Origin of the sequence: Pseudomonas extremorientalis (assembly GCF_001870465.1) — a bacterium.
GTDB classification, from domain to species: Bacteria; Pseudomonadota; Gammaproteobacteria; order Pseudomonadales; family Pseudomonadaceae; genus Aquipseudomonas; species Aquipseudomonas extremorientalis.
Genome location: NZ_MDGK01000034.1, coordinates 1 through 56692, shown reverse-complemented (window position 1 = coordinate 56692; position 56692 = coordinate 1). Strand labels below are relative to the sequence as shown.

The window sequence follows — 56692 nt, the reverse complement described above, 5'->3', positions numbered from 1 at the left end:
GGGTTGACCTGGCTACGGTGGAAGCACCGATGACCATGCTGCGCGACCTGGCTGCCGCGCTGCACCTGGAACCCTGCGCCCACGCCAGCGAGCTGTGCCGTCAATTGGCCTCGCGCCAACTGTTGCTGGTGCTCGACGGCGCAGACCTGCTGCTCGGCGCCTGCCGGCATCTGGTGCGTGTGCTGCGCGAAACCGCGCCTCAGGTCAGCGTGCTGGTGACCAGCCGTGAAAGCCTGCAAGTCCCCGGTGAATGGGTACAGCGTGTGCCGAGGCTGGCGATCCCGGCGCCGGCGGCCATGGGCTGTATCGAACAGGCGATGGCTTACCCGGCGGTGCAGTTATTTGTTGCGCGGGTGCGTGCCGGCCAGCAAGGGTTCGCGCTGCGCCTCCATGACCTGGCGCCGCTGCGAGACATCTGTCGGCGTCTGGACGGTATCCCACTGGCCTTGGAGTTGGCCGCCGCCCAAGTCGATGCCCTCGGTGTGCGCGGTTTGCAGCAGCAGTTGCGCGCGGGCTTGCAGGTGCTGACCCGAGGCCGGCGCACCGCGGTGGAACGCCACCAATCCCTGACGGCGGCCCTGGACTGGACCTACCAGCGCCTGAGCCTGCCGGAGCGCTGGCTATTCCTGCAATTGGGTTTATTCAAGATGGCCGTGACCGTGCCCACCTTGAGTGAACTGGTCGCCGGGACCGAGTTGGAACACGCCGACCTGTCCTACCTGCTGGGGCGCTTGGTGGGTGCGTCGCTGCTGACCCTGGAACCGGGCCCAGGCAGCCCGCGTTACCGCCTGCTCAATTGCGTGCGCAGCTACGCCCTGGCGCAACTGCGCGACCCGTTGCAGGTGGCGCGTTTGCAGCAGGGCTACGGGCATTACCTAGGGCCGTTTTCAGGCCGGCCGTTTGTCCTGCAACTGGTCGAGCAGGCTGCGTACGCGGACTAGGTCCTGGGTGGCAAAGCCTTCGGTGAAGCGGGCGTAGATCGAACCCAGCAAATCGCGCGCCGCCTTTACGCGGCCTTGCGTCTGCCACAGGCTTGCCAACGAGGTTGCACTGCGTAATTCCCAGGCCAGCGCGCCTTGCTGGTGCGCCAGGCCCAGGGCTTCCAGCAGCAGGGCTTCTGCCGCACGGCTGTCGGCCAGGCTTTCGGCGCGCACTCGCAGGATTTCCGGGGTGCACCAGCCGGCTGCGCCACTTCTGGCGCGCTCGAAGGCCGCGTCACTGACCTCGATTGCATTGAAGGTCACCAGGATATCCTCGACCAGGCCCAATCCCTGCACATCCGCGATGGCTAGCGTGCCCTCATAACAACGCGCCCAGGTGTGAAACAACTGCACCGAGTGCTTTTGCGCCTGCTGCAGCAGTTGATCCTGGTGTTCGTGGGCCATGGCGCTGTCGCCGTTGTAGCGAGCGATGACCACCCCGGCCAATGCCAGGGTGTAGCAGATCGACGTACCGTGATTGATTTGCAAGGCCAGCGCCAGCGCCTGGCTCGCCGTACGCCACGCACGCTCCGGATAACCGCGCAGCCACAGGATGCGTGCAAGGATGGTCAGCGAGGCGACGCTCTGGTCGTACTGCACGCCAAAGCCATGGGTAAAGCGGTTGAGATGGCCGCTCTGGGCCATGCGCTGGATCACTTGCTCGGCATTGTGCTGCGCGAGGGCCTGGTGACCGGCGAAGTGCTGTGCCAACACCCGCAGGCGCTGGGCACTGAGGGGCAGCAAAGGCTCGGCACGGGGGCCGAGCTGGTCGAAGTGCAGGCTCTGCGCCAAGGCCTCCCGGTAGTTGCCGCAGCACAGGTTTACCGCCATGTGCCCCGATACCGCACGTAACTGGCCGGCCAGGTCCTTGCCGGCTTCCGCCAGGCGACGCGCGCAACTGAATGCTGCAATGGTCTGCGGCGTGCCGCCCTGGGTGTGATAGGAAAAACTGCCCAGCGCCAGCTGCAAGGCCATGTTCAAGCGCTGGCTCGGCGCATTCGATTGCCTCAGTCGCGCCAGGGCCTTGCCCACATACAAGCCATGTTCGCGCAGCAGCGACAACTCCTGCCACAACGGCATCGCACTCACCGTCAGGCGAATGCCCAGCAGGTGCGCACCCTGGTCGCCCAGGCCCCAGTCGAGGGCGGCGCGGATGTCTTCGCGCAGCGGCGCATAACGGTCGATCCAGGTCTGGGTTGCGATCAGCTCCCAATCGTCCTGGGCCTGGTTCATCTGCGCCAGGCAGCGCTCGGCGTGGCGCTGGCGGGTAGCGTGGAGTTCTTGGGCGACGCTGAGTTTTTCCAGGGCATAGGTGCGGGTGATGTCCAGCAGGCGGTAGACCATCTCGTCATCGCCGGCTTCCACATTGAGCAAGGACTTGGCGACCAACTGGGTGATCGAACCCAGCACTTCGTGTGGTGCAATCTGCTCCCCGGCAATCACCGCCGCTGCGCTGGCCAGGCTGAACCCTCCGCGAAATACCGCCAGGCGACGCAGGCAGATCTGTTCGCAGGCGGTCAGTAGCGCAAAGCTCCAGTCCAGGGTGGCGCGCAGGGTTTGATGACGGGGCAGGGCGCTGCGCCGGCCTCTCGTGAGCAGGCGAAAGTTGTCTTCCATTTGCACCAGCAGTCCGGGCAGGCCGAAGCGTTCGATCTGCGCCGCCACGAGTTCGATGGCCAGGGGAATACCGTCCAGGCGCTGGCAGATATCAATCGCCAGCGGCAGCTCGGCCTCGCTCAGTTCAAAGCTGTCCTGATGGGACATGGCCCGCTCGATCAACAATTGCAGGGCCGGGTAGCCCAGCGCCTGGGCGCGGTTGCCGGTGGCGGGCGGGCAGGCCAGGGGCTCCAGGCGCTGCACGTGTTCGCCCTCGGCGCGCAATGCCTCGCGGCTGGTGGCCAGGATGTGCAATCGGGGCGCGTGGCGCAGCAGGGTTTCACTGATCAGGGCGATGTCGTCGAGCACGTGTTCGCAATTGTCGATCACCAGCAGCAACTGGTGCTCCTGCAAGCGCCGCGCAAACGTGGGCAGGGCTTCGTGCTCAGCGTGGGTAAGGTCGAGCAGGGCGGCAAGGTTGGGCAGGATCATCGATGGCGCGCTCAGTGGCGCCAGGTCCAGTAAGAGGATGCCGTCGCGGTAGTGCCCGATCAGCAATTCCGCCACCCGCAGCGCCACTGTGGTCTTGCCGATGCCGCCGGCGCCGGTCAGGGTGATAAAGCGTTGCTCGGGCAGTTGCTGTACCAGGCTGTCGATCAGGGCCTGGCGGCCGAGCATGCGCGTACGGCGCAGCGGCAAATTGTGGCAGGGGCGTTGGGGGGCACCTTCGGTTGGCAGGGTCATCGGCTCGATGCTCAGTGGCGCAACAAAACTGTAGCCCCGCTGGGCTACGGTCACGATATAGCGCTGCCCGGCCTGGCCATCGCCCAATGCCTTGCGCAACGCCGCCATGTGCACCCGCAGGTTGCCGTCTTCCACCACGCTCCTGGGCCAGACGCGGGCAATCAGTTCCTGCTTGCTCACCACATTGCCGGCCTGTTCCAGCAGGATCAGCAGGATATCCACCGCACGCCGGCCCAGCCGCAACGGTCGACCGGCCTCCAGCACCAGGCGCTGGCGCGGGTGGATGCGGTAGGGGCCGAAATGCACGGCCTGGTCGCTGAGGTCGTTCATGGGTGGCCATGCTCGGAACGGGATGAGCGGCCAGCATAGGCCAGGCAGGCCAGGACCACTAGGCCGCGATCACTTGCGGTTTAGGGCGAGAGTGGTGATTTCGCCAGGTCATCGGGTTGACGCCTTCGCTACGGGTGAACATATGACAAAAGTGCGCCTGGTCGCAGAAGCCGCATTCCAGGCTGATTTGCGTCAGGCTCAAGGATGACTGGGCAATCAGTTCCTTGGCCCGCTGGATGCGCTGTTGGCGGATCCATTCCTGCGGCGACAGCCCGGTGGTGCACTTGAAGGCACGGGAAAAATGGCTGCGCGACAGGGCGCAGGCCTGGGCGATGTCGGCAATGGCCAGGCTTTCGCCGAGATTGGCCAGGATCAGTTGCTTGGCGATGCGCTCGCGCCGGGGGCACAGGCCCCCGGTGGCGGACAAGCGAGGGGTGTATTGATCGAGTCGGGCCATGACAGATATCCGCAGTCGATGGGAGCGTTCCCGGTGGATGGATGCAGTGTAGACGTGGCCAATCTTGTTGCCGGACCGTCCGGCTGACGAGTTAATCGTTGTTAATTTCGCCAGGTGCCGACCAGGAAAAGACAGCACAGGCGTGCAATGTGGCCGGCGCCTGGCGTGGTTATCTGTGAGCTTGCCAACCGTGTGGATATCACCATGAATCGCAACGACCTGCGCCGCGTCGACATGAACCTGCTGGTGATTTTCGAGGCGTTGATGTTCGAGAAGAACCTGACCCGGGTCGCCGAAAAACTCTTCATGGGCCAACCGGCGGTGAGTGCGGCACTGGGACGCTTGCGCGATCTGTTCGACGACCCGTTGCTGCTGCGCAACGGGCGGGGCATGGAACCCACGCCACGCGCCGTGGCGATACTCAAGGAGTTGCAACCGGCCATGGACACCATTTCCGGCGCGGTCAGCCGTGCCAAGGATTTCGACCCTTCCACCAGTTGTGCAGTGTTTCGCATTGGCCTCTCGGACGACGCTGAATTTGGCCTGTTCCCACCGTTGCTCAGCCAACTGCGCGAAGAGGCACCGGGGATCATCGTGGTGGTGCGTCGGGCCAATTACCTGTTGATGTCGTCGCTGCTGGCCAGCGGCGAGATTTCGGTGGGGGTGAGCTACACCACGGAATTGCCGGCGAATGCCAAGCGCAAGAAACTGCGGGATATTCCGTGCAAGGTCTTGCGTGGGGATGACGGTGTTGAACCGTTGACCCTCGACGACTACTGCGAACGGCCCCATGCGATGGTGTCGTTTTCGGGGGATTTGAGCGGCAACATCGACCTGGACCTGGCGCGCATTGGTCGTACCCGCCGGGTGGTGCTGGCGGTGCCGCAGTTCAGTGGGTTGCGGGCGTTGCTTGCCGGTACGCAGATTATTGCGACGGTGCCGGATTATGCTGCGTGTGCGTTGACGGAGGGCACGTCGCTACGGGCGCAGGACCCGCCGTTTGCGATCGATGCGGCGGAGTTGTCGATGGTGTGGAGTGGGGTGCATGACAATGACCCGGCGGAGCGGTGGTTGAGGGGCAGGATTGGGGAGCATATGGCTCGGGTGGTTTGACTGAGTACATATCCGATGCTTCGGTAACGGCTACTTATGGTTCCGCTCTTACAGCGGCTCACTTTTGAAGAGCGCAAAGTAAGCAAAACGCTCTTGCCCCAACACTCGGCACCTCGCCTAGGCTCGGTGTGCCCTCTCTCCGGCTTGAATCCGTGGGCCGCCGCAATGGGCCATCCATGGCCCAGTGCGGCTAACCCGGCGTCCTGCCGGGTTACCCACGGATTCAAGCCTGCGTTCGGCCAGCGTGTTTGACGGGGCGATCCCAGATCAAAAGCAAGAGCGCGGCGGCCTTAGAGCCGACCGGATTGTATGGCCGGTACTCGGTCAAAGTGTGGGAGGGGGCAAGCCCCCTCCCACAGTTTGATCTTCATGTATCAGTTGAAGGGTGGTTTGCTCTGGCTCTGGCTTTTGATCTGCTTTTGATTTTGATSTTARGCCCCCCAAATCACTGTCGGATTACGGGCACACCGAGCCTAGGCGAGGTGCCGAGTGTTGGGGCAAGAGCCCTTTGCTTACTTTGGGCTGGGCCGGCATTCCGGCTTTTCCAAAGTGAGCCGCTGTAAGGGCGGAACCATAAGCGGGCGTTACCTAAATAACGGATATGTACTCACAAAAATTGGTCACCCATTCTTACCCCGAATTGGCTATTCCTCCCCCAAGGCCCGATGACTAACCTAGCCATCAATCCCCACTGCCCTGGAGCATCACCATGCAACCCCGTACCGACTTCTACACCGCCTCCCCAGACGCCATGAAAGCCATGCTCGCCCTGGAAGCCGCCGTGGGCAAACTCTCCATCGAGCTGCCACTGCTGGAACTGATACGCCTGCGGGTGTCGCAGATCAACGGCTGTGCCTTCTGCCTCGACATGCACACCGCCGACGCCCGCAAAGGTGGCGAGACCGAACGTCGCCTGTACACCGTGTCAGCCTGGCGCGAAACGCCGTTCTTCACCCCGCGTGAACGCGCTGCATTGGCTTGGGCTGAAAGCCTTACCCTGATCAGCCACACCCACGCGCCGGATGAAGACTTCAACGCACTGGCCGCCGAGTTCAGCCCCAAGGAACAGGTCGACCTCAGCGTGGCCATCGCCACCATCAACAGCTGGAACCGCCTGGCCGTGGGTTTCCGCAAGATGCCGAAGTAAGCCTCAGAAATTCACCGAAGCACTCAGGCGCGCCGTCAATGGCGCGCCCTGGAACAGGTAGTCATCGCCCATGTACTCGCCCGCGTCGCGCCAGTAGCGCTTGTCGAACAGGTTGTCGACGCTCAGGCGGAACACCGTGTCATAGCCGCTCACCTGGGTGGTGTAGCGGCTGCCCACATTCACCACCGCGTAATCCCCCACTTGCACATTGCCGCTGCGGTTGGCGTACTTCTTGGCGCTGTATTGCACGCCGCCCAGCACCGCCAGGCCGTTCACCCAGGGCAACGCATAGTCGGCATACACACTGGCGCGCAGCTTGGGCACGTTGATCGCCTGGTGGCCTTCGTAGTCCGCTGTGCCGCTGCCGGTCACTCGCGCACGAATCGCCGCCACGCTGGTTGCGATCTGCAGGCGTTCGGTGGCCCAGCCGTTGGCTGACAATTCCAGCCCGGTGTTCTTTTGCTCGCCTTGCTGCACGTAGTCGAATTTGCCCGTGCCATCTGGCTTGGCGTACTGATAGGCCTGGCGGGTCTGGAACACGGCGGCGGCGAAGCTGATGCGGCGCCAGTCGTATTTCACCCCGGCTTCGATTTGGCGTGAGGTGGTGGGGGCGAGGGTTTCGCCTTCGTTTCTGGTTGTCCACGGCGCCTGACCGCCCAGGGACAGGCCTTTGCTGTAGCTGGTGTAGAGCGAGATGTTTTCGACCGGTTTGTAGATCAACGACGCCTGGGGCAGGAACACGTACTGCTGGGTATGCCGTACCTCGTCACCAGAGGTACCGTCGAAGGCTTGTTCGTCCAGACGCACTTCGCGGCCACCGAGGATGGTTTGCCATTGCTCGTTGAGGCGGATGCGGTCGGTGACGAACAGGCCGTACTGGCGACTGTCGAGGTTGCGATGGCTGTCGTTCAGCGGCTTGTCGGTGGGGGTGAAAGTTGGGGCGTCGACGTTGATATTGGTGCTGCCGATGTATTCGTTGACCGACTTGCGCTTGTCGACTATCCGGCGAAAGGCGCTGGTGCCAAACGTCAGTTCATGACCCAGGCTGCCCGTGTTGAACAGCCCGGTCATGGCCGCCTGCACTTCGTCGTCGCGGCGGGTGTCGTCGGGGCTGCGGTAGTCGTAGACGTCGTAGTCGCCGGTGGGGCTGAAGAAGGCGGTGCCGCAATCGGTCACATAGAAGCAACCATAGGCAAACGAACTGTAGTCATCGATCACCACCTTGCTGCGCGCCGCGCTCACGCTGCCTTTCCACTGATCATTGAAGCGGTATTCAAACTTGCCGTTGAGATTCAGCGAATCAATGCCCACCTGCCTGGACCCGCTCTGGTGCCCCAGCAGTTTCTTCGGTGAGGCCCCGTGTGGCACCTCGGTGCCGCCCAGCAATTGGTAGCCCGGCACCGAGCGTTGTTGCTTGTCCTGGTACTCGGCGTCCAGTTGCAATACGGCATCGGGGCTGATGTTCCAGTCAAAGGCCAGGGACACAAAATCGCGCTGGCCATTGGCGTGTTCCACGTAGGAGGCGAGGTCTTCGTGGGCGACGTTGGCGCGCAGGCCGAATTGTTGCTCGCTGCCGAACCAGCCACCGACGTCGGTGGCGACATAGCCGCTGCCGCGATCATCGGTGGAAACGGTCACCGAGCGCACGTCTTCTGGGCGCTTGGTCACGTAGTTGATCACGCCGCTGGGTTCGGAAATCCCGCTCTGCAGGCCGGCCAGGCCCTTGAGCACTTCGACCTGCTGCTTGTTCTCCAGCGCGACGTTCTGCTCGCCGGTGATGGTGCGTCCATTGATCTTGTAGCTGCTCGCCGCATTCAGCGAAAAGCCGCGCACCACAAAGTTTTCGTAGTAGCCGATGGGCGCATAGCTGTCGCCCACCGAGGCGTCGTTGCGCAGTACTTCACTGAGCAGGCGCGCTTGCTGGTCCTTGATCAGTGCGGCGTTGATCACCGTGATCGAGGCCGGGGTGTCGAGCAGTGGCGCTTCGTCGACGCCGCTCACCGAGGCGGTGTCGCTGCGGTAGCCGGATGCATCCTGACCCTGGACCTTCACCGCCGGCAGTTCAAGGTCTGCCGCCAGGCTGTGACCGATGCCGCCGCTGAGCAGCAGACCGAGGGCGAAACGTGAGGTGACGACGGGACGAAAACGCAAAACCATGGGGGCAGGGCCTTAAAGCGCGGGCGGGGGGCGCATAAGCTAGGCATAAGTGCGCACTTTTACAAGAATGATTCGCACCTTGAGACATCCCGTCTCAGGCCGCATGCCAATCCATGTGCACCTCGACAGCCCGCAGCACGCCTGCGATAGACAAGGCTTCCCTCATCAATTGCAGGAGAACCCCATGAGTATTGCTGGAAAAGTCGCGCTGGTGACCGGCGCCGGGCAGGGCATTGGCCGGGCCATCGCCTTGCGCCTGGCACAGGACGGTGCCGATATCGCCTTGGTGGACATCAATGGCGCCAAGCTCGAAGCCGTGGCCGCCGAAGTCGTCGCGCTGGGCCGCAAGGTCTCGGTGTTCGTCGCTGACGTGTCCAAGCGCGAACAGGTGGTGGCGGCGGTGGAGCATGCGCACCTGACCCTGGGTGGCTTCCACATCATCGTCAACAATGCCGGTGTGGCGCAGATCGATTCGCTGTTGGACGTCAGCCCGGAACAGGTCGAGCGCACCCTGGGCATCAACGTGCAGGGCGTGTTGTGGGGCATCCAGGCCGCCGGCAAGAAATTCAAGGCGCTCAAGCAGAAGGGCAAGATCATCAACGCCTGCTCCATCGCCGGCCATGAAGGTTTTGCGCTGCTGGGGGTGTACTCGGCCACCAAGTTTGCCGTACGTGCCTTGACCCAGGCGGCGGCCAAGGAGTTGGCGAGCGCCGGGATTACCGTAAACGCCTACTGTCCGGGCGTGGTGGGCACCGATATGTGGGTCGAGATCGACAAGCGCATGGCCGAGATCACCGGCGCCGAAGTCGGTGCGACCTACAAGAAGTATGTGGATGGCATCGCCTTGGGCCGGGCGCAGACGCCGGAGGATGTGGCAGGGCTGGTCGCGTACCTGGCCGGGCCGGATGCGGACTACATGACCGGGCAATCGCCGCTGATCGACGGTGGCCTTGTCTACCGCTGACATCTCAGATGTACCCAGTCCAATGTGGGAGGGGGCTTGCCCCCGATAGCAGTGTGTCAGCCACTGGAAGTATTAGCTGGTCCACCGCCATCGGGGGCAAGCCCCCTCCCACAGTGTTGACCCCGTTGTATCAGCGGGTTTTGTTCGGCATGTCGATGCCCAGTTGGTTGACGCGGCGGTACAGGGTCGCCCTTGAGATTCCCAGCGCCTGCGCGGTCGGTATCGGCTTCCAGCGATGCCGAATCAGCGCATCCAGCACCACCTGGCGCTCCGGGCTCGCGCGATCTTCCGTCAATGCTTCAACCTGTTCCCCACGCACCTCCACCGGCAAATCCGCCACCTGCACCGTCCCGCCCTCACACACCGCACAGGCATACGCCAGCACATGTCGCAGTTGCCGCACATTGCCCGGCCACGCGTACCCCAACAGCAACTCCAATGCCACCTGGCCGATACCCACCGTGATACCGCTGTTGCGCGCTTCCTGTTCCAGCAAACGGTTGATCAGCGCCAGTTTGTCGGTGCGCTCGCGCAGCGGCGGCAGGCAGAAGCGCGCGCAGCCGAGGCGAAAGTACAGGTCCTCGCGAAAGCGGCCCTCATTGACCAACACCGACAAATCGCGGTGACTGGCGCAAATCACCTGGATATCGACGGTGCGGGTTTTCGCCGCGCCCAACGGTGCCACTTCACCTTCAGCCATCACCCTCAGCAGGCGCGTCTGCAGGGCCAGAGGCATGTCGCCGATTTCATCGAGGAACAAGGTGCCGCCATCGGCCTGCACCAGCAGCCCGGGCATGCCTTTGCTGGCGGCGCCGGTAAAGGCGCCGGCCACATAGCCGAACAACTCGCTCTCGATCAGGTTTTCCGGAATCGCTGCGCAGTTCACCGCCACGAACGGCCCACCGCGCCGGGCGCTGCGCTCGTGCAGTTGGCGGGCGAAGACTTCCTTGCCGGCGCCGGTTTCGCCTTGCACCAGTACCGGCAGGTTGCGGTCCTTGACCCGCACGGCCAGGCGCAGGTGTTCTTCGACACGGGCATCCACCAAAGGCACCAGCGGCGCACGCGCCTGTTTGCGTCGGGGCGCGTTGACCCGCACGTGCAGCGCACCCGGTTCTCCCAGCCAATGCAGTTGCTGGGTGGACTGGTCGGTGACGGTGCGCAAGGCGTTCAGGTCGAACACCTCGCCAATGTGCGCCGGCACCCGGCCAAAGCGCCGGCGCAAGGCCTGGCGCGCCTTGCTGTTCAAGGCCTGCAGGCGGCCGTCCTGGTCCCAGGCCAGCAGCAGGTCGGGCTGGCTGTCCACATAACCCGGCGTGCTGTGCGCTTGCAGCACCCAGTGCTGCTGGGCGCTGTGCATGAAGAAGGCGTTCTCGATGGCCTCGGCACTGTGCGCCACCAACTGGCGTATCAGGTGCTGGCTGCGGCGGTCATCCGGCGATTTGAGCGCCGAGGCGTCCATCACTCCCAGCAGGTTGCCCTGGGGATCGAAGATCGGCGCGGCGGAGCAGGTCAGGCCGATGAAGGCTGCGCGGAAGTGGTCGCGTTTGTGCACCGTCACCGCCGATTGACTGGTGAGCACGGTGGCCACGCCGCAGGTGCCTTCTTCGGCTTCCGACCAGCAAGTGCCGAGGTACAGGCCGGCCTTGCGGCAATCGCTGCGGATCGAGGCGTCCACGCGGTGGTCGATGGTCTGGCCCTGGGCATCGGTGAGCATCACGCAGTAGTCGGCCTGGCGCACACGGTGATGCAGTTGCCCGACGGCTTCGCCGGCAATGCGCATGAACAGTTCGGCGCGTTCGCGGCATTCCTTGAGCAAGGGTTCGCTGAGGATGCGTGGCCCCTGCAGGGAGCCGGGGTCCAGGTGGTGTTGCTCCATGGAGCGCCGCCACGAATCGAAGATCAGCGACGGCACCGGCGCCTGGGGCAGGCGGTCGGCATTGCGGACCACGCGACTGACGCAGTCGACGTGCTCCCTGGAGTTCGCGGCGAGCATAAGGCCTCCGGTTCTCGGTCTTTGTTGTTATGCCCGCCATTAAGCGCGCATGCGTCGGGCACGACAAGCGCGGCCTGACCAACAGCCCGGGCTGAGACGCAGCGTCTCAAACCGGCTGAGACGCCGCCTTCGAGTCGCAATGCCGCGTCTCATTCTGCGATCCCGGCCCGGTTGCGACAACCGCTCTGGATCAAGGTTATGCCAGGTTTTTTACGGCCTTGGCACAGGCTGTGCTGAAGGCCCTGTAGCTGACCACGATCAGCCTTCTGTGTGCCGAGACAACCTGGAGAACAACAAGATGTCCACTCACCTGTCCACCGATCAACTGCTGCATGCCTACACCGTGATGCGCACCATCCGTGATTTCGAAGAACGCCTGCACGTGGAATTCGCCACCGGCGAGATCCCCGGTTTCGTGCACCTCTACGCCGGCCAGGAAGCCAGTGCCGCCGGAGTCATGGCTCACCTCAACGATGAAGATTGCATCGCCTCCAACCACCGTGGCCACGGCCATTGCATCGCCAAGGGCGTGGATGTGTTCGGCATGATGGCCGAGATCTACGGCAAGAAAACCGGTGTGTGTGGCGGTAAAGGCGGCTCCATGCACATTGCCGACCAGGAGAAGGGCATGCTCGGCGCCAACGGCATTGTCGGCGCGGGTGCACCGTTGGCGGCCGGTGCGGCGCTGGCCTCCAGGCTCAAGGGCAGCCAGGGCGTGGCCGTGGCGTTCTTTGGCGACGGTGGCTCCAACGAAGGTGCGGTGTTCGAAGCGATGAACCTGGCCTCGATCATGAAACTGCCGTGCCTGTTCGTTGCGGAAAACAACGGCTATGCCGAGGCCACCGGATCCGGTTGGTCGGTAGCGTGCAAGGACATCGCCGAGCGTGCCGTGGGGTTTGGCATGCCGGGGGTGATCGTCGATGGCAATGATTTCTTCGCCGTGCACGCAGCGCTTGGTGTTGCCGTGGAACGTGCGCGCAAGGGCGACGGGCCAACCTTGGTCGAAGTGAAATTGAGCCGCTTCTACGGCCATTTCGAAGGCGATGCACAAACCTATCGCGGCCCCGATGAAGTGAAGAACCTGCGTGAACACGCCGATTGCCTGGCGCTGTTCCGCCAGCGTTGCAGCGCTGAAGGCTGGCTGGACGCGGCGCAATTCGAGCGCATCGATGGCGAGGTCGCCCAGCTCATCGACGACGCCGTGCGCCTGGCCAAGTCGGATCCCAAGCCCCAGGCCGCCGACCTGCTCAGCGATGTCTACGTCGCCTACCACTCATAACAACAATTCGTGGAGAGAATTTCATGGCTCGCAAAATCAGCTACCAGCAGGCAATCAACGAAGCCCTGGCCCAGGAAATGCGCCGCGACCAGAGCGTGTTCATCATCGGCCAGGACGTGTCCGGCGGCACCGGTTCCCCTGGCGAGCAGGACGCCTGGGGCGGTGTGCTTGGCGTGACCAAGGGCCTGTACCCGGAGTTTCCCGACCGCGTGCTCGATGCGCCGCTGTCCGAAGTCGGCTACGTGGGCATGGCCGTCGGCGCCGCCACCCGTGGCATGCGCCCGGTGTGCGAACTGATGTTCGTCGACTTTATCGGCTGCTGCCTCGACCAGTTGCTCAACCAGGCCGCCAAGTTCCGCTACATGTTCGGCGGCAAGACCACCACGCCGCTGGTAGTGCGCGCCATGTACGGCGCCGGGCTGCGGGCGGCCGCCCAGCATTCGCAGATGCTCACCTCGATGTGGACCCACATTCCCGGCCTCAAGGTGGTGTGCCCGGCCACGCCCTATGACGCCAAGGGCATGTTGATCCAGGCGATCCGCGACAATGACCCGGTGATCTTCCTCGAGCACAAGATGCTCTACAGCCTGCAGGGCGAAGTGCCCGAAGAGCTGTACACCGTGCCTTTCGGTGAAGCCAATTTTGTCCGCGAGGGCAGGGATGTGACCCTGGTGACCTACGGGCGAATGGTGCACATCGCCCTGGAAGCCGCGACCAGCCTGGCGCGACAAGGCATCGATTGCGAGGTGCTGGACCTGCGCACCACCAGTCCGTTGGATGCAGACAGCATCCTCGAAAGCGTGGAAAAAACCGGGCGCCTGGTGGTGATCGACGAGTCCAACCCGCGCTGCTCGATTGCCACCGATATCAGTGCATTGGTCGCCCAGCAGGGTTTTTCTTTCCTGCGCGCGCCAATCGAAATGGTCACCGCGCCGCACACGCCGGTGCCGTTCTCCGATGCGCTGGAAGACCTGTACATCCCCAACGCCGCGAAGATCGAAGCCGCGGTGCTGAAGATCGCCGACAAGAGGAACGCCGCATGATCCATACCTTGACCATGCCCAAGTGGGGGCTGTCGATGACCGAGGGGCGCATCGATGTCTGGCTCAAGCAACCTGGCGACCGGGTGGAGAAGGGCGAAGAAGTGCTGGACGTGGAGACCGATAAGCTCTCCAGCAGTGTCGAGGCGCCGTTCAGTGGCGTCCTGCGCCGTGTGTTGGCACTGAGCGACGAAACCCTGCCGGTGGGCGCGTTGCTGGGGATTGTGGTGGAGGGCGAAGCCACCGAAGAGGAAATCGATGCGGTGATCGACAGCTTCAATGCCGGGTTTGTCTCCAGCAGCGCCGAAACCGAAGCTTCGGGACCGAGTGCGCAGAAAGTCGAGATAGGCGGGCGTCTGTTGCGCTATCTCGAGCTGGGCGAGGGTGGCACGCCGTTGGTACTGATTCACGGATTCGGGGGGGATCTGAACAACTGGCTGTTCAACCAACCGGTATTGGCCGCCGAACGCCGGGTAATCGCCCTGGACCTGCCAGGGCATGGCGAGTCGGGCAAGCAACTGCGCAGCGGCGATGCCGAGGAGCTGAGCCTTGCGGTGCTGGCCTTGCTCGATCACCTCAGGCTCGACCGCGTACACCTGGCCGGGCATTCCATGGGCGGGCTGGTCGCACTGACCGTTGCCGACCAGGCGCCCGCGCGTGTTGCCTCATTGACTCTGATCGCCAGCGCCGGCCTCGGCCAGGAGATCAACGGCGATTACTTGCAAGGGTTTGCCGACGCCAGCAACCGCAATGCGCTCAAGCCGCCACTGACCCAACTGTTCAGCGACCCCGCGCTGGTGACGCGGCAGATGCTGGAGGACATGCTCAAGTTCAAGCGCCTGGAAGGGGTGGACAAGGCGCTGCAGCAGCTCAATACCGCGTTGTTCGAGGGCGGACGACAGAAGCTGGACTTACGTCATCGCGTGGGCCGGCAGCCGAGCCTGGTGATCTGGGGCAGTGACGATGCGATCATCCCGGCCCGGCATGCCGAGGGGTTGGATGCCCAGGTGGAGATTCTGCCGGGGCAGGGGCATATGGTGCAGTTGGAGGCGGCGGAGCGGGTCAACCAGGTGATGGCCGCCTTCCTCAAATCCCAACCTTGAAATGCAATCAACTGTGGGAGGGGGCAAGCCCCCTCCCACCATTTGGATTGGATTTCAAACGGAACGCTTCAGGGTTTCGCTTGGAAGCTCTTTGAACAGGGCGCGGTAGCTGTTGGAAAACCGCCCCAAATGCCAGAACGACCAATTCATCGCCACCTCAGCCACGGTGGTCCCGGTTGAATTGAGCAACTCCCGCCGCGCCCCATTCAACCTGCGCAAGCGCAACCACTGCGCCGGGCTCATCCCGGTGTAGGTCTTGAACCCCTGTTGCAATTGGCGCAACGGCACCCCGGCAATCTGCGCCAGTTCCAGCAGGTTGACCGTTTCGTCCGGCGCGTCTGCTGCCCATTCGCCGATGCGCGCCATCAGCCGGCGTTCTTCGTTGCGGCGCTGCAAGGAGCTGCGGTCCAGGCACACGCAGGCGTTGTCGAGGATGAACAGGCAATCGTCGAGCAATTGCTGGATAAGCGCGGCAGGGTCGCTGACCGTGGACAAGCGTGTCAGCGTGCCACTGAGCCAACGGGCGAACAACGCGTTCTGCTGGCCGGTCAGCGGCGCCATGAACAAACCTTCCAGCGTCGCCACCTCCAACCCATGGCGCTGCACGAACTGCGGGCCGAACACCACCGCTACTTCACGGTAGTTTTCCGGGGTGATCCAGGTGTTGCGGCTTTCGCCATTGAGCAGGTACAGCGCGTTGTCGCTGCCGTCGAAACAGAACGCCAGGGAGCCGGCGGGCGCATTGAAATGCTGCTCGACGCGGGTGTTCATGCACTCTTCGTACACCTCCACGCCTTGCAGGTCGAGGTAGCGGATGCGCCCGGCAAAATGCCCCGGGGACATCTGTTGGTACTGCTGCACCCAGCCGGGTGTCGCACTGCATTGAGCGGCCACATCACCGGTGGTGAAGGCCTGTACGCGCAAAGCGGTTGCCTGTGTCATGGGAAGCCTGGGCGCACTCTATTGGTGCGTTGTGGTGCGTGCAAAGTGGATAGATGCCGGGGTGCGGCGGCCTCAAGATAGACCTCAATGCGCCAGGAGTACAAGCCGGTGCATGCACCCAACCCATGACGAGGTCCTTATGAACGCCCCCTTCGATCAGCTGTCCGCCTGGCTGAAAGAACACAAGATTACCGAAGTCGAATGCGTGATCAGTGATTTGACTGGCATCGCCCGCGGCAAGATTGCGCCCACCAATAAGTTCCTGCATGAGCGAGGCATGCGCCTGCCGGAAAGTGTGCTGCTGCAAACGGTAACCGGGGACTTTGTCGACGACGAGATCTACTACGACCTGCTCGACCCCGCCGACATCGACATGGTCTGTCGCCCGGTGGCCCACGCCACTTATGTGGTGCCGTGGGCCATCGAGCCCACCGCGATCGTGATCCACGACACCTTCGACAAACAGGGCAACCCCATCGAGCTGTCGCCACGCAATGTGCTGAAGAAAGTCCTGCAGCTCTACACCGACAAAGGCTGGCAGCCGATTGTCGCGCCGGAAATGGAGTTCTACCTGACCCAGCGCTGCGAAGACCCGGACCTGCCGCTGAAAACCCCCATTGGCCGCTCCGGCCGCGCGGAGACAGGCCGCCAGTCGTTTTCCATCGACGCCGCCAACGAATTCGACCCGTTGTTCGAAGATGTCTACGACTGGTGCGAGGCCCAGGGCCTGGACCTCGATACGTTGATCCACGAGGACGGCCCGGCGCAGATGGAAATCAACTTCCGCCATGGCGACGCCCTCGACCTGGCCGACCAGATCACTGTGTTCAAGCGCACCCTGCGCGAGGCCGCCCTCAAGCACAACGTGGCTGCGACCTTCATGGCCAAACCGGTGGCCGACGAGCCGGGCAGCGCCATGCACCTGCACCAGAGTGTGGTCGACATAGCCACCGGCAAACCGGTGTTCGTCGACGCCGAAGGCAACATTAGCCCGTTGTTCCTGCATCACATTGGGGGCCTGCAGAAGTACATCCCCAAGCTGCTGCCGATGTTCGCGCCCAACGTGAACTCGTTCCGCCGCTTCCTGCCGGACACTTCGGCGCCGGTCAATGTCGAGTGGGGCGAAGAAAACCGCACCGTCGGCCTGCGCGTGCCTACTTCCAGCCCGGACGCCATGCGCGTGGAAAACCGCTTGCCCGGCGCCGATGCCAATCCGTATCTGGCGATTGCGGCTAGTCTGCTGTGTGGCTACCTGGGCATGGTCGAGCAGATCGAACCGAGCGCAGCGGTGGAAGGCCGCGCCTACGAGCGTCGTAACCTGCGCCTGCCGTTCACCCTCGAGGATGCGCTGGCACGCATGGAGGACTGCGACACGGTCAAGCAGTACCTGGGCGATAAATTCGTGCGCGGCTACGTCGCGGTCAAACGCGCCGAGCACGAGAACTTCAAGCGGGTGATCAGTTCCTGGGAGCGTGAGTTCCTGCTGTTGAGCGTCTAAAAAACCAATAAAGGGGTGTCGATATGCGTCTAGTGAAACAGCTTCTCCCGCTGGCCCTGATGGCCGCGTTCAGCGCTGCCGGCCAGGCGGCGCCGACAGTCAGTATTTATAACTGGACCGACTATATCGGCGAGACCACCCTGGCCGACTTCCAGGCAAAGACCGGGATAAAGCCGATCTACGATGTGTTCGACTCCAACGAAACCCTGGAAGGCAAGTTGCTCGCCGGCCGCACCGGTTATGACGTGGTGGTGCCGTCGAATCACTTCCTGGCGCGCCAGGTCAAGGCCGGCGCGTTCCTCACGTTGGATCGTGCGCAATTGCCCAACTTCAGGAACCTCGACCCCAAGCTGCTCGCGCTGCTGGAGAAAAACGATCCGGGTAACGCGCATTCGGTGCCGTACCTGTGGGGCACCAATGGCATCGGCTACAACGTCGACAAGGTCAAGCAGGTGCTGGGCATCGACCACATCGATTCATGGGCGGTGCTGTTCGAACCGGAGAACATCAAGAAGCTCAACCAGTGCGGCGTGGCCTTCCTCGATTCGGCAGATGAGCTGTTCCCGGCGATCCTCAACTACATGGGCAAGGACCCGCGCAGCGAGAACCCGGAGGACTACAAGCAGGCCGAGGCCAAGCTGCTGACGCTGCGGCCGTACATCACCTACTTCCATTCGTCCAAGTACATCTCGGACCTGGCCAACGGTGATATCTGCGTGGCGTTCGGGTATTCCGGCGACGTGTTCCAGGCCGCCAACCGCGCCAGGGAGGCCAAGAACGGCGTGAACATCGCCTATTCGATTCCCAAGGAAGGTTCCAACCTGTGGTTCGACCTGCTGGCGATTCCCGCCGATGCGAGCAACCCCAAGGAAGCTCATGCGTTTATCAATTACCTGCTCGATCCTGAGGTGATCGCCAAGGTCAGCGCCTCGGTGGGCTATGCCAACGCCAACCCGGCGGCCAAGGCGTTCATGGCCCCGGAACTGGTGAACAACCCCGAGGTGTACCCGCCGCAGGCGGTGCTCGACAAACTCTACATTTCGACCACGCCGACCCCGGCGACCATGCGCCTGATGACCCGCGCCTGGAGCAAAGTGAAGACCAACAAATGATGCAGTCAACCGACCACGCCCGGTCTTACTACCGGGCTACGGCCAGCGCCATGCCCGAGCGGCCCGGACTGGGCGGCGACCTGACCGCCGATGTGTGCGTGATCGGCGGCGGCTTCACCGGCGTCAACACCGCCATCGAGCTGGCGCAACGCGGGCTCTCGGTGATCCTGCTGGAAGCCCGGCGCATCGGCTGGGGCGCCAGCGGGCGCAACGGCGGGCAACTGATTCGCGGCATCGGCCATGACGTGTCGGGGTTCGCCAAGTACGTGGGCGAGGAGGGCGTGCGCTACCTGGAGCGCGCCGGGATTGAGTCGGTGGCCCTGGTGGGCCAGCGCATCCGCGAGCACGGGATTGACTGCGACCTGCGCTGGGGCTTTTGCGAATTGGCCAATACGCCCGCGCAGTTCGCCGCGTTCAAGGGCGAGCAAGCGCACCTGGCGGCGCTGGGGTATACCCATGAAACGCGCCTGGTCGGCCCGCAAGATATGCCGCACGTGGTCGGTTCGACGGTGTATGCCGGGGGGCTGGTGGACATGGGCTCCGGGCATTTGCATCCGCTGAACCTGGTGCTGGGTGAAGCGCAGTTGGCCGAGTCCCTTGGCGTGCGGATTTTCGAGCACACCGAGGTGCTGGAATTGATCCACGGCGACACGGTGCAAGTGCGCTGCGCCGGCGGCACGGTGCGCGCGGCCAGCCTGGTGCTGGCCTGCAATGCGCATTTGGAGGAGCTGGAATCGCGTTTGAGCGGCAAGGTGCTTCCGGCCGGCAGCTACATCATCGCCACCGAGCCGTTATCGGAGGCCGTCGCCCAGCAGTTGATCCCGCAGAACCTGGCGCTGTGCGACCAGAAAGTCGGGTTGGATTACTACCGATTGTCCGCTGACCGGCGCCTGTTGTTCGGCGGCGCCTGCCATTACTCCGGACGCGATCCGGCGGACATCGCCGCCTACATGCGCCCGAAAATGCTCAAGGTGTTCCCGCAACTGGCGCAGACCGCCATCGAGTTTCAGTGGGGCGGCAAGATTGGTATTACGGCCAATCGCTTCCCGCAGGTCGGGCGGTTGAAGCAATACCCGAATGTGTTCTATGCCCAGGGCTATTCCGGGCATGGGTTGAACGTGAGCCACTGGTGCGCAAGGCTACTGGCCGACGGTATCTACGCCGGGCACAGCACGGGCCTGGACGTTTTCAGCCGGGTACCCCACATGACCTTCCCCGGCGGCAAGGCGTTGCGTTCGCCGCTGTTGGCGATGGGAATGATGTGGTATCGCTTGAAGGAGATAGTGGGTTGATCAACCTTCGGGCTCGGTCAGTACTTTACGGAAGGTTTCCACCAGTGGCCGCAGGTTGACCCGATGCCACGCCGCCCACAGCGGCGTGGTGTAGCTCAGCCACGGCAACTCCCGCAACACCACACCGGGTGGTGCATTGCGACTCAGGCCTTTTTGTACCATCGCCACGCCCAGCCCTGAAGCCACCAAACCCAACGCGGTAAAGGGTTCACCGGCTTCCATTGGGATCTGCGGGGTGAAGCCGGCGCGGATGCAGGCGGCGACGAAGTCGTCGGCGGGGTTGGCGCCGGGTTTGCGCTGCACGCCGATCCACTCCTGGTCGGCCAGGTGTTCGGGCAACAGTTCACTCAGGTGTGCGAGGGGATGGTGCTCGGGCAACGCCAGCAGCATCGGCTCGTCCAACACTTGCAGTGCGATCAGGTCCGGATCATCCGCAGCCGGCGGTTCGCCAACCAGGGCGATATCCAGGCTGCGTTGGCGCAGGCCTTCGAGTTGTTCGAGGGACGGTAGGTTATACAGCTTGATGTGCACGTTCGGCCGGTCGTCGCGCAGTACCCGCAGCGCGTTGGGCAGCACACCGGCATGCATGGCGTTTTCGATATAGCCGATGCACAGGCCACCTTCTTCACCGCGGCCCAGGCGCTTGCCCAGTGATTCCAGGCGGTTGGCGTGGGTCAGCAGCGCCTTGGTTTCTGCCAGGAACGTCTGGCCGTCACGGGTCAGGCGGATGCGTTGCTGGCTGCGTTCGAACAGGGTCAAGCCCAGGCGTTCTTCGAGCTGGGCGATCTGCCGGCTCAGCGGCGATTGGGAGATGTGCAGGCGTTCGGCGGCGCGGCCGACGTGTTCTTCTTCGGCGACCACTTCGAAGTAGCGCAATTGGCGTAGATCGATCATGTAAGACCTATGGGGACTCAAGTTGGTCGCAGTATGTCTTGGACGGTCCGATCTCTGCAATCTAGGATCTGCTCAACGGTCACAGCGACCCCTTGTACCTTTGAGGATTCATCATGAGCTTGAAAGACAAACTGCCCGGCGTCCTGGGCTTGGGCACCGCTCCCTTGGGCAATATGTTCCGCGCCATTCCCGAAGACGAGGCCCAGGCCACCGTCGAGGCCGCCTGGAGCGCCGGCGTGCGCTACTTCGACACCGCGCCGTTCTATGGTTCGGGCCTTTCCGAACTGCGCCTGGGCCAGGCCCTGTCGCAGTACAACCGCGATGACTTCGTGCTCAGCACCAAGGTCGGCCGGGTGATCCTCGACGAAGTCGAGGACAGTGCCCGCGACCTCGGCGAAAAAAGCGGTGTGTTCGAACACGGTCGCCCGAACAAGATGCTCAACGACTACAGCGCCGATGCCACACTGCGTTCGATTGAAGACAGCCTGACTCGCTTGAAAACCGATCGGCTGGACATCGTGTGGATCCATGACATCGCCCAGGACTTCTACGGCGACCAGTGGCTGGAGTATTTCAACCAGGCCCGCACCGGTGCCTTCAAAGTGCTGACCCGTCTGCGCGAAGAGGGTGTGATCAAGGCCTGGGGCCTGGGCGTGAACCGCGTCGAGCCGTGCGAACTGACCCTGGACCTTACTGAAGCCCAGCCCGACGGCTTTTTGCTGGCCGGCCGCTACACGCTGCTGGACCACGACCGCGCCCTGCAACGCCTGATGGATGCGGCCCTGGCACAGAGCGTCGAGATCGTCGTCGGTGGGCCCTACAGCTCCGGCGTCCTCGCCGGTGGCGCGCACTTCGAGTATCAGCCAGCGAGCCCGGCGATTATCCACAACGTCGAGCAGATCAAGGCGATTGCCCAGGGGTTCGGCGTGAGCGTGAAAGCCGCCGCGCTGCAATTCTCCCTGGCCCATCCGGCGGTGGCCGCAGTGATTCCAGGTGCCAGTCGTCCGGGGCGGATTGCCGAAGACGTCGCGGCGTTGTCTGAACAGATCCCGGCAGCCTTCTGGCAGGCCCTGCGCGAGGCCCGACTGGTTTCGGACCGTGCGCCCCTGCCGCTTTAAATTCAGGAGTTCAACCGATGAAAATTGATGTGAGCGGTAAAGTAGCGATTGTCAGCGGCAGTACCGCCGGCATAGGCCTGGGAATCAGCCAGGCGCTTGCAGCCTCTGGCGCCACGGTGGTGGTGATCGGACGTGAAGCCGGCAAGGTCGACGATGCACTGGCGAGCATCCGCCAGGCTGTCCCGGGCGCAGACCTGCGTGGGCTGGTGGCTGACCTTGGCACCGCAGAGGGCGCAGAGAAACTGTTTGCCGCCGAACCGCGTGCCGACATTCTGGTCAACAACCTGGGCATCTTCAACGATGTGGATTTTTTCGAGGCCTCGGACACCGAATGGACGCGTTTCTATGAGGTCAATGTGATCTCCGGCGTGCGCCTGGCGCGGCATTATGTGCCGGGCATGGTCGAACAGGGCTGGGGTCGGGTGATCTTCGTGTCGTCGGAGTCTGGTGTAGCGACACCGGCGGACATGATCAATTACGGCGTGACCAAAAGCGCCAACCTGGCGGTGTCCCATGGCCTGGCCAAGCGCCTGGCGGGCACGGGAGTGACGGTGAACGCCGTGCTGCCCGGCCCGACCTTTACCGACGGCCTGGAGCAGATGCTCAAGGAAGCCACACAAAAATCCGGGCGCAGTGCGCGGGATGAGGCGGATGTGTTTGTGCGCAATGCGCGGCCGACGTCGATCATCCAGCGGGCGGCGAATGTGGATGAAGTCGCCAACCTGGTGGCGTACATTGCTTCACCGCTTTCTTCTGCGACCACAGGGGCTGCATTGCGCGTCGACGGTGGTGTGGTCGACAGCATGGCGATCTGAGTTGTTTTTCATTTTCTGGAGTATTTATCGTGGCAACAGCGTCTTCTGTGATTGAAATCCCGGTATCGGCCGATCAGGTCTGGCAATTGGTCGGCGGCTTCAACAGCCTGCCGGACTGGTTGCCGTTTATTGTCAAAAGCGAGGCGGGCGATGGCGGCCGTGTGCGTCATCTGCAGACCGCCGACGGTAGTGTGGTGGTGGAGCGGTTGCAGCGCTTTGATAACGTCGGGCGTACCTACAGCTATACCATCGAGCAGTCGCCGTTTCCGGTGAGTGCGTACCTGGCGACGTTGCAGGTCGAGGCGTTGGGCGAGGCGTCAGCGAAAGTGACTTGGTCAGGTGTGTTCACGCCGGTGGCGGGGACTACGGATGCGGCGGTGGAGGAGTTGTTTGCCGGTGTCTACAGCGGTGGCCTTGAGGCCCTGCGCGCCAACTTTCCGGCCTGATCCAGTCCAATGTGGGAAGGGCAAGTCCCCTCCCACATTGGGACACCAGTGGTTTCAGGCCTCGGGCATCAGTTGCTGGCGGCACTCCAGGACTAACCGGGCGCCGCCTTGTTCGCTCGTACCCACGTCCAACTTGAACCCATGCAAGTTGATGATCGCCGCCACAATCGACAGGCCCAAGCCGAACCCGCCTTGCTGGTCGCTTTCATCCACCCGATAGAAACGCTGGAATACCGCATCCCGCTCCGCCGCCGGTATGCCCGGCCCGGAGTCGTGCACTTCGATGCGCGTGCTGCCCGCATCATTGACCCCGCGCAGGATCACCGTGCCGCCCGGTGGGGAGAACTTGATCGAGTTGCTCAGCAGGTTGGCCAGGGCTTCGAACAACAGGGCGCGGTCGCCGGTGATCCACGGCAGGGACTCCGGGGTTTCGAGCTTCAGTTGCAGCTCGCCTTCCTCGGCCAGGGGCAGGTAGAAGTCGTGCAATTCGCGCAGTAGCGGCAACGGGTCCATGACCAGGAAACCTGAGCGACGCTGATGGTCTTCCAGCTCGGAGATACGCAACAGCCCGCGAAAGCGCGCCATCAGGGTGTCGGTCTCGGCAATCGCGTCGTCCAGTTTCACCGCGTAGCCAGACTCTGCTTCGGCCTCCTGTTTGATGCGATACAGCTGCGCACGCAGGCGCGTCAGCGGGGTGCGCAGGTCATGGGCGATGTTGTCGCACACGCCCTTGACCTCGTTCATCAGCTTCTCGATACGGTCGAGCATGGCGTTGACGATGGCCGCGAGCATGTCCAGTTCGTCACGTCGGTTGGACAGTGGCAGGCGGTGAGTCAGGTCGCCGGCGACGATGGCTTCGGCACTGGCCTGGATCCCACGGATTCGCCGCAACGGGCGGCGGCGCAACAGGTGCCAGCCGGCGGCGCCCGGAATAATTGTCAGGGACAGTGCCCAGAGCAGGGCGTGCCAGATGATGCGGGTCACACCGAACAGTGAGCCGTTGGCCCGCACCAGCACCAGCCAGCGGCCGTCTTCGGTGTGGGTGGCCACGGCATCGCAGCTGTCCTTGGGCAACTTGGGGTCGTCGGACTCGACACAATTGACCAGTGCGTGGATCTTGCCGTCCAGGGGCAGGTCCGGCGGCACCGCGCGGATCGGCCCGCTCAAGGGGCGGAATTGCTCATCGAACAGGCCGTAGGCATCCACACCCTTCATGTCGAAGGTCATGCTGGTGGTCAGGGCTTCCACCAGTTCTTCGCCGTCGAAGCGCTGGAACAGGTGCTGGCGTTGCATCAGGGAGTGGCGCGACAGGTCGCCCAGGTAACCGGACACCTCGTAATACAGCACCCCCATGAGGATGCAGCTCCAGGCCACGAACAGCGAGCTGTACAGCGCCAGCAAACGGCTGCTGGAAGAGCGCCAGCCCTTAGAGGGGTTCAGCAATGACATAACCGGAGCCTCGCACCGTGCGGATCAGCGGCGGGAGGCCCGGTGGGTCGATCTTTTTGCGCAGACGGCCGATGTGCACGTCGATCAGGTTGGTACCCGGGTCGAAGTGATAGCCCCAGACTTCCTCGAAGATCATCATTCGCGACAGAATCTGCCCGGTATTGCGCATCAGGAATTCCAGCAGCTTGTATTCGGTGGGCAGCAGGCTCAGGGGTTGATCGGCGCGGCTGGCTTCGCGGCTGATCAGGTTCAGTTCCAGATCGGCCACGCGCAGGGCGGTTTCGAATTCCTGGACCGTGCTTTTGCGCCGCAGCAGCACTTCGACGCGCGCCGCCATTTCATCCGAGGCGAACGGTTTGGTGAGGTAGTCATCACCGCCGGCACGCAGGCCACGCACACGTTCGTCCACATCGGAGAGGGCGCTGATCATCAGGATCGGCGTGGAGACGCCGATGGTGCGCAGGGTGGTGACGATGGCCAGGCCATCGAGTTCCGGCAGCATGCGGTCGAGGGTGATCAGGTCGTAATCGCCGCTCACGGCGCGGACCAGGCCTTCGCGGCCGTTGTCTACCCAATCTACATCCAGTCCATGGCTACTCAGCTCGGCGACAATCTCGCGGGCCGTTACGGCGTCATCCTCGATGGTCAAAATTCGGGTCATGGGATTACCTTTACACTGGAAGACCGCAATCGCCGGTAAGCCGGCTCCTACAGAAGTGGGGGCATTTTGCCAAGAAATGGCTGAATGCTTCCTAAATAAAACTTCATGTTGGCAAAACTGACACAGATTTCATCGCCGGGCCGGGGAGTGCATAACGCCCGCTTCAAACCGCCATTTCTTGCAAGTTGCATGGATCAGGTTAGTTCAATTTACTTAACTATCTGAAATGTAAGGGATTTATTTTTTGCGCCGACTGGCATGGTGCCTGCACTGTCTGTTTTGAGACTTGTAACACTATTTTTCTGCCTTGGAGCAAAACAACAATGATCACATCCTCATCCACGCTGCAAGAGTCGAGCGCGCTCTCCGGGGTTTCCTGGGGGGCGATTTTTGCCGGGGCCGCCGCCGCGGCTGCGTTGTCGCTGATCCTGGTGCTGCTGGGCTTCGGCCTGGGCTTTTCGGCGGTGTCGCCGTGGGCTGACAGCGGTATCAGCGCAAAAGGGCTGGGCATTTCCACGATTGTCTGGCTGGCCTTTACCCAGATCGTCGCATCCGGCCTGGGTGGCTACATCGCCGGTCGGTTGCGTGTGAAGTGGGCCAATATGCACGGTGATGAGGTGTACTTCCGCGACACCGCCCATGGCTTCCTGGCCTGGGCTGTTGCCACGTTGATCACGGCGGTGCTGGTAGTCGGTTCGGTCGGCAGTGTGGTCAGCGGTGGTGTGAAAGCCGGCGCCAGCGTTGCAGCCGGTGCAGCCAGTGGTATCACCCAAGCCGCCGGCAGTGCCGCCAAAGGCGTCAACGGTGGCGATTTCGACTATTACGTCGACAGCCTGTTCCGTGATGATCGCCCGGTCGCCGTCAGCGATGACGCCGCCCACGGTGTGGTAGCGCGCATCTTCACCCGCACCCTCAGCAACGACGGTCAGCTTGCGCCAGAAGACCGTGCCTACCTGGCACAGCTGATCAGCCAGCGCACCAACCTCAGCCAGGCGGATGCCGAAGCGCGTATCGACAAAGTCTACGGCGATGCCCGTAAAGCGGTGGAAGACGCCAAGCTCAAAGCCAAGCAAGCCGCGGAAACCGCCGCCAAAGTCGCTGCGTACACCTCGCTGTGGACCTTTGTCGCGCTGTTGATCGGTGCGTTCTTCGCCAGCCTCGCCGCTACCTTTGGCGGTCGCCGCCGCGATGCCGTGGTGTATGTCGAAACCGAACACTTCGTTCGTTAATCAATTCAAGGAGAACAACATGCGCTCATTACTGCTCTGGTTCCTCGGCGTGCCTATCCCGGTGATCATCCTGATTGCGATCTTCATGCACTGATCCCGAGCCTGGCTCGATCCCTGGTGGGAGCGGGCTTGCTCGCGAATGGGGTGTGTCAACAACTGCTGCGTTGACTGACACGCCCCGTTCGTGAGCAATTCCGCTCCCACATTTGTTTAATGGTGGCTTAACCCGCGCTTGGCTAGACTCGCGCACCATGAGCCGCCTTCTGCGTTTAGTCCTCGTCCTGTTGTTGAGCCTCACGCTTCCCCTGACCGGGATGGCGGGAGTGCCGTCAAGCACCGAGCCGTGCCCGATGAAGATGTCGGACATGCCGATGATGAGCGACATGTCGCCTGACTGCTGCCAGGACGGCGCGGATCATGGCAAGGCCTGTAAACCCGGTCAGGAATGCAAGACCGGTGGCGTGCTGCAATTCTCCCTGCCGCTGCTCAAGGCCTCCTTGACCCCGGCCCATCCGCTGCTCGTCGGCACCGCTTCCGATTTTATCCCCGATCGCACGCCGTCCGGCGTCTGGCGCCCACCCCGGGCCTGATTCCTGTTGCACCTCAAGACGCATCCCCTGACCGGGATGGTTTTGCTGTGGGCCGCCTGATGCGGTGCACAGCGCAACGGAACAGGAATTTTCAACATGAATGCCTCCTACATGCGCGCCCTGGTGGTGGGCGTGCTGGCGTGGCCGGCGTTGGCGAATGCGCTGACCCTGGATGACGCCCTGCGCCTGGCGCAAAACAATGCACCGTCGCTGCTGGCCGAGTCGGCCAAGTTGCAGGCCGCCACCCAGGCGGCGATCCCGGCGGGCGAATTGCCTGACCCGAAGCTGGTGGTCGGCCTGCAGGACTTTCCCATTGGCGGGCCCAATCGCGGCACGTTGTATGGCGACGAGATGACGCAACAGATGATCGGCATCCAGCAACAGGTGCCCAGCCGCGACAAGCGCAAGGCTCGGGTCGAGCTGGCCGATGCAACCGTCGAGCGGGCGGCCGCCGAAGGGCGCATCGAGCGCCTGAACGTGCGCCAGGCCACGGCCCAGGCCTGGATTCGTGCGTATGCGGTCGCGCGCAAGCAAGCCCTGTTCAAGGACTTCTACCAACAGAACCGCCTGTTGCAAGACACCGTGCGTGCGCAGTTGGCCGGCGGCCGTGGTCAGGCCGCCGACGCGGTCATCCCTCGGCAGGAAGCCGCGGAGCTGGCCGGGCGCGAAGATGAGTTGACCCAGCAACGTACCCAGGCCCGCGCCGCGCTCAAGCGCTGGATCGGCCCGGCCGCCAACGAAGCCCCCAGCGGGCAACTGCCCGACTGGACCTTCGACCCCCATAGCCTGAACCACAATCTGCATCAGCACCCGGCACTGCAAGCCTACGTGCCACGCACCCATGAAGCGCAGGCGCGGTTGCAGGAGGCCAAGGCGCAAAAGACCTCGGACTGGAGTTGGGAGGTCGATTACGGGCATCGCAGCCGTGAGTTCGGTGACATGGTCAACGTGCAGTTCACCTTTGACTTGCCGATCTTCCCCGGCCGTCGACAAAACCCCGGCATCGCCGCCAAGCAGGCCGAGTTGGACCAGCTCGACGCCGAGCGCGAGGCCGCTACCCGTGAGCATATCCAGATGCTCGATGACGACCTGGCCGACTACCAGCGCCTGGACCGTGCGGTGCAGCGTAGCCAGGACAGCCTGGTGCCGCTGGCCGAGGAAAAAGTCGGCTTGAGCCTGGCCGGCTATCGCGCCGGCAAAGGCGACTTGATGACGCTGGTCAACGCGCGCCGTGAACTGGTCGAAGCCCGTTTCAAACAGATCGATGCCATCGAGCAACGCGCCCTGGTCGGTGCGCAGCTGTATTTCGCCTATGGGGAACCCGCCAATGAATAATTCAATCGTGGCCGCTGTATTGCTGCTGGGCCTGGGAGCGGGCTACGGGCTGGCGCAGTGGCAGCCCGGCGCCTCATCCATGCCCGCCAAGGCCGACAGGCAGGCGCTGTACTGGTACGACCCGATGTTCCCGCAACAACAGTTCGATAAGCCCGGTAAGTCGCCGTTCATGGACATGCAGTTGGTGCCGCGCTACGCCGACGGGGCCGCATCGGCGGCCACGCCGGCGGTGCAGATTGACCCAGGCCTGGCGCAGAACATCGGCGTGCGCCTGGCGAGCGTGAGCCGCGGCGTGCTGACGTCCCGCCTGGCGCTGTCGGGCATTCTGGCCTTCAACGAGCGTGATGTGGCGGTGGTGCAGGCGCGGGCGGCGGGGTTTGTCGAGCGGGTCTACGCACGGGCACCGGGGGATGTGCTCAAGGCTGGCGCGCCATTGGTGGACCTGCTGATACCCGAGTGGGCGGCCGCCCAGGAAGAGTTCCTGGCCCTGCGGCGCAGCGGCGAGCGCGGCTTGATCGACGCTGCCCGCCAACGCCTGCGTCTGAGCGGGATGCCGGCGGGGTTGATTGCGCAGATGGAGCGCAGCGGCCAGGTGCAGTCGGTCCTGACCGTGACCAGCCCGATCAGCGGCGCGCTGCAAACCCTTGAGGTGCGCGAAGGCATGACGGTGACGCCGGGGCAGACCCTGGCGCGGTTCAACGGCCTGGATCAGGTGTGGTTGCAGGTCGCCGTGCCTGAAGCCCAAGGCGCAATGTTGAACGTGGGGCAACGGGTGCAGAGCCACTTTGTCGGTTTACCGGGCAAGACGCTCGACGGCACGGTCAGCGCGATCTTGCCTGCCACCGCCATGGACAGCCGCACTGTGCAAGTGCGGGTCGAGCTACCCAACCCCGACGGCGCCCTGCGCCCTGGCATGACCGCCCAGGTCAGTCTGGCGCAGACCGGCGGACAAGCGCTGTTGCAGGTGCCCAGCGAAGCGTTGATCCGCACCGGCAAGCGCGTGCTGGTGATGCTGGCCGAGGAGAGCGGGCACTATCGTCCGGTCGAGGTTGAAACCGGGGTAGAAAACCAGGACCACACAGTGATCCTCAGCGGCCTGCAGGAAGGCCAACAGGTGGTCGCCTCCGGGCAGTTCCTGCTCGACTCCGAGGCCAGTCTCAAGGGTGTTACGGCCACCGCGGCCGAAGCAGCGATGAACATGCAGCCGGGAGCCCACCCATGATCGCCCTGTTGATTCGCGGGTCGGTGGCCAATCGTTTCCTGGTGCTGCTCGCCACCTTGTTCATCACCGCGTGGGGTGTCTGGTCGGTGCCGAACACACCCGTCGACGCTTTGCCAGATCTCTCGGATGTGCAGGTTATCATCCGCACCCCGTACCCGGGCCAGGCGCCGCAGATCGTCGAGAACCAGGTCACGTACCCGATGACCACCACCATGCTCTCGGTGCCGGGGGCCAAGACCGTGCGCGGTTTTTCGTTCTTCGGCGACAGCTACGTGTACGTGTTGTTCGACGAAGGCACCGACCTGTACTGGGCGCGCTCGCGGGTGCTGGAATACCTCAGCCAGTTGCAGGCGCGGCTGCCCGCATCAGCCAAACCGTCATTGGGGCCGGACGCCACCGGCGTGGGCTGGATCTACCAGTACGCCTTGGTGGACCGCACCGGCCAGCACGACCTGGCGCAATTGCGCGCGTTGCAGGACTGGTTCCTCAAGTTCGAACTCAAGACCCTGCCAAACGTGGCGGAGGTCGCTACCATCGGCGGCCAGGTCAAGCAATATCAGGTGCAGCTCGATCCGCTGGCCCTGGCCAGTCGCGGCATCACCCAGGTACAGGTGAAAGCAGCGATTGACCAGGCCAACCAGGAAGCCGGCGGCTCGGTATTGAACCTGGGCGAGTCCGAGTATGTGGTGCGCGCCTCCGGCTACCTGAAGAATCTCTCCGACTTCCGTGCCATCCCGCTGCGCCTGGACGCCAACAATGTGCCGGTCACCCTCGGCGACGTGGCGAACATCCAGCTGGGCCCGGACCTGCGCCGGGGCATCAGTGAGCTGGACGGTGAGGGCGAAGCGGTCGGCGGCGTGGTAATCCTGCGCAGCGGCAAGAATGCGCGGGAAGCCATCGCGGCGGTCAAGACCAAACTGCAACAGTTGAAAAGCAGCCTGCCGCCCGGTGTTGAAATCGTCACCACCTACGACCGCAGCAAGCTGATCGACCGTGCCGTGGATAACCTCAGCCATAAACTGCTGGAAGAGTTCCTGGTGGTGGCGCTGGTGTGCGGGATTTTCCTGTGGCACCTGCGTTCGTCCCTGGTGGCGATCATCTCGTTGCCGGTGGGCGTATTGATCGCGTTTATCGTCATGCGTTTCCAGGGCATCAACGCCAACATCATGTCCCTGGGCGGCATTGCGATCGCCATTGGCGCGATGGTCGATGCGGCGGTGGTGATGATCGAAAACGCCCACAAGAAAATCGAAGCCTGGCACCACGCCCATCCCGGCCGGGAACTCAAGGGCGATGAGCACTGGAAGGTGATGACGGACGCCGCGGTCGAGGTGGGCCCGGCGCTGTTTTTCTGTCTGCTGATCATTACGCTGTCGTTCATCCCGGTGTTCACCTTGCAGGCCCAGGAAGGCCGTCTGTTCGGGCCGCTGGCCTATACCAAGACCTACGCCATGGCGGCGGCCGCCGGGTTGTCGGTGACCCTGGTCCCGGTGCTGATGGGCTACTGGATTCGCGGGCGCATACCCGACGAGCAACGCAACCCGCTCAATCGCGGCCTGATCAAGCTCTACCAGCCGGCGCTGGAGGCGGTGCTGCGCTGGCCGCGCATGACCTTGCTGGTGGCGCTGCTGATGGTGGCGAGCGCGCTGTGGCCGGTGTCGAAACTGGGCGGGGAATTCCTGCCGCCGCTGGATGAGGGCGACTTGCTGTACATGCCTTCGGCGCTGCCGGGCTTGTCGACACAGACGGCGTGCGAATTGCTGCAACGCACCGACCGCCTGATCAAGACCGTGCCCGAAGTCGCTCACGTATTTGGCAAGGCCGGTCGTGCCGAAACCGCCACCGACCCGGCGCCGCTGGAGATGTTCGAGACCACCATCGCGTTCAAGCCCAAGGATCAATGGCGCCCCGGCATGACCCCGGACAAACTGGTCAAGGAGCTGGACCGCGTGGTGCAGGTGCCGGGCCTGACCAATATCTGGATTCCGCCGATCCGCAACCGCATCGACATGCTGGCCACCGGGGTCAAGAGCCCGATTGGCGTAAAGGTCGCAGGCACCCGCCTGATGCAGATCGATGCGGTGACCCAGGCCGTGGAGAAAGTCGCCAAGACCGTGCCGGGCGTGAGTTCGGCGTTGGCCGAACGCCTGACCGGCGGGCGCTATATCGACGTCGACATCGACCGTGCCGCCGCCGCGCAATACGGGCTGAACATCAGCGATGTGCAGTCCGTCGTGTCGGGCGCGGTGGGCGGTGAAACCATTGGCGAAACCGTGGAAGGCCTGGCGCGTTTCCCCATCAGCCTGCGCTACCCGAAGGAATGGCGCGACTCGGTGGAGGCGCTACGCAACCTGCCGGTTTACACGCCGCAGGGCAGCCAGATCACCCTGGGCACGGTGTCCAGGATCAAGGTCAACGATGGCCCGCCGATGCTCAAGAGCGAAAACGCGCGGCCTTCCGGCTGGGTCTATATCGACGTGCGTGATCGTGACCTGGCCTCGGTGGTCAGGGACCTGCGTGCGGCGATCAACCAGCAGGTGCAACTGCAACCGGGCATGAGCCTCAGTTATTCGGGGCAGTTCGAGTTCCTCGAACGCGCCAATCAGCGCCTGAAGCTGGTGGTGCCGGCCACCTTGCTGATCATCTTTGTACTGCTGTACCTGACCTTTCGCCGGGTGGGGGAGGCGTTGCTGATCCTGGCGACCTTGCCGTTCGCGTTGACCGGCGGCGTGTGGCTGCTTTACTGGTTGGGCTTCAACCTGTCGGTGGCCACGGGCGTGGGCTTTATCGCGCTGGCGGGGGTGTCGGCGGAGTTCGGCGTGATCATGCTGCTGTACCTGAAGAACGCCTGGGCCGAGCGCAAGGATGGCAATCTATTGGCGGCCATCACCGAAGGCGCAGTCATGCGGGTTCGGCCCAAGGCGATGACGGTGGCGGTGATCATCGCCGGGCTACTGCCGATTTTGCTGGGCAGCGGCACCGGCAGTGAGGTGATGAGCCGGATTGCTGCGCCGATGATTGGCGGGATGCTGACGGCGCCGTTGCTATCGCTGTTCGTCATTCCCGCAGCCTACTACCTGATGCGCCGCCGATAAACATGTGGGAGGGGGCTTGCCCCCGATAGCGCAGTATCAGGCACAAATCCAGTGACTGACACACCGCTATCGGGAGCAAGCTCCCTCCCACAAGGGATCTCCAACGCCGGCAGCTTCAGTCGTCGAACCCGACCTGCTCGTGAATCTCATCCACCTTCAACTCCAACCGGTACGCCACCGCAATAAACAACGCCTGGCACAGGCACAAGGTGGCACTCAACGAGCGGAAGGCGAACGACGAGCCTTCATTCACCAACAGCACCGCGTTAGCCCGCTTGGCCAGGGGCGACAGGTTGCTGTCGGTGATGATCAGCGTCTTGGCCTGGTGGTGCTGGGCGATGCGCAGGCAGTGCTGGGTCTCTTTGCCGTAGGGCGTGAAACTGATGGCGATCACCAGGTCATTGGCGCGCACGCTGCGCATCTGCTCGCGATAGCTGCCGCCCAGGCCCGAGATCAGGTGGATGCGCTTGTTGGTGTGCTGCAGGTTGTAGACCAGGTAATCGGCCACCGCAAAGGAACGGCGCACGCCGACCACGTAGATATTGTCGGCGTTGACCACCAGGTCCACGGCTTTGTCGAACGCGGCATCGTCCAGCTCCAAGCCCAGGCGCTCGATGCCCGACAGTGTGGCGTTGACGCATTCGCGCGCCAGGTCGCCGCCGCTGGCTTTCTGCGACTTGTTGGCGATCATGCTGCGGATGCGTTGCTGGTAGTTCTGCACCGGCGTGGTCTTGTGGGTGTAGGCCTCGCGGAACAGCGCCTGCATCTCGCTGAACCCACTGAACCCGAAACGCTGCGAGAAACGCACGATGGCCGACGGGTGCACTTCGCATTCACGGGCGATGTCGCTGATGCGGTCGACCATGATCCGGTCGCTCTGCTGGCTCATGTAGCTGGCGATGCGCTTGAGCTGGCGCGGCAGGCTCTCGTATTCGTCGGTGATCAGCTGCAACAGGCGCTCGGCATTGATCGGAGGGCTGGCGATAGAGTCTTCCAGGGTGGTCTCGGGATCGGTGCGGGACATGGGCAATCCTTCTGGCGTTTTCGTCTGTTGCGCTGATGGGTGGCGCAAGTCTACAGGGTAGGCGCAAAAAAATACCCCGGCATCACGGCCGGCGTGGCCTGCTGAAACGATGCAGTGTGGTGGAAGCGCCCCTGTACGAGCTTAATGGAAAAAATATTCCAATGAAAAAATATATGGAATAAATATTGATTGGTGCCGCCGGACGTTCTAGTCTGCTCCCACCAAGAGCGTTTGCCGCCCCACGGCGGCACAACGCAGGCTGATAAAAATAACAGGAGCCAGCATGGGCCAGACTCGTTTTGCCAGTGGGCGTCAATTGGATCTGATTTGCCTCGGGCGCCTGGGCGTCGACCTCTATGCACAGCAAGTCGGTGCGCGGCTTGAGGACGTGTCCAGCTTCGCCAAGTACCTCGGCGGGTCCTCCGCCAACATCGCCTTCGGCACCGCCAGGCTCGGGCTCAAGTCGGCGATGCTGAGCCGGGTCGGCGACGACCACATGGGCCGCTTCCTGGTGGAGTCCCTGGCCCGCGAAGGCTGCGATGTCAGCGGCATCAAGGTCGACCCGGAACGCCTCACCGCCCTGGTGTTGCTCGGCCTCAAGGACCGCGAAACCTTCCCCCTGGTGTTCTACCGCGAAAACTGCGCCGACATGGCCCTGCGCGCCGAAGACATCAGCGAAGCCTTTATCGCATCCAGTAAAGCCCTACTGATCACCGGCACGCATTTCTCCACCGACGGCGTGTACAAGGCCAGCATCCAGGCGCTGGATTACGCGGCCAGGCACAACGTCAAGCGTGTACTGGATATCGATTACCGCCCGGTGCTGTGGGGCCTGGCGGGCAAGGCCGATGGCGAAACCCGTTTTGTTGCCGACCAGAATGTCAGCCAGCACGTGCAGAAGATCCTGCCGCGCTTCGACCTGATCGTCGGCACCGAAGAAGAATTCCTCATCGCGGGCGGCAGTGAAGACTTGCTCGCCGCCCTGCGCAAGGTGCGCGAACTGACCCCGGCGACCCTGGTGGTCAAGCTTGGTCCGCAAGGCTGCACGGTCATCCACGGCGCCATCCCCGCACGCTTGGAAGACGGCGCCATCTACCCCGGCGTGCGCGTGGAAGTGCTTAACGTGCTGGGGGCCGGCGATGCGTTCATGTCGGGCTTCCTCAGCGGCTGGCTCAACGATGCCAGCGACGAGCGTTGCAGCCAGTTGGCCAATGCCTGCGGTGGCCTGGTGGTTTCGCGCCACGCCTGCGCACCGGCGATGCCGACGCCGGCGGAGCTGGAATACCTGTTCAACAGCCCGGTGCCGATTACCCGTCCGGACCAGGACGTGACCCTGCAACGCCTGCACCGCGTGACGGTACCGCGCAAACGCTGGAAGCAGCTGTTCGTGTTTGCCTTCGACCACCGCTGGCAACTGGTGGACCTGGCACAAAAGGGCGGCCAGGACCTTGCGCGCATCAGCGAGGCCAAGCAACTGTTTATCCAGGCCATCGAACGCGTCGAGCAAAAGCTCGCCGAACAAGGCGTAGAGGCCGATGTCGGCCTGCTCGCCGACCAGCGCTTCGGCCAGGACGCACTCAACGCCGCCAGCGGTCGTGGCTGGTGGATCGCGCGCCCGGTGGAAGTGCAGAACTCGCGGCCGCTGGCGTTTGAGCATGGCCGTTCGGTGGGCAGCAACCTGATTGCCTGGCCCCAGGAACAGATCATCAAGTGCCTGGTGCAATTCCATCCGGATGACGAACCGCTGCTGCGCCTGGAACAGGAAGCGCAACTGAAAGCGGTGTACGAAGCGTCGATTGTCAGCGGTCATGAACTGCTGCTGGAAGTCATCCCACCCAAAGACCACCCGTCCACCTATCCCGACGTGCTCTATCGCAGCCTCAAGCGCCTGTACAACCTGGGGATCTACCCGGCGTGGTGGAAGATCGAGGCGCAATCGGCCGAGGACTGGCGCAAGCTCGACGCCCTGATCCAGGAGCGCGACCCCTACTGCCGTGGCGTGGTGCTGCTGGGCCTGAATGCCTCGGCCGAATGCCTCGCCGATGGCTTCCAGCAGGCCCGCCTGAGCACCACCTGCCGAGGCTTTGCCGTGGGCCGCACGATCTTCCAGGCGCCGAGCCGGGCGTGGATGGCGGGGGAGATCGACGATGAAACCCTGATCCAGCAGGTGCAGGCCACGTTCGAACAACTGATCAACGCCTGGCGCAGTTCCCGAGGCTAAACCCGGTTCTTGATTTGAAATGCAATCCAATGTGGGAGGGGGCTTGCCCCCGATTGCGGTTGTTCAGTGACAGCAGTGGTGTCTGACACTCAGCTATCGGGGGCAAGCCCCCTCCCACATACAGCAAAAAGCAGATCTCAGTGATACCTGAAAATAATAAAGGTGCAGCCATGCCCGCAATCCGAATTGGCATCAACCCGATCTCCTGGAGCAACGACGACCTGCCGGCCCTGGGCGGTGAAACGCCCCTGAGCACCGCCCTCAGCGAAGGCAAGGAAATCGGCTACGAAGGCTTCGAGCTCAACGGCAAATTCCCCAAGGACGCCAAGGGCGTCGGCGATGTGTTGCGCCCGTATGACCTGGCGCTGGTTTCCGGCTGGTACTCCAGCCGCCTGGCCCGGCGCTCGGTGGCGGAAGAAATCGAGGCCATCGCCGGCCATGTCGAGTTGCTCAAACAGAACGGCGCCTCGGTACTGGTCTACGGCGAAGTGGCCGATTCGATCCAGGGCTCGCGCATCCGCCTGATCGAGCGCCCGCGTTTCCACAGCGAACAGGCCTGGCAGGACTATGCCGACAAACTCAACGAACTGGCGCGGTTCACCCTGTCCCAGGGTGTGCGCCTGGCCTATCACCACCATATGGGCGCGTACGTCGAGTCCCCGGAAGACATCGACCAACTGATGCAACGCACCGGCCCCGAAGTCGGCCTGCTGTTCGATTCGGGCCATTGCTACATGGGCGGCGGCGAGCCTCTCGCGGTGCTGCGCAAACATATCGATCGCGTCTGCCATGTGCATTTCAAGGACGTGCGCAAACCGGTGGTGCAACTGGCGCGCAATCAGATGTGGAGTTTTCCCGACTGCATCGTCAACGGCACCTTCACCGTGCCCGGCGATGGCGATATCGACTTCGCCGAACTGCTCGATGTGCTGCTGGCCGCCCACTATGAAGGTTGGCTGGTGGTGGAAGCCGAACAGGACCCGGCCGTGGCGCCCAGCTATATCTATGCGAAAAAAGGCTACGACACCTTGCGTGCGCTTCTGAATGAGAGGACCGGACAATGAGCTTGTTGGTAAAAAGCAGCAAACGCGGCCAGACCATGGTCGCCCTGGAGCCCGGGCGCCTGGAGTACGTAGGGTTCGCCGCCTACCGCCTGAGCCTGGGCGAAACCCTGCCGGTCAGCGCCGGTGACCAGGAGTTGTGCCTGGTATTGCTCAGCGGCCGCGTAAACATCGAGGGGGAGGGCTTCAACTGGCAGAACCTGGGGGATCGCCAATCGGTGTTTGAAGACAAATCGCCGTTCGCCGCTTACCTGCCGCCGGGCACCGATGCCCAGGTCACCGCCTTGAGCGATGTGCAGATTGCGGTCTGCGCCGCGCCCGGCGCCGAAGGCTACGAACCGCGGCTGATCCGCCCGGAAACCTGCAAGCGCAGCGTGCGCGGCAAAGGTGCCAACACCCGCTACGTGTGCGACATCCTGCCCGACAGCGAGCCAGCCCATTCGCTGCTGGTGGTGGAGGTGCGCACGCCGTCCGGGCATTCATCGAGCTACCCGCCGCACAAACACGACACCGATGACTTGCCGCGCCAGAGCTTCCTCGAAGAGACCTACTACCACCAGATCAATCCGCCCCAGGGCTTTGTGTTCCAGCGCGTCTATACCGACGACCGCAGCATCGACCAGGCCATGGCCGTGGAAAACAGCGACCTGGTCGTCGTGCCCAAGGGCTATCACCCGGTCAGCGTGCCCTATGGCTACGAGTCCTATTACCTGAACGTGATGGCCGGCCCCAAGCGCGCCTGGCATTTCCACAACGACCCGCAGCACAGCTGGCTGCTGGACCTCTAATCAGCGGTTCCGGACGGAGAATAACAACAATGAAGTCGCCTCTACGTTTCGCCCTTAACCGCATCGTCGCGCCCAACCTGTCCCTGCCGGATTTCATCCAGCTGGCGGCGGCGCTCAAGTGCGATGCCATCGAGTTGCGCAATGACCTGGCGGACAAGCAGATCGAGTTCGGCACCCCGGCCAGCCGCGTGCGTGAGTTGTGCGCGGTGCAGGGCATCACGGTGCTGTCGATCAACGCGCTGTACCCCTTTGATGTGTGGAACGACGAGCGCCGTGCCCAGGCAATCCAGATGGCGACCTATGCCCGCGAGTGCGGCGCCCAGGGCCTGGTGATGTGCCCGCTCAACGAGCCGGGCGACACCCGCAACGAAGCCCAGCGTGCAGCCGGCTTGCGCACGGCCTTGAGCGAGCTGGCGCCGATCCTGCGTGAGTACGGCATCCTCGGGTTTATCGAGCCCCTGGGCTTTGAAGAGTGTGCGCTGCGGCGCAAGCGCGTGGCGGTGGACGCGATCATGTCCATCGGCGGCCTGGATGTGTTCCGGCTGGTGCACGACACCTTCCATCATCACTTGGCCAGCGAACATGAGTTCTTCCCGGAGTTGACCGGCCTGGTGCATATCTCCGGCGTCGAAGATGCCCAAGCGCCGCTGAGTTCGATTCGCGACGGCCACCGCGTGCTGGTGGGCGAGGGCGACATCCTCGGCAATGCGGCGCAGATCGACACCTTGCTCAGCACCGGCTACAGCGGCTACCTGTCGTTCGAGCCGTTTGCCGAGAGCGTGCACGGGCTGGCGGATATCCAGCAGGCCTTGGGCGCAAGCATCGCCCACCTGCAGAAACGATAAGGGGCGCGACATGACCACAACCCGACTGACCATGGCCCAGGCCCTGGTGAAGTTCCTGGACAACCAATACATCGAAGTCGATGGCGTGCAGAGCAAGTTCGTCGCCGGGGTATTCACCATTTTCGGCCACGGCAACGTGCTGGGCCTGGGCCAGGCCCTGGAGCAGGACAGCGGCGACCTGGTGGTGCACCAGGGCCGCAACGAGCAAGGCATGGCCCATGCGGCGATCGGTTTCGCCAAGCAGCACCTGCGCCGCAAGATCTACGCGTGTACGGCGTCCGTCGGCCCAGGCGCTGCCAATATGCTGACCGCCGCCGCGACCGCCACGGCCAACCGTATCCCGTTGTTGCTGTTGCCCGGCGATGTGTACGCCAGCCGCCAGCCTGACCCGGTGCTGCAACAGATCGAGCAGTTCCACGACTTGAGCATCAGCACCAACGATGCCTTCCGCTCGGTCAGCAAATACTGGGACCGCATCAACCGCCCCGAGCAGTTGATGAGCGCCGCGATCCACGCCATGCGTGTGCTCACCGATCCGGCTGAAACCGGCGCGGTGACCCTGGCATTGCCCCAGGATGTGCAGGCCGAGGCCTGGGATTATCCGGATTATTTCCTGCACAAACGTGTGCACCGTATCGAGCGTCGCCCGGCCACCGGCGCGATGATCGGTGATGCATTGGCCGCCTTCCGGGGCAAGCGCAAGCCGCTGATCATCTGCGGTGGCGGTGTTAAGTACTCCGGCGCGAATGCCGCGCTGCAAGCCTTTGCCGAACGCTTTGATATTCCCTTCGCCGAGACCCAGGCGGGCAAGAGCGCCGTGGTCTCCAGCCATCCGCTGAACGTGGGTGGCATTGGCGAAACCGGCTGCCTGGCGGCCAACCTGCTGGCGCCCGAGGCCGACCTGATCATTGGTGTGGGCACGCGTTACACTGACTTCACCACCTCGTCCAAATCGCTGTTCAAGCACCCTGAGGTGACGTTCCTCAACCTCAATGTCAGCCCCTGCGATGCCTTGAAGCTCGACGGCGTGCAAGTGCTGGCCGATGCGCAAGTGGCCCTCGAAGCATTGGCCGATGCCCTCGGCGATTACCGCTCCGGCTGGGGTGGGCAGGTCGTCGCGGCCAAGGCGCAGTTGGACGCCGAAGTGGATCGTGTGCACCAGGTGGAATATGACGGCGACGGGTTTGTGCCCGAGGTCGACGACCGTCTCGACCGTGGCGTGCTGCGTGAATTCATCGAGCTGACCGGCTCGTGCCTGACCCAGAGCCGTGTACTGGGTGTGCTCAACCAGACCTTGGCCGACGATTCGATCATCGTCGCCGCCGCCGGCAGCCTGCCCGGCGACCTGCAACGCGCCTGGCGCAGCAAGGGCGTCAACACCTACCACGTCGAATACGGCTACTCGTGCATGGGCTACGAAATCAACGCGGCGCTCGGCGTGAAACTCGCCGAGCCGACTAAAGAGGTGTACGCACTGGTCGGCGATGGCTCCTACATGATGCTGCACTCGGAGCTGGCCACCTCGATCCAGGAGCGGCGCAAGATCAACGTGGTGCTGCTCGACAACATGGCGTTCGGCTGCATCAACAACCTGCAGATCGGCAACGGCATGGACAGCTTCGGCACCGAATTCCGCTACCGCAACCCCGAGAGCGGCAAGCTTGACGGCGGCCTGGTGCCGGTGGACTTCGCCATGAGCGCGGCGGCCTATGGCTGCAAGACCTACAAGGTCAGCACCGTGGAGCAACTCGAAGCCGCGCTGGCGGATGCGCGTATACAAACGGTGTCGACGCTGATCGATATCAAGGTGCTGCCCAAGACCATGGTCCACGGCTACCTGTCGTGGTGGCGAGTGGGTGTGGCGCAAGTGTCCACCAGCGAACGCACGAATGCCGCTGCGAAAAAACTCAATGAACACCTGGCGAAGGCCCGGCAGTACTAATAACAAGAGGAGTGTGTGTATGTCTTTGAAGCTAGGTGTCATCGGTACAGGCGCTATCGGCCGGGACCATATCCGTCGTTGCAGCCAGACCTTGCTCAACAGCCAGGTGGTGGCGGTGACTGACATCAACCTGGAGCAGGCCGCCAAGGTCGTCGCCGATTTGAAGCTGGACGCCGAGGTGTACGCCGACGGCCATGCGCTGATCAACTCGCCGCAGGTCGAGGCCGTGCTGGTGACGTCCTGGGGACCGAGCCACGAAGAGTTTGTGCTCGCAGCGATTGCCGCCGGCAAACCGGTGTTCTGCGAGAAACCCCTGGCGGTCACCGCCGAGGGCTGCCGCAAGATCGTCGACGCCGAAGTCGCCTACGGCAAGCGCCTGGTGCAGGTCGGCTTCATGCGCCCGTATGACGAAGGCTATCGCGCACTCAAGGCCGTGATCGACAGCGGCCAGATCGGCGAGCCGCTGATGCTGCACTGCGCGCACCGTAACCCGACGGTGGGCGAAAACTACAAGACCGACATGGCGATCACCGACACCTTGATCCACGAACTGGATGTGCTCCGTTGGCTGCTCAATGACGACTACGTGTCGGTGCAGGTGGTGTTCCCGCGCAAATCCAGCAAGGCCCTGGCCCACCTGCGTGACCCGCAGATCGTGCTGCTGGAAACCGCCAAGGGCACGCGCATCGACGTGGAAGTGTTTGTGAACTGCCAGTACGGCTACGACATCCAGTGTGAAGTGGTGGGGGAGACCGGCATCGCCAAGCTGCCGGAGCCTTCCCAGGTGCAACTGCGCAGTGGCGCGAAGTTGTCCAACGCGATCCTGATGGACTGGAAGGATCGGTTTATCGGCGCGTATGACGTGGAATTGCAGGCGTTCATCGACAGTGTGCGCGCCGGGCAGGTCGGTGGGCCGTCGGCGTGGGATGGCTTTGCCGCAGCGGTGGCGGCGGATGCGTGTATTGAAGCGCAGGGCAGTGAGCAGATTGTGAAGGTGAGCTTGCCGGATCGCCCACGTTTCTACGGCTGAATCACTGAAGAAATGCTGTGAAAAATGTGGGAGGGGGCTTGCCCCCTCCCACATTTGAATCGGGTTTCACTTCAAGCAAGGAGTGTAGGTATGCGAATCGGACTAGTCGGCTACGGCCATGGAGGGCGCTTCTTTCATGCGCCGCTGATTGCCACATTGGCCGGTGCCACATTTGTCGGCGTGGTCACCAGGTCTGCGGAACGCCGCCAGCAACTGGCAACCGACCACCCAGGCCTCAAGGCCTTCGACTCCATCGGCCAGATCGTCGAAGCCGGCGTCGACGCCCTGGTCATCTCCACCACCCTCAAGGGCCGCCCCGCGCTGGTACTCGAGGCCATCGAACACGGCGTAACCGTGGTCAGCGACAAACCCTTCGCCGCCAGCGCCGAACAGGCCCAGGCATTGATCACAGCCGCCGAACGCCAGGGCTCGCTGCTCAGCGTCTACCAGAACCGGCGCTGGGACTCGGACTACCTGACCCTGCGCAAACTCATCGACGCCGGCGCCCTGGGCACAATCACCCGCTTTGAATCCCGCGTGGAGCGCTACAGCCCGCAAGCCGTGGGCAACGCCAGCGGTGGCGGTTGGCTGCGCGACTTGGGCAGCCACCTGGTCGATCAGGCCCTGCAACTGTTCGGCCCGGTGGATCGGGTGTTCGCCCAGTTGCACTACACCGCCGAACACCCCACGGTGGACCACGGTTTTTTTGTCTCCCTGACCCATGCCAACGGCGTCATCTCGCACTTGTGGGGCAATGCCTTGCAGAACTGTCAGGCCCCGCGTTTCAGAGTCAGTGGCACCGCCGGTTGCTACACCGTCGACGGCCTGGACGGTCAGGAAGAAGCGCTGCTGGCCGGCAAGTCGCCGAAAACCGAAGGCGAGCATTGGGGGGCAGAGGAACACCGACGCTGGGGCTGGTTCGAGCAAGGCGCGGAACGCGAGCGAGTGCCGTCGGAGAAAGGCTGCTGGACGCAGTTCTATCGCCAGTTGCAAATAGCCGTGCAAGGGCAGGGACCGCTGCCGGTGGATGCGTATGAAGCGCTGGAAACCACTCGCCTGTTGGACGCCGCGCGCCTGAGCGCGGAGCGCCGACAAGTGATCGAGACGGCTCTGCTGTAGGAGATTTCGATAAAAATAGAACAAAATTCTAAATAGTGTTGATATGGAAATTATTTTCCAATAAAGTCTTTTCCAGGTTGCAGAAAGTACGTCCGGACTCGATCCTGGCGACTCAACAAAAACAAGATCAAAAACAACCAGGTACCGTCAGATGAAAATCTTCAACGCTGTACTGCGAGTTTTACGCCCTGCCCACACGCCACGCGGACTGCCCCGCGCTCGGCCGTTCTACTTCTCCTTCCTTAATGTGCTGTGCGTCGAAAACCAGGGCGCGCTGGTGTGCTGCATTCCCGGCGCGCCGGTCGTCCGGCTGCCTGCCGAGCTCTGATAAACGCAACGTCCAGAAAACCAACAAGAAAGTGGAGACAGACCGTTCATGAAGACCCCGATCCGTTTTACCGCGCTGGCCTTGTCCATGCTGCTCGCCAGCGGTGTTGCCGCGGCTGCCGATCTCAAGATAGGCGTGAGCATGTCCGCCTTCGATGACACCTTCCTCACCTACCTGCGCGAAGACATGGACAAGCAAGCCAAGTCCTACCCCAAGGGTGACGGCGTGCAGTTGCAGTTCGAAGATGCCCGTGCCGACGTGGTCAAGCAGTTGAGCCAGGTCGAGAACTTTATCAGCCAGAAAGTCGACGCGATCATCGTCAACCCGGTGGACACCGCCTCGACAGCCAACATCATCAAGGCCGCCACGGCGGCGAAAATCCCCCTGGTGTTCGTCAACCGCCGTCCTGACAGCCCGACCCTGGCGCCGGGCGTAGCGGCGGTGACCTCCGACGACGTCGAGGCCGGCAAGCTGCAGATGCAGTACATCGCCGAAAAGCTCGGCGGCAAGGGCAATATCGTGATCCTGCTGGGCGATCTGGCGAACAACTCCACCACCAACCGCACCAAGGGGGTCAAGGAAGTCCTGACCCAATACCCGGGCATCAAGATCGAACAGGAACAGACCGGGATCTGGTTGCGTGACAAGGGCATGACCCTGGTCAACGACTGGCTGACCCAGGGCCGTGAATTCAACGCGGTGTTGGCCAACAACGATGAAATGGCCATTGGCGCGTCCATGGCGCTGAAATCGGCGGGCAAGAAGGGCGTGTTGATCGCTGGTGTCGATGGCACGCCGGACGGCTTGAACGCGATCACCAAGGGGGACATGACCGTGTCGGCCTTCCAGGATGCCAAGGGCCAGGCGGACAAGTCGGTGGAGACCGCGCGCAAGATGGCCCGGAACGAGCCCATCGAGCAGAACGTGGTGATCCCGTTCCAGCTGATCACCCCGGACAACGTCAAAGACTTCAAGTAGTCCCTACATAACAACAATAAGCCGGCAGGGCGGTCGTGCCCGCCTTGCCGATGGAGTACCTCCCTATGCTCGCTCAAGCCGCTGTCTCGCAGCCTCCCGGTATCCAGCCGCTGCCGCTGGACGAACCCTACCTGCTGGAAATCGTCAACATCAGCAAAGGCTTTCCCGGCGTCGTGGCCCTGGCCGACGTGCAGTTGCGCGTTCGCCCTGGCACGGTGCTGGCGCTGATGGGCGAGAACGGTGCGGGCAAGTCGACGCTGATGAAAATCATCGCTGGCATCTACCAGCCCGATGCCGGCGAGATTCGCCTGCGCGGCAAGCCGATTGTGTTTGAAACCCCCCTGGCGGCCCAGAAGGCCGGGATCGCGATGATCCACCAGGAACTCAACCTGATGCCGCACATGAGCATCGCCGAGAACATCTGGATCGGCCGCGAGCAGCTCAACAGCCTGCACATGGTCAACCACCGCGAAATGCATCGCTGCACCGCCGAGTTGCTGGCGCGCCTGCGCATCAACCTGGACCCCGAGGAACACGTGGGCAACCTGAGCATCGCCGAACGGCAGATGGTCGAGATTGCCAAGGCGGTGTCCTATGACTCCGACATCCTGATCATGGATGAGCCGACCTCGGCCATTACCGAGAAGGAAGTGGCCCATCTGTTTTCGATCATTGCCGACCTCAAGGCCCAGGGCAAAGGCATCGTCTACATCACGCACAAAATGAACGAAGTGTTCGCCATCGCCGATGAAGTGGCGGTGTTCCGCGACGGCCAGTACATCGGCCTGCAGCGCGCCGACAGCATGAACAGCGACAGCCTGATCTCGATGATGGTCGGCCGTGAGCTGAGCCAATTGTTCCCGGTGCGCGAGACGCCCATCGGCGATCTGCTGCTGTCGGTACGCGACCTTAGCCTGGACGGCGTGTTCAAGGACGTGTCCTTCGATCTGCATGCTGGCGAGATCCTCGGCATCGCCGGGTTGATGGGCTCGGGCCGTACCAACGTGGCCGAAACCATTTTCGGCATCACCCCCAGCAGCGGCGGCCAGATCACCCTGGATGGCAAGGCGGTGCGCATTACCGACCCGCACATGGCCATCGAGAAAGGTTTTGCCCTGTTGACCGAGGACCGCAAGCTCAGTGGCCTGTTCCCGTGCCTGTCGGTGCTGGAAAACATGGAAATGGCGGTGCTGCCGCACTACACCGGCAACGGCTTTATCCAGCAGAAAGCCCTGCGAGCGCTGTGCGAAGACATGTGCAAGAAGCTGCGGGTGAAAACCCCCTCCCTTGAGCAGTGCATCGACACCTTGTCCGGCGGCAACCAGCAGAAGGCCTTGCTCGCGCGCTGGCTGATGACCAACCCGCGCCTGCTGATCCTCGATGAACCGACCCGGGGCATTGACGTGGGCGCCAAGGCCGAGATCTACCGGCTGATCTCGTTCCTCGCCAGTGAAGGCATGGCGGTGATCATGATTTCTTCCGAGCTGCCCGAAGTGCTGGGCATGAGCGACCGGGTCATGGTGATGCACGAGGGCGAATTGATGGGCACCCTGGACCGCAGCGATGCGACCCAGGAAAAAGTCATGCAGTTGGCCTCCGGGATGACCGCAGTCCACTGACGTACAGAATTAAAAGGTGATGGGCTATGAACGCAATAACGGATAACAAACCTGCGACGGTGCCAACCAAAAGTCGTCGACGCATGCCCACCGAGCTGAGCATCTTCCTGGTGCTGATCGGCATTGGCCTGGTGTTTGAATTGTTCGGCTGGATCGTGCGCGACCAGAGCTTCCTGATGAACTCCCAGCGCCTGGTGCTGATGATCCTGCAAGTGTCGATCATCGGCCTGCTGGCAATTGGCGTGACACAGGTGATCATCACGACGGGGATCGATCTGTCTTCGGGCTCGGTGCTGGCACTTTCGGCGATGATTGCTGCCAGTTTGGCGCAGACGTCCGACTTTTCCCGGGCGGTGTTCCCCAGCCTGACCGACTTGCCGGTATGGATTCCAGTGGCTATGGGGCTGGGCGTAGGACTGTTGGCGGGGGCGATCAACGGCAGCATCATTGCTGTCACCGGCATTCCGCCGTTCATTGCCACCCTGGGCATGATGGTCTCGGCCCGTGGCCTGGCGCGTTACTACACCGAAGGCCAGCCGGTGAGCATGCTCTCGGACTCGTACACGGCCATTGGCCACGGCGCGATGCCGGTGATCATCTTCCTGGTGGTGGCGGTTATCTTCCACATCGCCCTGCGCTACACCAAATACGGCAAGTACACCTACGCCATCGGCGGCAACATGCAGGCGGCGCGCACCTCTGGGATCAACGTCAAGCGCCACCTGATCATCGTGTACAGCATCGCCGGTTTGCTGGCAGGTCTGGCCGGGGTGGTGGCTTCGGCACGTGCTGCGACCGGGCAGGCGGGCATGGGCATGTCCTATGAACTGGATGCGATTGCCGCCGCAGTGATCGGTGGCACCAGCCTGGCGGGCGGGGTAGGGCGCATTACCGGCACGGTGATCGGCGCGCTGATCCTCGGGGTGATGGCCAGCGGGTTCACTTTTGTCGGGGTGGATGCGTATATCCAAGACATCATCAAGGGGCTGATCATTGTGGTGGCTGTGGTCATCGACCAATACCGCAACAAGCGCAAGCTCAAGCGCTGAGGCGCAGCGGCAAGCCTCAAGCTGCAAGCATGCTGATGTTTGCAGCTTGTCGCTTGCCGCTTGCGGCTTATAGCTGCTTCACGAACTTTCCTGCTATAAACGCACTCCGATAACCATTCGCCAAGCCCGTCCTGGTGCCTTTTGGGGTTATCCGGGAAAAAATGCCTGTCATTTCAGTTGCTGCGCTCTCAAGTCGGCCTTAGACTGCCGCCCCTCGTAAATTGAGTGCCGGGTGGCGCTTGAAATGGACGGCGCCTTTCCGAGACCTGCAGAGGCCTTCCGGAACGCTCCCTTATTCGCCTTAATGCACGTATTTTTTATAGAGAAATCAATGACAAAGGAAAAGTTGCTGGCCATGCCGGCGGATGACTACATGAATGCCGAACAGCACGCTTTTTTCGAGAAGTTGCTGCAAGACATGAAAGTGGAACACCACGAGCGCATTGAACAGAACCGTATCGCCATTGAAAGCCTTGACACCCCGGCCGACCCGGCCGACGCCGCTTCCGTTGAAGAAGAGCGTACCTGGCTGGTCAACGCCATCGACCGCGACCAGCGCATGCTGCCGCAGCTTGAGCGCGCGTTGGAGCGCATCAAGGAAGATTCCTTTGGCTGGTGTGACGACAGCGGCGAGCCTATCGGCCTCAAGCGCCTGCTGATCAGCCCCACCACCAAGTACTGCATCGAAGCGCAAGAGCGCCACGAGCAGATCGACAAGCACCAGCGCCAAGCCTGATGCGTTGAAGCTGGGGAGCCGCCACGCGGTTCCCCAGGGCAAGACCCGTTACACCCCGTCTATTGATCTGCTGCAAGCTACCCCACTAAAGGCCCATGGATAATGGCCCGATAGTGGCGTTTAATGCAGTGACAATAATGACAAGCAGTGGGGTAACGAAGATGGCTGGAGACGGACCTCTGATGGGCGCAGCCGTGTCACCGCAACCGGTGGCGCGCGGGCTGCCCGGCTGGCTCACGCCGTTGTTGCAGAGCACCGCCCTGGTGCTGGTACTGCTGGGCCTCGCGTTCGCCAGCCTGCCGCTCTACCTTTGCCTGCCACTGGTCCTATTGGTGATCTGGCTGCCTCGCCTGAAAAGTCGCACACCAGTGATTGCAGCTTCCGACGCCGCCGATGCCATTGGCGAGTTGACTCGTGATCTGTCGTATACCACCAGCCACAACGCACTTTCCGCCGCCGGCGTGGCCTATTCGGTCAAGCAACTGGCGGCGCGCCTGCAGTCGCAGTTGAGCGCGGCCAGGCAGATCGTCAGCAGTGCCGAGGTGATGATCGGCACCGAAAAAGTCACCTCCCAGCTCAGCCGTGAGGCGTTGGGGGCTGCGAGCCAGGCCCATCAGCGCAGCACCGAAGGCCGTGAAGTGCTTGCCCAGTCGATCAGCCGCATGCACCAGCTCAGCCAGCGGGCCAATGCCAGCCGTGAGTTGATTGAGGCCTTGAGCCAGCGCAGCGAGGAAATCCAGCGGGTGACCCTGGTGATCCAGTCCATCGCCAGCCAGACCAACCTGCTGGCGCTGAACGCGGCGATTGAAGCGGCGCGGGCCGGTGAGCATGGTCGCGGGTTTGCCGTGGTGGCGGATGAAGTGCGTGGGTTGGCCGGGCGTACTGCCACGGCCACCGATGAAGTCGGTGTGATGGTGGCCGACATCCAGCAACGCACTGCTCAGGTGGTAGAGCAGATTCGCCAGCTCTCGGCGGACCTGCACACCGGTGTCGAGCAGGTAGAGCACGCTGGCGAGCAACTGCAAAATATCGCCAGCCTGGCGGCGGATGTGGAAGGCCAGGTCAATGAAATCGCCCAGGGTACCGACACCAACCGCACCCAGCTCGACAGCCTGTTCCATGCCGTGGAGCAGATGCGCAGCGACCTGGCCGTCAGCGATCAGCAAACCCGCCAGCTGGCGGATGCTGCCGTACAAATGGAAGGCCAGGCCGAAACCATCAGCGAGCGCCTGGCGGAAGTCGGGCTGGATGACTATCACCAGCGCATCTATGACCTGGCCCGCGAAGGTGCCAGTCGGATTGCCGCGCAATTCGAAGCCGATGTGCAACAGAACCGCATCAGCCTGGACGACCTGTTCGACCGCAGCTATACGCCGATCGCCAATACCAGCCCAATCAAGTACCACACCCGCTTCGACGGCTACACCGACCAGGTATTGCCAGCGATCCAGGAGGCGCTGTTGCCGCGTCATGAAGGGTTGGTGTTCGCCATCGCCTGCACGCCCCAGGGCTATGTGCCAACCCACAACAAGGCTTTTTCCCAGGCGCTGACCGGCGATGCGCAGGTGGACGCCGTGCAGAACCGCACCAAACGCAAGTTTGAAGACCGTACCGGAATCCGCTGCGGCAGCCATCAGCAGGCGGTGTTGTTGCAAACCTATACCCGCGACACGGGTGAGCTGATGCACGATCTGTCGGTGCCGATCATGGTCAAGGGCCGGCACTGGGGCGGTTTACGCCTGGGTTACAAGCCCGAGGCCGCGAAAGGCGGGCGTTAGGATTATTGCCGTTTATGCAAGGGAGCTATTCCGGTAATAGCTTTTTCAAGCGGACGTAAAACCGTAGCATGGGCAACATTGTTAGCCAGCTAACTAATGCTGTGGAGAAGCACCATGCAAAACAAAGTCGATGTTGCCGTGATGATTGGGAGTGGTGTACCGCATGCCTTGCGGGCATTGGGTCAAAAGGCCTGTTGGGTGGTATTGCTCAACGGTGAGCAGCGCGGCACGGCGTTCGCCAGTCGCGATGAGGCAGAGGAGTGCAGGGCTGCCTGGCAGGCGCTGATGCGCCTGGAGCAGTCAGACAGCCTGCATTGAGGGCTGTTTAGTGCGACTGATGCAGGCGCTGGTTCAGCTCATCCACCGCGATAGCCCATTCGGCGTCGTCACGCAGTTCTTCCTTGAGAAAGCTGGCTTGTTGTGCAGACCAGAATGGCGCATCGATCAGTTTCACGTCTTCAGGCAACGGATGGGCGACGATAAATGCATCGATGGCGTCCGGGGTTGAATCCAGGCCCAATTGTTCAAACAGGGTTTCAAGGGTGGGGATTGGCGCGTCCATTTCGTTCTCCATGCAGGGGGGCGTTATGCATGGGAGGGTTGTAGCGCGGCGGAGTTCTATCGAATGTTCAGGAATTAAGGGCCCCGGCATCCACGGCAGTCTTTAACGCCCTGGCGGCCTCTTTTGCAGCGGCGGCGGCTGCGTCGACGGTTTTGAACCAGCGGTCTTTTTCCACTTGGTGCGTGCTGACAGTGGTCAGCGGTGGCTTGGCCCGCATCACGATCACTGCTTGAAACTCACCGTCTACTTCCCTTGCGTCGCCATGGATGAAAAATTCGCCGATATCAAATTCCGTCACGTAGAGCCTTCCCTTGGAGATAACTGCACTGGAGAAACCTGGCCCGTGGGGCGCAAACTTCAGTGGACGGGCCAGTATGGCAGTTGTTGCGGGTCGGCGGCGCGGTAAAGTTACCGGGCGGACGAAACGATAGCTCCATGTTGGGCGTGCAACACGGCTTCGAGTTTTTTGGCCAGTTCGCAGGCCTTGACATGGTCGCTGCGGAAGCCTTTGATGCGGCCACTGAGCACTTCGCGCACGTGGAAGAAGTTCCGGCCGGCAGGTACGACTTGGTAAAGAACCGAATCCGGGTACCCCTCGAAGCTGTTCAAGCGGTAGTATTGCGCCTCGTCCTGACAGGATGAACGGGTTTGCGAAGACATAGCGCTGTAGGGTGATCTTTGCATGGCCTGCTCCTTTTCGATCTTGCGGGATGACTGGATTGCAGCGTTTTGAGTGGTCTTGATCCATGCTGCTGTTTTAGTATTGTCGTCAGCAGTCAGCGTCCGGTTCCATGACAGCGTGTTTATTTGTGTATGCATGTCGGAAAACTGCATTTTTAATTGGGTTATTCTCTGAAGTTGGTCGACCCGTATTCTCGGGCCGTTGAACCTGTGATCTCCTGTGGCGCCTGATGACCTTGCACAAGGCCCATCGCGCATGTCTGTACTAGTCTTTCGGCTCGACAGCAGGATTTTCTTCAGTTTTTTCAAAGAATGAGTTGTGTGATCGTGCCGTGATGGCCGTTTTTTGTGCTGCCCGCTTTGGCGGACAGCGCTCTTTTCCATGTGGGGGCGTTTCCTTGGCAGTCAGTAATCTGGATATGCACGCGTTGTTCGTGCTGGGTGATTTGCGCGCAAAGTTGGTCAAACAGTTCCAATCCCGTTTTGTCTACATCACCGAGCAGACGCCGGAAGGCATTTACATCGCCGAAATCGATACCGAGGCGGCGATGGTGGTGGATGACAAACCACGCCTTGAGCTCAAGGTCGGCGACCATTTTCGTGCAGCGGTATTGCCCAGTCGTGAGGGCGGCAAGTTCGAATTGAAGTTCCGCGACATCAAGTTGACGGTGTACGGCCTGGGCGACTACGCCTTTGTGTCGTCGGCCGAAGGCCAGGGCATCGTGTTCAAGGAAGGCCACAGCGTGATGCTGGTGTTCGCCGCCAACGAGCAATTGCAGGAAGGCCTGACCAAAACCCTGAAGGCTGTCACCGGCAAGGCCGCCAAATGGCGCAAGGGCGAACTGGTCACCTTCAAGGCCAGTGAATAATCAGCAAAAAAACGCGAACACCCGTTATCTCCCGGAACCTCTACTACAGTTGAGTTGACTTAACTATTCAGAGGCTTCGCGCATACGCAGCAAAGCCGTCCGCCATTGGCTGCGATATCGCGAGGTGCGAAGGCATGAAAGGATTGAGAACGCTGTTGGCTGCGTCCCTGACAACACTGGGGCTGTCAGTGGCCACGTTGCCGGTAAGCGCCGCCGAGGCGCCGGTACATTTTGCCGACCTGAACTGGGAAAGCGGCAGCCTGATCACCGAAGTGCTGCGGGTGATTGTCGAGAAGGGCTACGACCTGCCCACCGATACCTTGCCCGGCACCACCATCACACTGGAAACCGCCCTGGCAAAGAACGACATCCAGGTGATCGGCGAAGAGTGGGCCGGCCGCAGCCCGGTGTGGGTCAAGGCCGAGGCCGAAGGCAAGGTGGTGGGCCTGGGTGACACGGTCAAGGGTGCGACCGAAGGCTGGTGGGTGCCGGAATACGTGGTCAAGGGCGACCCCGCCAAAGGTATCAAGCCCCTGGCGCCGGACCTCAAGAGCGTGAAGGACTTGGCACGCTACAAGGATGTGTTCAAGGACCCCGAATCCCCCGGCAAGGGGCGCTTTCTCAACAGCCCCATCGGCTGGACCTCGGAAGTGGTCAACAAACAGAAGCTCAAGGCCTACGGCCTGGATGACAGCTACGTGAACTTCCGCAGTGGCTCGGGCGCGGCACTGGACGCGGAGATCGCTTCATCGATCCGGCGCGGCAAGCCGGTGCTGTTCTATTACTGGTCGCCGACGCCGCTGATGGGGCGTTACAAGTTGATCCAGCTGGAAGAGCCGCCGTTTGATGCCGAGGCGTGGAAAACCCTGACGGATGCGGATAACCCTGATCCGAAGCCGACCCGGTCATTGGCGTCGAAGTTGAGTGTCGGGGTCTCGACGCCGTTCCAGAAAGAGCATCCGCAGATTGTGCAGTTTTTCGAGAAGGTCGAGTTTCCGATTGAGCCGTTGAACAAGGCATTAGCGAGCATGAGTGAGAACCACACGGCGCCACGTGAGGTGGCCCAGGCGTTTCTCAAGGAGCATCCCGAGGTGTGGAAGGCCTGGTTGACTGAGGATGTGGCGCAGAAGGTTGAGGCGAGCCTGAAATAACCACGGATCTTTCAGTTCAATGCGAAGCAGGTGTGGGAGGGGGCTTGCTGCCGATTGCAGCGAGTCAGTCACGGCATGGTTGACTGATCCAACACTATCGGGAGCAAGCTCCCTCCCACATTTAGCTGCATTCCAGGATCAGAACCGGGTCTGCACCGCCAACTCAAAGGTTCGTGGTGAGCCCAAGTAATACGCCGGCGACACATGGGCAAACTCGGCATACACCTCATTCGTCAAGTTGCGCACCCGGCCCGTCACTGAGGTGTGCGAATCGACCTTATAGCGCAGGAACGTTCCGAACAGGGTGTAGGCTGGCACTGTCTGTGTGTTGGCGTTGTCTGCATACACCTGGGCTACATATCGCGCGTCCACACCCCCTTGCCAGTCCTCGGCAAAATCATAGGTCAGCCACAGATTGCCCACGCGCTTGGGCACGTTGGTTGGCGTGTTGCCCTTGCGCGACACCACGGCGCCACTGGCGATTTTCTCGTTGAAGTCATCGTACTCGGCATCTACCCAGGCGAAGTTGCCTTCCGCCAGCAGCCTTGGCGTGATGCGCAGCGAGCTGGCCAATTCGATCCCTTTGGATGACTGCGCACCGACCGGAATGCTGTTGCTGGGGTCCTGCGGGTCGGTGACGGCAAAGTCCTTGCGCTCGATCTTGTATGCGGCAGCGGTGGCTGAGCCACGCCCGTCCAGGTAGTCGAATTTGCTGCCCACTTCCCACTGCTTGCCCGTCGAGACATCAAACACTTGCGTGGTGGTGTTCGGTTGCTCGGCGGCGGTGCTGTATTGCACATACACATTAGCCGTTGGGATGAACTGGTAGGTCAGGCCCACACGGCCGGTCACCGGTTCCCAGTTGCGTTTGAAGTGGCCGGGGTTGGTGGCGGTTATCGCACGGTGGTTGGTCACATCCAGGTCGATGGCGTCATAACGCAGGCCAGTCAGCAGCGACAATGTGTCGGTAAGGCCCAGGCGATTTTCCACGAACAGTGCTTTGGTGGTGACTTCGTTGGTCTTGTCCTTGCCGAAGCGTTCCCGGGTCCGCGGCAGGTCAAAGAAGTGCCCGGGGTCGAAGTTGTTCGGGTCTACCGTGCTGTTGCCTGGCACATTCCACGGAGTGTTGGTGGTGCTGTTGACTTTGTACTCGAAGCCGCCGGACCAGGTAGTCGACAGGCCGAAGAGGCTATCGTCGTGGCGCAGTTCGAACTGGTTGCCGTTCTGTTCGCCCTGATGACGTACCTGATAGGCCGTCGAGCGGTTTACCGCCGTGTTGTTCGCGTTGTACTGATAGGTTTCCAGGTTGCGGTAATCGCGTTGGCTGTCCAAATGGTAAAGGGTGTTTTTCAGCGTGGTGCTGTCGTTGAGCCGGTAGTCGATGATCGAGCGTGCCCAGATCGTGCGTTGTTCGTAGCGCCCGTCGGCGACGTTGTAGTTGTTGAAGCGGTTGTGTCTGTCGATCTTCAACTCGCCTGCCTTGGGGTTGAGCACCGGTGTGCCCCAGTAGGGGCTGTCTTCGTGCTCATCCTGGTATTCCAGCGCCAGGGTGTGGGACAGGTCGGGCGTGAGGTCACTGAGCAGGGAAAACGCCAGGCTCCACGCGTCGCGCTGATCGCGGTCGATATAGCTGTGGTTGGTGTTGCGGCTCACATCCAGGCGTGCGTAATGCTGTACCTCGGCGCCAGGTTCGGTCAGGGCATGGTTGACGCCGAAGGCCATGCCGGCGGTGTCGTAGCTGCCGTAGGTGAGCTGGCCTTCGGCGGCCTGTTCCTCACGGGTGGCCAACTTGGTCACGTAGTTGAGCGAGCCGCCCACGGAGCCTGCGCCGTTGATCAGCGAGGAGGGGCCACCCACCAGTTCCACCCGGTCATAGATCCACGCATCCACGGGGCGCGCCAGGCCGGTGGCGACGTTGATACCGTTGAACATCTGGGTGATCTGGCTGCTGGTAAAGCCGCGATAGGAAACAAACCCGCCAAACCCCGGCGGGGCGCTGGCGTTGACGCCGGGCAAGGTGTTGGCGGCATCGCGGAAGGTCTTGGCGCCATGGCGCTCGATGTCACTGCGATTGGCGATGGCCACCGACGCCGGGGTTTCCCGCACGCTCAAGCCCAACCGCGACGCCACGCCGCTGGATTGATCCAGGGCCAGGCCGGGTTCGTCGGCTTGCGCGCCATCGATGGTGGTCGGGGCCAACTCAAGGGCCCAGGCGCAGACAGGCAGGCAGCCGAACAGGCCTGCCAACAGGGGGAGATGTTTCATGGTTGAATCCTGAAAAACTTGGCTTGAAAACAACGCACAGCCGCCCGTACTTCCTTGCGGAAACGGTACTCAGTGCAGATCGGAAAGCGAAGGCATCAGGCGAAGGCAGGCGGCGCGCGCGGATTGGCCGCAGGCCAGGTGAAGCGGGCAGGGAGATCGGCAGCCAGGACGATGGCAGGCGGTGGAGCATGGGGCTGTGGCAACACCGCCACGTTCAGGCTGGAACTCAGCGCCGGGCCCATGCCGCCCGTGGAACACAGTGGGCAGCCAAACGCCTTGGACAGCGTCGGCAAATTCTCTTCAGTGGAATTGGACGGCTTGGGCGCCTGGGTACGTGGGTCCACCGTACAAAACTGGCCGCCGATGCCATTGAGCTGCATCCCGACCATCTGCCCATGCCCGATACTGCAGGCGAACACATTGAACAGGACGCAGCAGTAGAGCATCCAGGCAATGAGCGAGCGGTCGGCACGGGCAAGTTTCATGGGGCGGCACTTTACCATCAGCCGCCGACGAAATGCCTGCAAAAAATCTCAGGGCGACTATCCTGTTTCGCACCTTTTCAGGGAGAGCCAGCCATGAGCTTCGTTGTCGCACGATGGATTGTCGGCGTTTTTACCTGCATCAGCATGGTCCACCTGTACTGGGCCGCCGGCGGCAAACTCGGCTTCCAGGCCGCCATTCCCCAACTGCCCGGCGAATTTGCCAACGGACCCAGACCTGCATTCAAGCCCTCGGCATTGGGCACGTTCCTGGTCGCGATGGGGTTGGTGGCCATTGCACTGCTGGTGTGCCTGCGCGCCGGGCTGTACTTCTCGGCGGTATCCCATGGGGCGTTGCAGTGGGGCATCAGCGCGATTGCCGTACTGATGTTTGCCCGGGCGATTGGGGATTCGGAGTTGGTCGGGTTCTTCAAGAAGGTCGGTGGGTCGAGGTTTGCGCGGTGGGATACGTATTTTTATTCGCCGTTGTGTCTGGTGTTGGGGGTGGGGTTGTTGGTGGTGGCGTGGGGGTGAGAAGTGGAGGGCCTGATCATTGGATCAGGCCATGCAATCAAGGCTGTATGAAGTACAAGTTGGACATGGATCCAGAGATTTTCTGAGCTTTGCCCTTTTTCAGGTACTCGCTGAAATCACGCTCAAGCGAGTCTTTATTGGTATATTTCTTGTATCTGCATGGTACCTCGCACGCGTACATATATAGTCTCCACGGGTCGAATCCATCGACTCTTTCATTCGGGCCGTAATCAAAGTCGACACAGAGTTCAGATAGATAAACGCTGCATCCAATGCCATGCAACTCATAGGTTACGCCGTCGGTGACAAATCCTCGTCGCGGAATTTTTTTGGAGTGCCACAGCCTGAGAATGTTCTTGGTTCCAAAAGTTTGTTCAAGCAAGTCAGTCGCTATTTTTACTTGCGTCAAATACTCGGCTATCAAATTTTCCAGGGTCTGATTTTTCATCGTCTTGGCCTATCCAATCTATCGAGCCCAACCGCATTTGATGCTTCTATCACTTCTTCAATGCTGTTGAACGTGGTTTTGTGGCTATATATATCGGTGATTAACTTTAAGGTGACTGGCGTATGTGTTTGTCTTGCTGCCGAGGCACGATGATGCCCGTCAACAATATAGCGCCGTTCGTTGTGTTCGAGTATTTCAATGGGTTCGTTGATTTTGTACCCATCGCTTCGCATGCTGAGAGCAATTCTCTCAACCCGTTTGGTTGAGCGTTTGCCCTCGATGGTGTGTGTTCGAATCAAGGTTTCCGCATTAACTCCGTGGATGAGGGGAGGCGATTGAACTCCATCGTCCACATGTGCTTTTTGGGTTGGATCGTCCGCGCCTGGGATTGTCTGTAGTTTGCAGCTGTCCTCCCCGGGACAGGCACTCAGTCCTAAAGGGTCCACCCATCCCGTCGGATTGGGCACGTACTGGTACGCATTGATCCCACCCGCCAGCTTCACCAGATCCGGCGTCAGGTACCGACCAACATCCGGATTGTAGTAGCGATGGCGGTTGTAGTGCAGCCCGCTTTCCTGATC

General features: G+C 62.2%; 51 protein-coding genes (1 of these 51 cut by a window edge). 35 read left to right on the top strand and 16 right to left on the bottom strand.

Annotation, left to right across the window (positions count from 1 at the left end; translation table 11 throughout):
- On the top strand, positions 1 to 941 hold the 3' portion of the coding sequence (locus BFN10_RS13570; protein WP_071490088.1) for an ATP-binding protein. The gene continues 529 nt to the left of window position 1, outside the view; 941 of the gene's 1470 nt are visible here — the last part of the coding sequence; the start codon falls outside the window, past its left edge; it ends in the stop codon at positions 939 to 941.
- On the opposite strand, the gene BFN10_RS13565 is transcribed toward BFN10_RS13570, so the two are convergent.
- The gene (locus BFN10_RS13565) at positions 888 to 3650 is read right to left on the bottom strand and encodes an ATP-binding protein (RefSeq protein WP_071490087.1); all 2763 of its coding nucleotides are present in this window, start codon (positions 3648 to 3650) and stop codon (positions 888 to 890) included. The two genes, BFN10_RS13570 and BFN10_RS13565, sit on opposite strands and share 54 nt — an antisense overlap.
- Before the next feature lie 58 nt (positions 3651 to 3708).
- Positions 3709 to 4107: a helix-turn-helix domain-containing protein gene (locus BFN10_RS13560; RefSeq protein WP_071490086.1), complete on the bottom strand. Its 399-nt coding sequence runs from the start codon at positions 4105 to 4107 to the stop codon at positions 3709 to 3711.
- Between the two features lie 204 nt (positions 4108 to 4311).
- Here BFN10_RS13560 and BFN10_RS13555 point away from each other — a divergent pair, with 204 nt between their 5' ends.
- Both BFN10_RS13555 and BFN10_RS13550 read left to right on the top strand, forming a co-directional pair.
- The gene (locus BFN10_RS13555; protein ID WP_071490112.1) at positions 4312 to 5220 is read left to right on the top strand and encodes a LysR family transcriptional regulator; all 909 of its coding nucleotides are present in this window, start codon (positions 4312 to 4314) and stop codon (positions 5218 to 5220) included.
- A gap of 709 nt (positions 5221 to 5929) precedes the next feature.
- The gene (locus BFN10_RS13550; RefSeq protein ID WP_071490085.1) at positions 5930 to 6367 is read left to right on the top strand and encodes a carboxymuconolactone decarboxylase family protein; all 438 of its coding nucleotides are present in this window, start codon (positions 5930 to 5932) and stop codon (positions 6365 to 6367) included.
- Positions 6368 to 6370: 3 nt separating this feature from the next.
- Here BFN10_RS13550 and BFN10_RS13545 read toward each other — a convergent pair whose 3' ends face one another.
- A complete protein-coding gene (locus tag BFN10_RS13545; RefSeq protein ID WP_071490084.1) occupies positions 6371 to 8524 on the bottom strand; it encodes a TonB-dependent siderophore receptor in 2154 nt (717 codons plus the stop codon).
- Positions 8525 to 8708: 184 nt separating this feature from the next.
- Between BFN10_RS13545 and BFN10_RS13540 the strand changes: the two genes are divergently transcribed.
- Entirely contained in the window at positions 8709 to 9488 is a 780-nt protein-coding gene (locus BFN10_RS13540) for an acetoin reductase (protein ID WP_071490083.1), read from the top strand.
- A 130-nt stretch (positions 9489 to 9618) separates the two neighbouring features.
- Here BFN10_RS13540 and BFN10_RS13535 read toward each other — a convergent pair whose 3' ends face one another.
- Positions 9619 to 11481: a sigma-54-dependent Fis family transcriptional regulator gene (locus tag BFN10_RS13535; RefSeq protein WP_071490082.1), complete on the bottom strand. Its 1863-nt coding sequence runs from the start codon at positions 11479 to 11481 to the stop codon at positions 9619 to 9621.
- 298 nt (positions 11482 to 11779) lie between these two features.
- Between BFN10_RS13535 and BFN10_RS13530 the strand changes: the two genes are divergently transcribed.
- Genes BFN10_RS13530 through BFN10_RS13520 form a run of 3 tightly spaced genes read left to right on the top strand, consistent with a single transcriptional unit; the run spans position 11780 to position 14903 of the window.
- Positions 11780 to 12760 carry a thiamine pyrophosphate-dependent dehydrogenase E1 component subunit alpha gene (locus tag BFN10_RS13530; protein ID WP_071490081.1) on the top strand — a complete coding sequence of 327 codons (981 nt, stop codon included), beginning with the start codon at positions 11780 to 11782 and terminating at the stop codon, positions 12758 to 12760.
- Positions 12761 to 12783: 23 nt separating this feature from the next.
- Complete coding sequence (locus BFN10_RS13525; protein ID WP_071490080.1) at positions 12784 to 13803, top strand: alpha-ketoacid dehydrogenase subunit beta; 1020 nt, start codon at positions 12784 to 12786, stop codon at positions 13801 to 13803.
- Positions 13800 to 14903, top strand: a complete 1104-nt coding sequence (locus BFN10_RS13520) for an acetoin dehydrogenase dihydrolipoyllysine-residue acetyltransferase subunit (RefSeq protein ID WP_071490079.1) — start codon at positions 13800 to 13802, stop codon at positions 14901 to 14903. Before BFN10_RS13525 ends, BFN10_RS13520 begins: the two co-directional genes overlap by 4 nt.
- Positions 14904 to 14957: 54 nt before the next feature.
- Here the strand turns inward: BFN10_RS13520 and BFN10_RS13515 are convergent, their stop codons facing one another.
- Positions 14958 to 15845: a helix-turn-helix domain-containing protein gene (locus BFN10_RS13515; RefSeq protein ID WP_071490078.1), complete on the bottom strand. Its 888-nt coding sequence runs from the start codon at positions 15843 to 15845 to the stop codon at positions 14958 to 14960.
- Positions 15846 to 15984: 139 nt separating this feature from the next.
- On the opposite strand from BFN10_RS13515, the gene BFN10_RS13510 reads away from it, so the two are divergent.
- The 3 genes from BFN10_RS13510 to BFN10_RS13500 are packed head-to-tail and all read left to right on the top strand — an operon-like array spanning position 15985 to position 19747.
- The gene (locus BFN10_RS13510; RefSeq protein ID WP_071490077.1) at positions 15985 to 17343 is read left to right on the top strand and encodes a glutamine synthetase family protein; all 1359 of its coding nucleotides are present in this window, start codon (positions 15985 to 15987) and stop codon (positions 17341 to 17343) included.
- Positions 17344 to 17366: 23 nt separating this feature from the next.
- Complete coding sequence (locus BFN10_RS13505) at positions 17367 to 18455, top strand: polyamine ABC transporter substrate-binding protein (RefSeq protein WP_071490076.1); 1089 nt, start codon at positions 17367 to 17369, stop codon at positions 18453 to 18455.
- The gene (locus tag BFN10_RS13500; RefSeq protein WP_071490075.1) at positions 18452 to 19747 is read left to right on the top strand and encodes an NAD(P)/FAD-dependent oxidoreductase; all 1296 of its coding nucleotides are present in this window, start codon (positions 18452 to 18454) and stop codon (positions 19745 to 19747) included. The genes BFN10_RS13505 and BFN10_RS13500 overlap by 4 nt, the downstream gene beginning before the upstream one ends.
- On the opposite strand, the gene BFN10_RS13495 is transcribed toward BFN10_RS13500, so the two are convergent.
- The gene (locus tag BFN10_RS13495) at positions 19748 to 20641 is read right to left on the bottom strand and encodes a LysR substrate-binding domain-containing protein (protein WP_071490074.1); all 894 of its coding nucleotides are present in this window, start codon (positions 20639 to 20641) and stop codon (positions 19748 to 19750) included. It lies immediately after the preceding gene.
- Positions 20642 to 20754: 113 nt separating this feature from the next.
- Here BFN10_RS13495 and BFN10_RS13490 point away from each other — a divergent pair, with 113 nt between their 5' ends.
- Genes BFN10_RS13490 through BFN10_RS13480 form a run of 3 tightly spaced genes read left to right on the top strand, consistent with a single transcriptional unit; the run spans position 20755 to position 23020 of the window.
- A complete protein-coding gene (locus BFN10_RS13490) occupies positions 20755 to 21759 on the top strand; it encodes an aldo/keto reductase (protein ID WP_071490073.1) in 1005 nt (334 codons plus the stop codon).
- Positions 21760 to 21776: 17 nt separating this feature from the next.
- Entirely contained in the window at positions 21777 to 22574 is a 798-nt protein-coding gene (locus BFN10_RS13485) for an SDR family NAD(P)-dependent oxidoreductase (RefSeq protein ID WP_071490072.1), read from the top strand.
- 29 nt (positions 22575 to 22603) lie between these two features.
- Complete coding sequence (locus tag BFN10_RS13480; RefSeq protein ID WP_071490071.1) at positions 22604 to 23020, top strand: SRPBCC family protein; 417 nt, start codon at positions 22604 to 22606, stop codon at positions 23018 to 23020.
- 54 nt (positions 23021 to 23074) lie between these two features.
- Here BFN10_RS13480 and BFN10_RS13475 read toward each other — a convergent pair whose 3' ends face one another.
- The gene (locus BFN10_RS13475) at positions 23075 to 24469 is read right to left on the bottom strand and encodes a sensor histidine kinase (RefSeq protein WP_071490070.1); all 1395 of its coding nucleotides are present in this window, start codon (positions 24467 to 24469) and stop codon (positions 23075 to 23077) included.
- Positions 24447 to 25130 (bottom strand): response regulator transcription factor, encoded by a 684-nt coding sequence (locus tag BFN10_RS13470; protein ID WP_071490069.1) that lies wholly within the window; start codon positions 25128 to 25130, stop codon positions 24447 to 24449. Before BFN10_RS13470 ends, BFN10_RS13475 begins: the two co-directional genes overlap by 23 nt.
- A gap of 323 nt (positions 25131 to 25453) precedes the next feature.
- On the opposite strand from BFN10_RS13470, the gene BFN10_RS13465 reads away from it, so the two are divergent.
- The 5 genes from BFN10_RS13465 to BFN10_RS13440 all read left to right on the top strand — a co-directional run bounded on the left by BFN10_RS13465 (position 25454) and on the right by BFN10_RS13440 (position 32601).
- A complete protein-coding gene (locus BFN10_RS13465; protein WP_071490068.1) occupies positions 25454 to 26359 on the top strand; it encodes a hypothetical protein in 906 nt (301 codons plus the stop codon).
- 251 nt (positions 26360 to 26610) lie between these two features.
- Positions 26611 to 26949, top strand: coding sequence for a hypothetical protein (locus BFN10_RS13455; protein ID WP_071490066.1), 339 nt, complete (start codon positions 26611 to 26613; stop codon positions 26947 to 26949).
- 96 nt (positions 26950 to 27045) lie between these two features.
- The gene (locus tag BFN10_RS13450) at positions 27046 to 28284 is read left to right on the top strand and encodes a TolC family protein (protein ID WP_071490065.1); all 1239 of its coding nucleotides are present in this window, start codon (positions 27046 to 27048) and stop codon (positions 28282 to 28284) included.
- Entirely contained in the window at positions 28277 to 29506 is a 1230-nt protein-coding gene (locus tag BFN10_RS13445; protein WP_231999496.1) for an efflux RND transporter periplasmic adaptor subunit, read from the top strand. The genes BFN10_RS13450 and BFN10_RS13445 overlap by 8 nt, the downstream gene beginning before the upstream one ends.
- Positions 29503 to 32601: an efflux RND transporter permease subunit gene (locus BFN10_RS13440; RefSeq protein WP_071490063.1), complete on the top strand. Its 3099-nt coding sequence runs from the start codon at positions 29503 to 29505 to the stop codon at positions 32599 to 32601. Before BFN10_RS13445 ends, BFN10_RS13440 begins: the two co-directional genes overlap by 4 nt.
- Before the next feature lie 115 nt (positions 32602 to 32716).
- Here BFN10_RS13440 and BFN10_RS13435 read toward each other — a convergent pair whose 3' ends face one another.
- The gene (locus BFN10_RS13435) at positions 32717 to 33625 is read right to left on the bottom strand and encodes a MurR/RpiR family transcriptional regulator (protein ID WP_058425739.1); all 909 of its coding nucleotides are present in this window, start codon (positions 33623 to 33625) and stop codon (positions 32717 to 32719) included.
- 283 nt (positions 33626 to 33908) lie between these two features.
- Here BFN10_RS13435 and BFN10_RS13430 point away from each other — a divergent pair, with 283 nt between their 5' ends.
- From BFN10_RS13430 to BFN10_RS13370, 14 genes are all read left to right on the top strand, one after another.
- A complete protein-coding gene (locus tag BFN10_RS13430) occupies positions 33909 to 35846 on the top strand; it encodes a bifunctional 5-dehydro-2-deoxygluconokinase/5-dehydro-2-deoxyphosphogluconate aldolase (RefSeq protein WP_071490062.1) in 1938 nt (645 codons plus the stop codon).
- Between the two features lie 170 nt (positions 35847 to 36016).
- Positions 36017 to 36910 carry a myo-inosose-2 dehydratase gene (gene iolE, locus BFN10_RS13425; protein WP_071490061.1) on the top strand — a complete coding sequence of 298 codons (894 nt, stop codon included), beginning with the start codon at positions 36017 to 36019 and terminating at the stop codon, positions 36908 to 36910.
- Entirely contained in the window at positions 36907 to 37695 is a 789-nt protein-coding gene (gene iolB / locus BFN10_RS13420) for a 5-deoxy-glucuronate isomerase (protein ID WP_071490060.1), read from the top strand. The genes iolE and iolB overlap by 4 nt, the downstream gene beginning before the upstream one ends.
- 29 nt (positions 37696 to 37724) lie before the next feature.
- Entirely contained in the window at positions 37725 to 38540 is an 816-nt protein-coding gene (locus BFN10_RS13415; RefSeq protein ID WP_071490059.1) for a TIM barrel protein, read from the top strand.
- A gap of 10 nt (positions 38541 to 38550) precedes the next feature.
- On the top strand, positions 38551 to 40482 hold the full coding sequence (gene iolD, locus BFN10_RS13410) for a 3D-(3,5/4)-trihydroxycyclohexane-1,2-dione acylhydrolase (decyclizing) (protein WP_071490058.1): 1932 nt from the start codon (positions 38551 to 38553) through the stop codon (positions 40480 to 40482).
- Positions 40483 to 40501: 19 nt separating this feature from the next.
- On the top strand, positions 40502 to 41512 hold the full coding sequence (gene iolG, locus BFN10_RS13405; protein ID WP_071490057.1) for a bifunctional inositol 2-dehydrogenase/D-chiro-inositol 1-dehydrogenase: 1011 nt from the start codon (positions 40502 to 40504) through the stop codon (positions 41510 to 41512).
- Between the two features lie 90 nt (positions 41513 to 41602).
- Positions 41603 to 42631: a Gfo/Idh/MocA family protein gene (locus BFN10_RS13400; protein ID WP_071490056.1), complete on the top strand. Its 1029-nt coding sequence runs from the start codon at positions 41603 to 41605 to the stop codon at positions 42629 to 42631.
- A gap of 151 nt (positions 42632 to 42782) precedes the next feature.
- Positions 42783 to 42959, top strand: a complete 177-nt coding sequence (locus BFN10_RS29455) for a hypothetical protein (protein ID WP_163033238.1) — start codon at positions 42783 to 42785, stop codon at positions 42957 to 42959.
- Between the two features lie 48 nt (positions 42960 to 43007).
- A complete protein-coding gene (locus BFN10_RS13395) occupies positions 43008 to 43937 on the top strand; it encodes a sugar ABC transporter substrate-binding protein (RefSeq protein WP_071490055.1) in 930 nt (309 codons plus the stop codon).
- Positions 43938 to 44002: 65 nt separating this feature from the next.
- Positions 44003 to 45556: a sugar ABC transporter ATP-binding protein gene (locus BFN10_RS13390; protein WP_071490054.1), complete on the top strand. Its 1554-nt coding sequence runs from the start codon at positions 44003 to 44005 to the stop codon at positions 45554 to 45556.
- Between the two features lie 26 nt (positions 45557 to 45582).
- Complete coding sequence (locus BFN10_RS13385) at positions 45583 to 46605, top strand: ABC transporter permease (protein WP_016975559.1); 1023 nt, start codon at positions 45583 to 45585, stop codon at positions 46603 to 46605.
- 331 nt (positions 46606 to 46936) lie between these two features.
- On the top strand, positions 46937 to 47341 hold the full coding sequence (locus BFN10_RS13380; protein WP_003191666.1) for a TraR/DksA family transcriptional regulator: 405 nt from the start codon (positions 46937 to 46939) through the stop codon (positions 47339 to 47341).
- 95 nt (positions 47342 to 47436) lie between these two features.
- Positions 47437 to 49119: a methyl-accepting chemotaxis protein gene (locus BFN10_RS13375; protein WP_409996274.1), complete on the top strand. Its 1683-nt coding sequence runs from the start codon at positions 47437 to 47439 to the stop codon at positions 49117 to 49119.
- 114 nt (positions 49120 to 49233) lie between these two features.
- Positions 49234 to 49437: a hypothetical protein gene (locus tag BFN10_RS13370; protein ID WP_071490052.1), complete on the top strand. Its 204-nt coding sequence runs from the start codon at positions 49234 to 49236 to the stop codon at positions 49435 to 49437.
- Between the two features lie 7 nt (positions 49438 to 49444).
- Here BFN10_RS13370 and BFN10_RS13365 read toward each other — a convergent pair whose 3' ends face one another.
- The 3 genes from BFN10_RS13365 to BFN10_RS29740 all read right to left on the bottom strand — a co-directional run bounded on the left by BFN10_RS13365 (position 49445) and on the right by BFN10_RS29740 (position 50746).
- Positions 49445 to 49681, bottom strand: coding sequence for a DUF2789 domain-containing protein (locus tag BFN10_RS13365; RefSeq protein ID WP_071490051.1), 237 nt, complete (start codon positions 49679 to 49681; stop codon positions 49445 to 49447).
- 67 nt (positions 49682 to 49748) lie between these two features.
- The gene (locus BFN10_RS13360; protein ID WP_071490050.1) at positions 49749 to 49979 is read right to left on the bottom strand and encodes a hypothetical protein; all 231 of its coding nucleotides are present in this window, start codon (positions 49977 to 49979) and stop codon (positions 49749 to 49751) included.
- A gap of 110 nt (positions 49980 to 50089) precedes the next feature.
- Positions 50090 to 50746, bottom strand: a complete 657-nt coding sequence (locus tag BFN10_RS29740; RefSeq protein WP_231999497.1) for a hypothetical protein — start codon at positions 50744 to 50746, stop codon at positions 50090 to 50092.
- Positions 50747 to 50781: 35 nt separating this feature from the next.
- On the opposite strand from BFN10_RS29740, the gene BFN10_RS13350 reads away from it, so the two are divergent.
- Together BFN10_RS13350 and BFN10_RS13345 are read left to right on the top strand one after the other, a co-directional pair.
- Complete coding sequence (locus tag BFN10_RS13350; protein ID WP_050554011.1) at positions 50782 to 51231, top strand: hypothetical protein; 450 nt, start codon at positions 50782 to 50784, stop codon at positions 51229 to 51231.
- A 134-nt stretch (positions 51232 to 51365) separates the two neighbouring features.
- Positions 51366 to 52382: an ABC transporter substrate-binding protein gene (locus BFN10_RS13345; protein WP_071490049.1), complete on the top strand. Its 1017-nt coding sequence runs from the start codon at positions 51366 to 51368 to the stop codon at positions 52380 to 52382.
- 138 nt (positions 52383 to 52520) lie between these two features.
- On the opposite strand, the gene BFN10_RS13340 is transcribed toward BFN10_RS13345, so the two are convergent.
- Together BFN10_RS13340 and BFN10_RS13335 are read right to left on the bottom strand one after the other, a co-directional pair.
- Positions 52521 to 54647 (bottom strand): TonB-dependent receptor, encoded by a 2127-nt coding sequence (locus tag BFN10_RS13340; RefSeq protein WP_071490048.1) that lies wholly within the window; start codon positions 54645 to 54647, stop codon positions 52521 to 52523.
- Between the two features lie 95 nt (positions 54648 to 54742).
- Positions 54743 to 55132 carry a DUF2946 domain-containing protein gene (locus tag BFN10_RS13335; protein WP_071490047.1) on the bottom strand — a complete coding sequence of 130 codons (390 nt, stop codon included), beginning with the start codon at positions 55130 to 55132 and terminating at the stop codon, positions 54743 to 54745.
- Between the two features lie 93 nt (positions 55133 to 55225).
- Here BFN10_RS13335 and BFN10_RS13330 point away from each other — a divergent pair, with 93 nt between their 5' ends.
- Positions 55226 to 55663 (top strand): DUF3995 domain-containing protein, encoded by a 438-nt coding sequence (locus BFN10_RS13330; RefSeq protein ID WP_058425721.1) that lies wholly within the window; start codon positions 55226 to 55228, stop codon positions 55661 to 55663.
- Positions 55664 to 55700: 37 nt separating this feature from the next.
- Here the strand turns inward: BFN10_RS13330 and BFN10_RS30160 are convergent, their stop codons facing one another.
- Both BFN10_RS30160 and BFN10_RS13320 read right to left on the bottom strand, forming a co-directional pair.
- Positions 55701 to 56111 (bottom strand): DUF6896 domain-containing protein, encoded by a 411-nt coding sequence (locus BFN10_RS30160; RefSeq protein ID WP_071490046.1) that lies wholly within the window; start codon positions 56109 to 56111, stop codon positions 55701 to 55703.
- A partial coding sequence (locus tag BFN10_RS13320; RefSeq protein WP_167368290.1) for an RHS repeat-associated core domain-containing protein occupies positions 56108 to 56692 on the bottom strand: 585 nt, incomplete at its 5' end. The genes BFN10_RS30160 and BFN10_RS13320, both read right to left, overlap by 4 nt.

Coding starts and splice junctions, on each gene's coding strand:
- BFN10_RS13330 (WP_058425721.1), top strand. CDS start 55,226: ATGAGCTTCGTTGTCGCACGATGGATTGTCGGCGTTTTTACCTGCATC.
- BFN10_RS13545 (WP_071490084.1), bottom strand. CDS start 8,524: ATGGTTTTGCGTTTTCGTCCCGTCGTCACCTCACGTTTCGCCCTCGGT.
- BFN10_RS13390 (WP_071490054.1), top strand. CDS start 44,003: ATGCTCGCTCAAGCCGCTGTCTCGCAGCCTCCCGGTATCCAGCCGCTG.
- BFN10_RS13445 (WP_231999496.1), top strand. CDS start 28,277: ATGAATAATTCAATCGTGGCCGCTGTATTGCTGCTGGGCCTGGGAGCG.
- iolD (WP_071490058.1), top strand. CDS start 38,551: ATGACCACAACCCGACTGACCATGGCCCAGGCCCTGGTGAAGTTCCTG.
- BFN10_RS29455 (WP_163033238.1), top strand. CDS start 42,783: ATGAAAATCTTCAACGCTGTACTGCGAGTTTTACGCCCTGCCCACACG.
- BFN10_RS13385 (WP_016975559.1), top strand. CDS start 45,583: ATGAACGCAATAACGGATAACAAACCTGCGACGGTGCCAACCAAAAGT.
- BFN10_RS13565 (WP_071490087.1), bottom strand. CDS start 3,650: ATGAACGACCTCAGCGACCAGGCCGTGCATTTCGGCCCCTACCGCATC.
- BFN10_RS13395 (WP_071490055.1), top strand. CDS start 43,008: ATGAAGACCCCGATCCGTTTTACCGCGCTGGCCTTGTCCATGCTGCTC.
- BFN10_RS13440 (WP_071490063.1), top strand. CDS start 29,503: ATGATCGCCCTGTTGATTCGCGGGTCGGTGGCCAATCGTTTCCTGGTG.
- BFN10_RS13415 (WP_071490059.1), top strand. CDS start 37,725: ATGAAGTCGCCTCTACGTTTCGCCCTTAACCGCATCGTCGCGCCCAAC.
- iolE (WP_071490061.1), top strand. CDS start 36,017: ATGCCCGCAATCCGAATTGGCATCAACCCGATCTCCTGGAGCAACGAC.
- BFN10_RS29740 (WP_231999497.1), bottom strand. CDS start 50,746: ATGGAAAAGAGCGCTGTCCGCCAAAGCGGGCAGCACAAAAAACGGCCA.
- BFN10_RS13470 (WP_071490069.1), bottom strand. CDS start 25,130: ATGACCCGAATTTTGACCATCGAGGATGACGCCGTAACGGCCCGCGAG.
- BFN10_RS13525 (WP_071490080.1), top strand. CDS start 12,784: ATGGCTCGCAAAATCAGCTACCAGCAGGCAATCAACGAAGCCCTGGCC.
- BFN10_RS30160 (WP_071490046.1), bottom strand. CDS start 56,111: ATGAAAAATCAGACCCTGGAAAATTTGATAGCCGAGTATTTGACGCAA.
- BFN10_RS13455 (WP_071490066.1), top strand. CDS start 26,611: ATGAGCCGCCTTCTGCGTTTAGTCCTCGTCCTGTTGTTGAGCCTCACG.
- BFN10_RS13345 (WP_071490049.1), top strand. CDS start 51,366: ATGAAAGGATTGAGAACGCTGTTGGCTGCGTCCCTGACAACACTGGGG.
- BFN10_RS13365 (WP_071490051.1), bottom strand. CDS start 49,681: ATGGACGCGCCAATCCCCACCCTTGAAACCCTGTTTGAACAATTGGGC.
- BFN10_RS13370 (WP_071490052.1), top strand. CDS start 49,234: ATGCAAAACAAAGTCGATGTTGCCGTGATGATTGGGAGTGGTGTACCG.
- BFN10_RS13535 (WP_071490082.1), bottom strand. CDS start 11,481: ATGCTCGCCGCGAACTCCAGGGAGCACGTCGACTGCGTCAGTCGCGTG.
- BFN10_RS13555 (WP_071490112.1), top strand. CDS start 4,312: ATGAATCGCAACGACCTGCGCCGCGTCGACATGAACCTGCTGGTGATT.
- BFN10_RS13560 (WP_071490086.1), bottom strand. CDS start 4,107: ATGGCCCGACTCGATCAATACACCCCTCGCTTGTCCGCCACCGGGGGC.
- BFN10_RS13450 (WP_071490065.1), top strand. CDS start 27,046: ATGAATGCCTCCTACATGCGCGCCCTGGTGGTGGGCGTGCTGGCGTGG.
- BFN10_RS13400 (WP_071490056.1), top strand. CDS start 41,603: ATGCGAATCGGACTAGTCGGCTACGGCCATGGAGGGCGCTTCTTTCAT.
- BFN10_RS13550 (WP_071490085.1), top strand. CDS start 5,930: ATGCAACCCCGTACCGACTTCTACACCGCCTCCCCAGACGCCATGAAA.
- BFN10_RS13430 (WP_071490062.1), top strand. CDS start 33,909: ATGGGCCAGACTCGTTTTGCCAGTGGGCGTCAATTGGATCTGATTTGC.
- BFN10_RS13465 (WP_071490068.1), top strand. CDS start 25,454: ATGATCACATCCTCATCCACGCTGCAAGAGTCGAGCGCGCTCTCCGGG.
- BFN10_RS13350 (WP_050554011.1), top strand. CDS start 50,782: ATGCACGCGTTGTTCGTGCTGGGTGATTTGCGCGCAAAGTTGGTCAAA.
- BFN10_RS13505 (WP_071490076.1), top strand. CDS start 17,367: ATGCGTCTAGTGAAACAGCTTCTCCCGCTGGCCCTGATGGCCGCGTTC.
- iolB (WP_071490060.1), top strand. CDS start 36,907: ATGAGCTTGTTGGTAAAAAGCAGCAAACGCGGCCAGACCATGGTCGCC.
- BFN10_RS13515 (WP_071490078.1), bottom strand. CDS start 15,845: ATGACACAGGCAACCGCTTTGCGCGTACAGGCCTTCACCACCGGTGAT.
- BFN10_RS13340 (WP_071490048.1), bottom strand. CDS start 54,647: ATGAAACATCTCCCCCTGTTGGCAGGCCTGTTCGGCTGCCTGCCTGTC.
- BFN10_RS13380 (WP_003191666.1), top strand. CDS start 46,937: ATGACAAAGGAAAAGTTGCTGGCCATGCCGGCGGATGACTACATGAAT.
- BFN10_RS13540 (WP_071490083.1), top strand. CDS start 8,709: ATGAGTATTGCTGGAAAAGTCGCGCTGGTGACCGGCGCCGGGCAGGGC.
- BFN10_RS13375 (WP_409996274.1), top strand. CDS start 47,437: ATGGATAATGGCCCGATAGTGGCGTTTAATGCAGTGACAATAATGACA.
- BFN10_RS13485 (WP_071490072.1), top strand. CDS start 21,777: ATGAAAATTGATGTGAGCGGTAAAGTAGCGATTGTCAGCGGCAGTACC.
- BFN10_RS13530 (WP_071490081.1), top strand. CDS start 11,780: ATGTCCACTCACCTGTCCACCGATCAACTGCTGCATGCCTACACCGTG.
- BFN10_RS13495 (WP_071490074.1), bottom strand. CDS start 20,641: ATGATCGATCTACGCCAATTGCGCTACTTCGAAGTGGTCGCCGAAGAA.
- BFN10_RS13500 (WP_071490075.1), top strand. CDS start 18,452: ATGATGCAGTCAACCGACCACGCCCGGTCTTACTACCGGGCTACGGCC.
- BFN10_RS13435 (WP_058425739.1), bottom strand. CDS start 33,625: ATGTCCCGCACCGATCCCGAGACCACCCTGGAAGACTCTATCGCCAGC.
- BFN10_RS13475 (WP_071490070.1), bottom strand. CDS start 24,469: ATGTCATTGCTGAACCCCTCTAAGGGCTGGCGCTCTTCCAGCAGCCGT.
- iolG (WP_071490057.1), top strand. CDS start 40,502: ATGTCTTTGAAGCTAGGTGTCATCGGTACAGGCGCTATCGGCCGGGAC.
- BFN10_RS13510 (WP_071490077.1), top strand. CDS start 15,985: ATGAACGCCCCCTTCGATCAGCTGTCCGCCTGGCTGAAAGAACACAAG.
- BFN10_RS13335 (WP_071490047.1), bottom strand. CDS start 55,132: ATGAAACTTGCCCGTGCCGACCGCTCGCTCATTGCCTGGATGCTCTAC.
- BFN10_RS13520 (WP_071490079.1), top strand. CDS start 13,800: ATGATCCATACCTTGACCATGCCCAAGTGGGGGCTGTCGATGACCGAG.
- BFN10_RS13490 (WP_071490073.1), top strand. CDS start 20,755: ATGAGCTTGAAAGACAAACTGCCCGGCGTCCTGGGCTTGGGCACCGCT.